This window comes from Leucobacter insecticola, assembly GCF_011382965.1.
Lineage (GTDB): Bacteria > Actinomycetota > Actinomycetes > Actinomycetales > Microbacteriaceae > Leucobacter > Leucobacter insecticola.
Genome location: NZ_CP049934.1, coordinates 1,666,332 through 1,724,002, shown reverse-complemented (window position 1 = coordinate 1,724,002; position 57,671 = coordinate 1,666,332). Strand labels below are relative to the sequence as shown.

The 57,671-nt window shown below is 62.0% G+C and carries 44 protein-coding genes, 1 tRNA gene, 3 rRNA genes and 5 pseudogenes (2 of these 53 cut by a window edge); 13 read left to right on the top strand and 40 right to left on the bottom strand.

Annotation, left to right across the window (positions count from 1 at the left end):
- On the bottom strand, window positions 1-1,326 hold the 5' portion of the coding sequence (locus tag G7067_RS07920; RefSeq protein ID WP_166323319.1) for an XRE family transcriptional regulator. The gene continues 150 nt to the left of window position 1, outside the view; 1,326 of the gene's 1,476 nt are visible here — the first part of the coding sequence; it begins with the start codon at window positions 1,324-1,326; its stop codon lies beyond the left edge, outside the window.
- A gap of 164 nt (window positions 1,327-1,490) precedes the next feature.
- Between G7067_RS07920 and aceB the strand changes: the two genes are divergently transcribed.
- Complete coding sequence (gene aceB / locus G7067_RS07915) at window positions 1,491-3,149, top strand: malate synthase A (RefSeq protein ID WP_166323317.1); 1,659 nt, start codon at window positions 1,491-1,493, stop codon at window positions 3,147-3,149.
- Between the two features lie 72 nt (window positions 3,150-3,221).
- On the opposite strand, the gene G7067_RS07910 is transcribed toward aceB, so the two are convergent.
- The 11 genes and pseudogenes from G7067_RS07910 to G7067_RS07860 form a co-directional block, all read right to left on the bottom strand.
- Window positions 3,222-3,950 (bottom strand): type 1 glutamine amidotransferase, encoded by a 729-nt coding sequence (locus tag G7067_RS07910; RefSeq protein WP_166323315.1) that lies wholly within the window; start codon window positions 3,948-3,950, stop codon window positions 3,222-3,224.
- Window positions 3,947-4,162: an ATP-binding cassette domain-containing protein gene (locus tag G7067_RS07905; protein ID WP_205881103.1), complete on the bottom strand. Its 216-nt coding sequence runs from the start codon at window positions 4,160-4,162 to the stop codon at window positions 3,947-3,949. Before G7067_RS07905 ends, G7067_RS07910 begins: the two co-directional genes overlap by 4 nt.
- An 80-nt stretch (window positions 4,163-4,242) precedes the next feature.
- Window positions 4,243-4,617 (bottom strand): monovalent cation/H(+) antiporter subunit G, encoded by a 375-nt coding sequence (gene mnhG / locus G7067_RS07900; RefSeq protein ID WP_166323313.1) that lies wholly within the window; start codon window positions 4,615-4,617, stop codon window positions 4,243-4,245.
- On the bottom strand, window positions 4,610-4,942 hold the full coding sequence (locus tag G7067_RS07895; protein ID WP_166323311.1) for an MrpF/PhaF family protein: 333 nt from the start codon (window positions 4,940-4,942) through the stop codon (window positions 4,610-4,612). The genes mnhG and G7067_RS07895 overlap by 8 nt, the downstream gene beginning before the upstream one ends.
- The gene (locus tag G7067_RS07890) at window positions 4,939-5,505 is read right to left on the bottom strand and encodes a Na+/H+ antiporter subunit E (RefSeq protein WP_244301014.1); all 567 of its coding nucleotides are present in this window, start codon (window positions 5,503-5,505) and stop codon (window positions 4,939-4,941) included. Before G7067_RS07890 ends, G7067_RS07895 begins: the two co-directional genes overlap by 4 nt.
- Window positions 5,502-7,171 (bottom strand): annotated as a pseudogene (locus G7067_RS07885) (Na+/H+ antiporter subunit D). The gene G7067_RS07890 and the pseudogene G7067_RS07885 overlap by 4 nt, the downstream one beginning before the upstream one ends.
- Window positions 7,168-7,650, bottom strand: coding sequence for a Na(+)/H(+) antiporter subunit C (locus G7067_RS07880; protein WP_166323309.1), 483 nt, complete (start codon window positions 7,648-7,650; stop codon window positions 7,168-7,170). Before G7067_RS07880 ends, G7067_RS07885 begins: the two are co-directional and overlap by 4 nt.
- Window positions 7,647-10,589: a Na+/H+ antiporter subunit A gene (locus G7067_RS07875; RefSeq protein ID WP_425280708.1), complete on the bottom strand. Its 2,943-nt coding sequence runs from the start codon at window positions 10,587-10,589 to the stop codon at window positions 7,647-7,649. The genes G7067_RS07880 and G7067_RS07875 overlap by 4 nt, the downstream gene beginning before the upstream one ends.
- Before the next feature lie 188 nt (window positions 10,590-10,777).
- Window positions 10,778-10,894, bottom strand: a 5S ribosomal RNA gene (gene rrf / locus G7067_RS07870).
- Window positions 10,895-11,014: 120 nt separating this feature from the next.
- A 23S ribosomal RNA gene (locus tag G7067_RS07865) occupies window positions 11,015-14,118 on the bottom strand.
- A 423-nt stretch (window positions 14,119-14,541) separates the two neighbouring features.
- Window positions 14,542-16,064 (bottom strand): 16S ribosomal RNA (locus G7067_RS07860).
- The 16S, 23S and 5S rRNA genes sit together here, the layout of an rRNA operon.
- Window positions 16,065-16,612: 548 nt before the next feature.
- Here G7067_RS07860 and tgt point away from each other — a divergent pair.
- Window positions 16,613-17,944, top strand: coding sequence for a tRNA guanosine(34) transglycosylase Tgt (tgt, locus tag G7067_RS07855; RefSeq protein ID WP_425280707.1), 1,332 nt, complete (start codon window positions 16,613-16,615; stop codon window positions 17,942-17,944).
- A 615-nt stretch (window positions 17,945-18,559) separates the two neighbouring features.
- Here the strand turns inward: tgt and G7067_RS07850 are convergent.
- From G7067_RS07850 to G7067_RS07770, 17 genes and pseudogenes are all read right to left on the bottom strand, one after another.
- Window positions 18,560-19,246, bottom strand: a complete 687-nt coding sequence (locus tag G7067_RS07850) for a queuosine precursor transporter (RefSeq protein WP_166323303.1) — start codon at window positions 19,244-19,246, stop codon at window positions 18,560-18,562.
- A complete protein-coding gene (locus G7067_RS07845; RefSeq protein WP_166323301.1) occupies window positions 19,239-20,225 on the bottom strand; it encodes an NAD(P)/FAD-dependent oxidoreductase in 987 nt (328 codons plus the stop codon). The genes G7067_RS07850 and G7067_RS07845 overlap by 8 nt, the downstream gene beginning before the upstream one ends.
- 36 nt (window positions 20,226-20,261) lie before the next feature.
- A pseudogene (gltX, locus tag G7067_RS07840) lies at window positions 20,262-21,691 on the bottom strand (glutamate--tRNA ligase).
- A gap of 105 nt (window positions 21,692-21,796) precedes the next feature.
- Entirely contained in the window at window positions 21,797-23,044 is a 1,248-nt protein-coding gene (locus tag G7067_RS07835) for an MFS transporter (protein ID WP_244301013.1), read from the bottom strand.
- Window positions 23,034-23,987 (bottom strand): LysR family transcriptional regulator, encoded by a 954-nt coding sequence (locus G7067_RS07830; protein ID WP_166323297.1) that lies wholly within the window; start codon window positions 23,985-23,987, stop codon window positions 23,034-23,036. The genes G7067_RS07835 and G7067_RS07830 overlap by 11 nt, the downstream gene beginning before the upstream one ends.
- A gap of 51 nt (window positions 23,988-24,038) precedes the next feature.
- Window positions 24,039-25,358, bottom strand: coding sequence for a dual-specificity RNA methyltransferase RlmN (rlmN, locus tag G7067_RS07825; RefSeq protein WP_166323295.1), 1,320 nt, complete (start codon window positions 25,356-25,358; stop codon window positions 24,039-24,041).
- Between the two features lie 95 nt (window positions 25,359-25,453).
- On the bottom strand, window positions 25,454-27,724 hold the full coding sequence (locus tag G7067_RS07820; protein WP_166323293.1) for a heavy metal translocating P-type ATPase: 2,271 nt from the start codon (window positions 27,722-27,724) through the stop codon (window positions 25,454-25,456).
- Between the two features lie 205 nt (window positions 27,725-27,929).
- A complete protein-coding gene (locus G7067_RS07815; protein ID WP_166323291.1) occupies window positions 27,930-28,355 on the bottom strand; it encodes a DUF779 domain-containing protein in 426 nt (141 codons plus the stop codon).
- A gap of 27 nt (window positions 28,356-28,382) precedes the next feature.
- Window positions 28,383-29,402, bottom strand: a complete 1,020-nt coding sequence (gene adhP, locus G7067_RS07810; RefSeq protein WP_166325950.1) for an alcohol dehydrogenase AdhP — start codon at window positions 29,400-29,402, stop codon at window positions 28,383-28,385.
- A gap of 134 nt (window positions 29,403-29,536) precedes the next feature.
- Window positions 29,537-31,059 (bottom strand): annotated as a pseudogene (gene exaC, locus G7067_RS07805) (acetaldehyde dehydrogenase ExaC).
- A gap of 90 nt (window positions 31,060-31,149) precedes the next feature.
- A complete protein-coding gene (locus G7067_RS07800) occupies window positions 31,150-32,508 on the bottom strand; it encodes a sigma-54-dependent transcriptional regulator family protein (protein ID WP_166323289.1) in 1,359 nt (452 codons plus the stop codon).
- A gap of 97 nt (window positions 32,509-32,605) precedes the next feature.
- Entirely contained in the window at window positions 32,606-33,712 is a 1,107-nt protein-coding gene (locus tag G7067_RS07795) for a carboxylate-amine ligase (RefSeq protein WP_166323287.1), read from the bottom strand.
- 8 nt (window positions 33,713-33,720) lie between these two features.
- On the bottom strand, window positions 33,721-34,515 hold the full coding sequence (locus G7067_RS07790; protein ID WP_166323285.1) for a fumarylacetoacetate hydrolase family protein: 795 nt from the start codon (window positions 34,513-34,515) through the stop codon (window positions 33,721-33,723).
- 2 nt (window positions 34,516-34,517) lie between these two features.
- Window positions 34,518-35,609 carry a branched-chain amino acid aminotransferase gene (locus G7067_RS07785; RefSeq protein WP_166323283.1) on the bottom strand — a complete coding sequence of 364 codons (1,092 nt, stop codon included), beginning with the start codon at window positions 35,607-35,609 and terminating at the stop codon, window positions 34,518-34,520.
- Between the two features lie 41 nt (window positions 35,610-35,650).
- A complete protein-coding gene (locus tag G7067_RS07780; RefSeq protein WP_166323281.1) occupies window positions 35,651-36,721 on the bottom strand; it encodes a 3-isopropylmalate dehydrogenase in 1,071 nt (356 codons plus the stop codon).
- A 49-nt stretch (window positions 36,722-36,770) separates the two neighbouring features.
- Entirely contained in the window at window positions 36,771-37,160 is a 390-nt protein-coding gene (locus G7067_RS07775; RefSeq protein WP_166323279.1) for a type II toxin-antitoxin system VapC family toxin, read from the bottom strand.
- A complete protein-coding gene (locus tag G7067_RS07770) occupies window positions 37,147-37,395 on the bottom strand; it encodes a type II toxin-antitoxin system Phd/YefM family antitoxin (protein ID WP_205881102.1) in 249 nt (82 codons plus the stop codon). The genes G7067_RS07775 and G7067_RS07770 overlap by 14 nt, the downstream gene beginning before the upstream one ends.
- A 96-nt stretch (window positions 37,396-37,491) precedes the next feature.
- Between G7067_RS07770 and G7067_RS07765 the strand changes: the two genes are divergently transcribed.
- A complete protein-coding gene (locus G7067_RS07765; protein ID WP_166323277.1) occupies window positions 37,492-37,947 on the top strand; it encodes a DUF1801 domain-containing protein in 456 nt (151 codons plus the stop codon).
- A gap of 170 nt (window positions 37,948-38,117) precedes the next feature.
- Here G7067_RS07765 and G7067_RS07760 read toward each other — a convergent pair whose 3' ends face one another.
- The 3 genes from G7067_RS07760 to G7067_RS07750 form a co-directional block, all read right to left on the bottom strand.
- Window positions 38,118-39,776, bottom strand: coding sequence for a leucine-rich repeat domain-containing protein (locus G7067_RS07760; RefSeq protein ID WP_166323275.1), 1,659 nt, complete (start codon window positions 39,774-39,776; stop codon window positions 38,118-38,120).
- 26 nt (window positions 39,777-39,802) lie between these two features.
- Complete coding sequence (locus tag G7067_RS07755; RefSeq protein ID WP_166323273.1) at window positions 39,803-40,273, bottom strand: hypothetical protein; 471 nt, start codon at window positions 40,271-40,273, stop codon at window positions 39,803-39,805.
- Between the two features lie 284 nt (window positions 40,274-40,557).
- Entirely contained in the window at window positions 40,558-42,798 is a 2,241-nt protein-coding gene (locus tag G7067_RS07750) for a leucine-rich repeat domain-containing protein (protein ID WP_166323271.1), read from the bottom strand.
- Between the two features lie 612 nt (window positions 42,799-43,410).
- Between G7067_RS07750 and G7067_RS07745 the strand changes: the two genes are divergently transcribed.
- The 7 genes and pseudogenes from G7067_RS07745 to G7067_RS07720 all read left to right on the top strand — a co-directional run bounded on the left by G7067_RS07745 (window position 43,411) and on the right by G7067_RS07720 (window position 48,187).
- Window positions 43,411-43,791, top strand: coding sequence for a helix-turn-helix transcriptional regulator (locus G7067_RS07745; protein ID WP_166323269.1), 381 nt, complete (start codon window positions 43,411-43,413; stop codon window positions 43,789-43,791).
- 194 nt (window positions 43,792-43,985) lie between these two features.
- Window positions 43,986-44,375 (top strand): VapC50 family PIN domain-containing toxin, encoded by a 390-nt coding sequence (locus tag G7067_RS07740; protein ID WP_166323267.1) that lies wholly within the window; start codon window positions 43,986-43,988, stop codon window positions 44,373-44,375.
- A 151-nt stretch (window positions 44,376-44,526) separates the two neighbouring features.
- A pseudogene (locus tag G7067_RS15225) lies at window positions 44,527-44,604 on the top strand (hypothetical protein); the annotation flags it as partial.
- Window positions 44,605-44,826: 222 nt separating this feature from the next.
- Complete coding sequence (locus G7067_RS07735; protein ID WP_166323265.1) at window positions 44,827-45,174, top strand: transposase; 348 nt, start codon at window positions 44,827-44,829, stop codon at window positions 45,172-45,174.
- 73 nt (window positions 45,175-45,247) lie between these two features.
- A pseudogene (locus G7067_RS07730) lies at window positions 45,248-46,305 on the top strand (IS1595 family transposase).
- Window positions 46,306-46,364: 59 nt separating this feature from the next.
- A complete protein-coding gene (locus G7067_RS07725; protein ID WP_166323263.1) occupies window positions 46,365-46,895 on the top strand; it encodes a hypothetical protein in 531 nt (176 codons plus the stop codon).
- 113 nt (window positions 46,896-47,008) lie between these two features.
- A complete protein-coding gene (locus G7067_RS07720; protein WP_166323261.1) occupies window positions 47,009-48,187 on the top strand; it encodes an IS1249 family transposase in 1,179 nt (392 codons plus the stop codon).
- Window positions 48,188-48,444: 257 nt separating this feature from the next.
- On the opposite strand, the gene G7067_RS07715 is transcribed toward G7067_RS07720, so the two are convergent.
- The 5 genes from G7067_RS07715 to guaB1 all read right to left on the bottom strand — a co-directional run bounded on the left by G7067_RS07715 (window position 48,445) and on the right by guaB1 (window position 53,305).
- Window positions 48,445-48,517, bottom strand: a tRNA-Glu gene (locus tag G7067_RS07715).
- Window positions 48,518-48,658: 141 nt separating this feature from the next.
- The gene (locus G7067_RS07710; protein WP_166323259.1) at window positions 48,659-49,126 is read right to left on the bottom strand and encodes a hypothetical protein; all 468 of its coding nucleotides are present in this window, start codon (window positions 49,124-49,126) and stop codon (window positions 48,659-48,661) included.
- Window positions 49,119-50,213: an AI-2E family transporter gene (locus G7067_RS07705; protein ID WP_244301012.1), complete on the bottom strand. Its 1,095-nt coding sequence runs from the start codon at window positions 50,211-50,213 to the stop codon at window positions 49,119-49,121. The genes G7067_RS07710 and G7067_RS07705 overlap by 8 nt, the downstream gene beginning before the upstream one ends.
- 84 nt (window positions 50,214-50,297) lie before the next feature.
- On the bottom strand, window positions 50,298-51,737 hold the full coding sequence (gene thrC / locus G7067_RS07700; RefSeq protein ID WP_166323255.1) for a threonine synthase: 1,440 nt from the start codon (window positions 51,735-51,737) through the stop codon (window positions 50,298-50,300).
- A 77-nt stretch (window positions 51,738-51,814) separates the two neighbouring features.
- Window positions 51,815-53,305: a GMP reductase gene (gene guaB1 / locus G7067_RS07695; protein ID WP_166323253.1), complete on the bottom strand. Its 1,491-nt coding sequence runs from the start codon at window positions 53,303-53,305 to the stop codon at window positions 51,815-51,817.
- Between the two features lie 68 nt (window positions 53,306-53,373).
- Here guaB1 and mscL point away from each other — a divergent pair, with 68 nt between their 5' ends.
- Entirely contained in the window at window positions 53,374-53,823 is a 450-nt protein-coding gene (mscL, locus tag G7067_RS07690; protein ID WP_166323251.1) for a large conductance mechanosensitive channel protein MscL, read from the top strand.
- 60 nt (window positions 53,824-53,883) lie between these two features.
- A complete protein-coding gene (locus G7067_RS07685) occupies window positions 53,884-54,354 on the top strand; it encodes a DUF4190 domain-containing protein (RefSeq protein ID WP_166323249.1) in 471 nt (156 codons plus the stop codon).
- Between the two features lie 58 nt (window positions 54,355-54,412).
- Here G7067_RS07685 and G7067_RS07680 read toward each other — a convergent pair whose 3' ends face one another.
- From G7067_RS07680 to G7067_RS07670, 3 genes are all read right to left on the bottom strand, one after another.
- On the bottom strand, window positions 54,413-55,864 hold the full coding sequence (locus tag G7067_RS07680) for a dipeptidase (protein ID WP_166325947.1): 1,452 nt from the start codon (window positions 55,862-55,864) through the stop codon (window positions 54,413-54,415).
- A gap of 85 nt (window positions 55,865-55,949) precedes the next feature.
- Window positions 55,950-56,408, bottom strand: a complete 459-nt coding sequence (locus G7067_RS07675) for a DUF3995 domain-containing protein (protein WP_166323247.1) — start codon at window positions 56,406-56,408, stop codon at window positions 55,950-55,952.
- A gap of 59 nt (window positions 56,409-56,467) precedes the next feature.
- Window positions 56,468-57,118 carry an SOS response-associated peptidase family protein gene (locus G7067_RS07670; RefSeq protein ID WP_166323245.1) on the bottom strand — a complete coding sequence of 217 codons (651 nt, stop codon included), beginning with the start codon at window positions 57,116-57,118 and terminating at the stop codon, window positions 56,468-56,470.
- A gap of 364 nt (window positions 57,119-57,482) precedes the next feature.
- Between G7067_RS07670 and G7067_RS07665 the strand changes: the two genes are divergently transcribed.
- On the top strand, window positions 57,483-57,671 hold the beginning of the coding sequence (locus G7067_RS07665; protein WP_166323243.1) for a DNA alkylation repair protein. 912 nt of this gene lie beyond the right edge of the window; the window shows 189 of its 1,101 coding nt (coding positions 1-189); its start codon is at window positions 57,483-57,485; its stop codon lies off the right edge, out of view.

The window sequence follows — 57,671 nt, the reverse complement described above, 5'->3', positions numbered from 1 at the left end:
CGAAGCGCGGCGGCAACACCGCTCATCAGGGCAGAAGGACTTGGAACGGTGGGGCGTCTCCCGACCTCTGAACCACTTCACATCGTCGAAGCGCACGCCCACACTCACCGAGTACAGTCCTTCCTTCGCTTTCTCGACTCTCGAGGTGCACCAATACGTGCCTCCCTCGGCCATATCGGTGTACTGATACCAGGGGTTGAACCTGTCGGGTTGCGCAAAAATCGTTCGGGCCGTCCAGTTGCGACAGACCATCGCGCCCTCAAGGTTTCCGAGCGCGTCAGACGGGAACCTGACACCATCGTTCTGGTAGGCCTTGATGAGCGTGCCCGACTCGTGCGCCTTCATAAAGTGCACCGGCAATTCGAGGTGTTCGGTGGCGAGGTTCGTGAAGCGGTGCGCCGCCATCTCATAGGACACCCCGAAGGCGTCGCGCAGATCCTCCATTGAAATGCGGCGCTGCTTCTTAGCCTCCTGCAACACGCTGACCGTCGCTTCCTCGGGCAGCAACACGGCCCCGGCCAAATAGTTCGCTTCGACCCGCTGGCGCAAGAAGTCGCCGTAGTTGCGCGGCTCCTCATGTCCGCAGACCACACTCGCGAGTGCCCGCAGAATCGGCGCGCGCGCATCCCGGGAGGGCAGATTGCTGCTCAAGTAAATGCGTCCGTTGCGACGGTCAATGACGGAGCGCGTCGAATGCGGAACGTTTGAAACATAGTGCAGCTGAAAGCCCAGTTTCTCGGCGACCGTGGAGATCATCTGCTGCGACACCGGACCGCCGCTATACCCGGCGCCACGCAACAATTCGGCCGCTGCGCGCTCAAGATCCGCAAAGTAGTTGCCCGCCGCACGCATCTCGGTGCGCAGTTCAGTGTTCGCCCGCCGCGCTTCTTCCGGGGTCGCCGCCCGCTCGCTGTGCAGGCGCTCAACTTCCTGATGCAGGCCCAGGATCGCTCGTAGCGTGTCATCGCTCGTCGCTTTCGACACCCGGATGGGCTGGATCCCCAGAGAACGAAACACCGTACCCCGTTGCGCTCGTTCCACCGCGATCTCAAGCGCGGCACGCTCGTTGGGTGCTTCGTCGAGCAGAAGCTCATCGACGGTCACTCCAAGCGCGGCGGCGAGCGCGCGCAGCAGGGGCAAGCGCGGTTCACGTTTGCCGTTCTCAATCGCTGACAGTTGCGAGGGTGCGCGATCCACCGCAGCAGCGAGTTGCTCAAGCGTCATCCCTAATGCGATGCGCCGCTCACGAACCTGGCGCCCCAGTGTCAACGCATCAGCGCCACTGTCAACTTCACTGCCGGGGCGATCGGTCTCAAGAATCGTCATGCCCCATGGTGACAGACCCCAATACTTCTCGCAAACAGAAATACTGGAATTCTTCACCCCCAAAACTGCTACTCCTCCCCTGGCACACCCTTCAGGATAGAACTACAACGAAGTACACCGGGCTGGTGCCACGCACCGGTTCCCTTACACAAAGGATCACCACCATGACCACGACCCAGGCGGCACCGCAGCAGACGCGATCCGCCACCACCCCTGCATCCTTCAGCCCACGCATGGAGATACTCGGTCGTCCACTCGAGCGCTCTGGCGAGATCCTGACCCCGGGAGCTCTGCAGTTTCTCACCGAACTGCACGATCGCTTCGCGAGCAAGCGCCATGAGCGCCTCGCCGACCGGCAGCGTCGCCGCTACGAGATTGGCAACGGCCGGGATCCGAAGTTCCGCGAGGACACCCGGAGCATTCGTGAGGACGCGAACTGGCACGTTGCAGGAGCAGGACCGGGTCTTGAGGATCGACGCGTGGAGATCACCGGGCCTACCGATCCGAAGATGACCATTAATGCTATGAATTCGGGGGCCCGCGTGTGGCTTGCGGATCAGGAGGACGCGACAAGTCCCACCTGGCAAAACGTCATTGGCGGTCAGCTCTCACTCTTCGATGCGATCCGGGATCAGCTCAGCTTCACGAGCCCGGAGGGCAAGGAATACCGCGTCACCGCCGAGCGCACCCCGACGATCGTGATGCGTCCGCGCGGCTGGCACCTGGTGGAGAAGCATCTTCGGTTCGTCGATGCACGCGGTCAGGCCGGGGCCGCCTCGGGCAGCCTCGTCGATTTCGGCCTCTACGCCTTCCACAACGCTCGCGAGTTGGTCGAGCGCGGACGCGGACCCTACTTCTACATTGCCAAGCTCGAGTCGAGCGAGGAGGCGAAGCTGTGGGACGACATTTTCACCTTCACCGAGCAGACACTCGGACTGGATCACGGCACGATTCGCGCAACGGTGCTCATTGAAACGCTGCCGGCAGCCTTCGAGATGGAGGAGATCCTGTACGTGATGCGGGATCACATCGCGGGCCTCAACGCCGGCCGCTGGGACTACATCTTCTCGATCATCAAGAACTATCGTGGCCGCGGCGCCAGGTTTGTGTTGCCGGATCGCAGCGAGGTCACGATGACGGTGCCGTTCATGCGCGCCTACACCGAGCTTCTCGTGAAGACCTGCCACAAGCGCGGCGCACACGCTATCGGCGGAATGAGCGCCTTCATCCCGAACCGCCGCGATCCCGAGGTGACAGCGCGCGCCGAGGAGAAGGTGCGCGCTGACAAGCACCGCGAAGCGAACGACGGCTTCGACGGCACCTGGGTCGCGCACCCGGATCTGATTCCGGTAGCGCAGGCCGAATTTGATGCGGTACTTGGCGACCGCCCCAACCAGCTTGAGCGCCAACGCGATGACGTCCACGTGACCGCAGCGGACCTCCTGAACGTGCACATCGGTCGCGACATCACCGAAGCAGGCGTGCGCGACAACGTCTCCATCGGGCTGCGCTACATCGAGGCCTGGCTTCGCGGGCTCGGCGCCGTCGCCATCGACAACCTCATGGAGGACGCCGCCACCGCCGAGATCAGCCGCTCACAGATCTGGCAGTGGATCCACCAGGACCAGTCAACCGCGGAAGGCACCCGCATCACTCGCGAGTGGGTGGCCGAGGTGATGCAGGAGACGCTCGTTTCATTCGAACGCTTCGAGGGCGACCGCTATGAAGACGCGGCAGAGCTCTTCGCTGATGTTGCTCTCGGTGACGACTTCCCGACCTTCCTCACCGTGCCAGCTTACAGCCGCTACCTGGTGGATGCGTAGGGTACAAATCACAGTAGGCCAGACGGCCCGGATCCTCTCACGGTTCCGGGCCTTCTGGCCTACCCACGGCCTCTATCCGTTAACGACATCGAGCCAGCGACGCGCGACGCCGCCCCATGTCGACACCAGCCAGTCCTCGTTCTCGGCAACGTCGGAGACGATATCGGTGCCGCGCAGGCCGAGCGCCTCGAGTTCAGGTTTGACTTCATCAGGCTTCGCCCACACGCGCGCGGTCGTGGCGTCGGCCTCAAGATGAAACTGCAGCCCCCAGGCGCTGGGCCCGACCCGAAATGCTTGGTTCGCGCATCTCTCACTGCGTGCGAGCGATACTGTTGCTGGCGGTAGCCGCAGGATCTCCAAGAAGTGCCACTGCAGCGCCCGGAGTTGACCGGTCTCCTGTTCGAGACCGCCCAGCAGCGGGTCGGCATCCGCACCCAAAGTGAGCTCAAAGTTACAGAGCCCAACCTCGGGCTGCGCCGCCTCGCCAACTTCGCCACCAGCAACCACCGCGAGAATCTGGGCCCCCAGGCAGATCCCGAGATATGGGGTCTGCGTTTCGAGCGCCTCTGCGACGAGCGCTCGAGCCCGTGGCAACCACGGAGCCGTGTCATCGTCAGTGGGACCGGGCGTTCCTCCCAGCACGATGAGCGCCGCGAACCCCTCAAGGTTCGCCGGAATATCGCATCCCGTTTCAGGCCCGACGATGGTCAGCTCCGCGCCCGCCGCACGCAGAGCCTCGCCCACTCTGCCGACACCGGTATCTGCCTCGTGCTCAACAACGAGGATCTTCGCGCCGCTCACAGTCGACCCGCCGCAATGATCTGTCCGAGGAATTCCCGAGTGCGTTCCTCTTGTGGATCACCGAATATCTGCTCTGGCGGCCCCTGTTCAAGCACGCGCCCCTGATGCAGGAAGGCGATGGAATCAGCGACCTCGCGAGCAAAGCTCATCTCATGTGTCGCCATGAGAATCGTGAGTCCATCGTCCGCAAGCTGCTTCACGATATTGAGCACTTCCGCGACCAGCTCCGGATCGAGCGCGGCAATCTTCCACTTCCTCTGCGGTACATCTCGGGAAGATCAGTCCAAGCGCACTACTGACGCAGGTCCGAGTTGGGGTCCGAACTCGCGCGTTCGACAGCGGGGCCGAGCTCGTCCAAGATCAACGACTCTGAATCGAGCTGGCCGGTGCGGTACGCCGCGCGACCGACCATGTGCGCCGCGATCGGCGCAGTGAGCGACTGGAACACGAACACGGGGATGAGCCCGAGCAATGTCGCGAAGGACCGCTGCTCGAGCGCGATCGCGGCGATCATGAGCAGCAAGCCGAAAATCTGCGGCTTGGTTGCGGCGTGCAGCCGACTCAAGGCATCTGGGAAGCGCAGCAAGCCGATCCCCGCCGCCACAGAAAGCAGCGCAGCAAACAACATGCACGTCGCGGACGCAAAGTCCAGAATCTGCTCAAACATGGGTGGCCGCCTCGCCTGATTCCAAGCCCGGATCCGAGGATTCGGCGGCGTCGAGGGCAGCACGGCGCTTCACAAACCTGGCCACCACAATCGTCGCAAAAGTGGCTGTCGCCGCAATCACCGTCATGAGAGGAATGCTCGCGGTGTGCTGACGCACCACCATGTCAGCGCCTACAGCGAGCATGAGCGTTGTGAGCAACACGTCCGAGGCAACCATGCGGTCCAGGATCGTGGGACCGCGCACGATCCTTACGAGCGCCATCAGGGCGGTCGCGGTCAACCCGACCCCGGCTGCAATAATCAATGCCGTAGAGAAGCCGTTCATTGCAGTGCCCTCATCTCTTCACGAGAGCCAACTGCCATGATGAGGAGCTTCTCAATGTGCAACGCCTCACGGCGCATCCTGGTGATCTCCTTTTGTGTTGGCGTATTCAGGACGTGCAGGTAGAGCGTGGATTCGAAACGATCAATATCGGCCACGAGCGAGCCTGGGATCAACGAGGTCGTGAGCCCGACGACGGTGAGAATAAAGTCCGAACGGGTGTTCAGCCGCACCGCGATAATCGAGGTCTTTGGCGGAGGGCCGGACCGCACCGCGAGCCAGGCCACATGGCAGGAGGCAACGGCAAGCTGCATCAGGAAGAAGCCGAGATAGCGCAGTGCCCACCACAGGTTGAAGCGGCCGGCGAGTTCCACGGGTGGCAGATAGAACATGCGCATCACGATGAAGGCGACGACCAGCCCGCTCACGGCCGACAGCAGCGAAACAGTCTGCCACAGCATCATCCACAGCAGCACCAGGCCGATCAAGAGCGGCAGCTCGTGCAAACGCACGCCCCACTCGATACGGCGCGCTGTGGGGAGAGTCCGCGAAATTTGATCACTCACGGTGTTACCTCCTCCAACTGTGTTGTGCCACTGCCGCCACCGAGATCGGCGTCAGATTCTCCGAGGACCTGCTGCACCAGATGACCGGGTTCCGAGAGTTCCTCCCCCGCTTTCCAAGCGTAATCAAAGAGGGGTCCCGCAAACACCGTCAGCGCGAGACTCACGAGCACCATTCCCGCGGTTGCCCCCGTCATGAGCTTCGGAATCGTCTTTCGTTCCTGCTGTGGTTGTGCGTCCGGAGCATCTTGCAGCCGCTCGAACAGCGCCTCTTCACGCTCTCGCAGCATCAGCGCTTCGGTGTTCGGGATCGGCACACTGCCCGTCACCGGCTTGCGATCTTCGAGGGCACGCGACTTCGGACGCCAGAACGCGAGCACCCAGGCCCGCGCGAGTGCGTACAGTGTAAGGAGCGACACGAGCGCCCCGATTCCGATCAGCCAGTAGGCGCCGGGGGTGGCAAGCTCAGCCGCCACCGTAAACAGTCCGATCTTGCCGATAAAGCCCGAAAACGGCGGGATCCCCCCAGGTTCAGCATGGGGATGAAGAAGAGCACCGCGATAACAGGGGCCGTCTTGAGCATCCCGCCGAGCCCCGACAGCGACGTGGTCCCACCCTGCCGCTCAATCAGCCCAACCGCGAGGAAGAGGGTGGTTTGCACGATGATGTGGTGGGTGATGTAGAAGATAGTTGCGGCGAACCCGGCGGAATTGGCCATGGCGATACCGAAAATCATGTACCCAATGTGGCTAATCAGCGTGAAGGAGAGGAGCCTCTTGATATCGAGCTGCGAGACGGCGCCGAGGATCCCGACCAGCAGGGTGAGCCCCGCGATCACCAGGAGAAGCTTGTCGACGCTCGAGTCGGGGAACAGCTGCGTCTGCGTGCGAATGATGGCGTATACGCCGACTTTGGTCAGGAGACCGGCAAACACCGCCGTCACAGGAGCGGGAGCCGTCGGGTAGGAATCAGGCAGCCAGAAGGACAGCGGGAACACCGCCGCCTTGATGCCGAACGCGATCAGCAGCATCAGGTTGAGGAGCAGCTGGACCTCGGCGGGCAACTCAGCGATCCGCACGGTCAGCTGCGCCATGTTTACGGTGCCGGTTGCGCCATAGATCATCGCGATCGCGGCAAGGAACAACACGGAAGACACGAGAGAGACGACCACGTAGGTCACTCCCGCACGAATGCGTTGTGCGGTGCCCCCCAGCGTGATCAGCACATAACTCGCCACGAGCAGGATCTCGAACCCGACATACAGGTTAAAGAGATCCCCCGCGATGAACGCGTTAAAGACCCCGGCCCCAAGCACAAGATAGGTCGGGTAGTAGATCGAGACGGGGGCATCTTCATCGCCGTCTGCAAGTCGCTGGCCGGTGGAAAAGACGAACACCGCGAGCAGCACGACGGCCGAGACCGTCACCATGAGCGCGGAGACGCGGTCAACCACCAACGCGATACCAAAGGGCGCGGTCCAGCCCCCAACTTCCATCACGAGGGTGCCCTGCGCGTTGACGACCACCATCAGCACGCCGCCCAGCACCATCACACAACCGAGCGCTACGAGGGTGATGCCCTGCTGCACACGACGCTTGCCAGGGACAGCGAGCGCAAGCGCGGCACCGGCAAGAGGGACCAGCACGACAAGCGGAACGAGAACAGTCATCGCGCTTCACCTCCTTCGGGTGTCGAAGTCACAGCATCGTCTGTGGCGGCGTCATCGTCTGAAAACTCTGGTGTTTCCGCGAGATCATCATCGGTGACCTCATCGACCGCGAGATCTTCCGCGGTCGCAAGCTCAAGATCGGACTCGTCATCCTGCACGGTGTCGTCTTGATCCTGCGCCAGACGCCACGAGCGATAGATGAGTGCAAGGAAGAAGGCGCTGACGCCAAAGGTAATCACGATCGCCGTCAGAATAAAGGCCTGCGGAAGCGGGTCACTCATCTCCTCTGGCGTCGCCTCGCCAAAAATCGGCGCGGCACCAAAAGCACCGGACATTAGGAAAATGAGGAGGTTGGTCGCATTCCCCACCAGCAAGAATCCGAGGAGCAGGCGCGTCAGTGTGCGGTCGAGCATCAGGTAAATGCCGCAGGTGTAGAGGACCACCATCACCGCCACCAGGACGAGGGGCATCGTCGTCATCGGTTCCTCACCTTCGCGGTGTCGTCCGAGATTGCTCCGTCACTCGCAACATCTACGCCAGTGGTCTCAGTGGCGTCATCCTCTTCATGCTCGTCGATCTCAGCGCCCAGGCTGCGCAAGACATCAAGGATGAGCCCGAAGACGACGAGGTAGACGCCAATATCAAAGAGCGTCGAGGTGACCAGCGGGAGCGTGCCGAACACGCCCAGATCCACGTCCACCCAGGCGGACGCGAGCGCGGACTGGCCAAAGAACATCGGCACAAATGCCATGGTCACCGCAAGCGCGAGGCCCGCGCCGAGGATGCGTCCGGCATCGAGGGGCACCGTGGCGCCCAGCTCGTAACGCCCGCCGGCGAGGTATCTGGCGACGAGGGCAAGGCCCGCGACCAGGCCGCCAGCGAACCCACCGCCGGGAGCATTGTGACCCGAGAGCAGCAGGAAGATGGACAGAATAATCAGGGCGTGGAAGAGCAGACGCACCACCACTTCGAGCATGATCGATCGGCGTGCCGGATCAAGGTGCCGGCCCGCAAGCAACCAGCTGATGCGGCGCATCGGGTCGTTGGGGTCGACGACGCGCAGCAGATGTTCTCTGGCCTGCGTGCGTGCGGCACTGCGGGTGAGCTTGGGACGGTTGTCTTCGCGGGTGTTGAGGAACACGAGCGAAGCCACTCCCGTGGCGGCGGCGAGGATCACTGACAGTTCCCCCATGGTGTCCCAGCCGCGGATGTCGACAAGCATCACGTTGACGACGTTGCTGCCGTGTCCGCCGTTGTAGGCGAGGGCCGGCAGTTCCAGAGAGATCGGGTCCGCGATGCGGGCGCCCAGCGCGACGATCGCGATCGCGCCAATCGTCAGCCCGACCGCGCCACCGATAACAAGCCGGACCCAGCGGACTCGCCGCGTGGATGCCCGCCCCAGTCGCTGCGGCAAGCGTCGAATCACGAGCACAAACGCAATCAGTGTCACGGTTTCGACGAGCGCCTGGGTCAACGCGAGATCCGGGGCGCCGTGCATCGCAAACAGCGCGGCCATCCCGTAACCGGTGACGCCAACGAGCACGACGGATTGGAACCGGGTTCGCGCGCGGAGCGAAAAGATGGCGGCAAGGATCATGACGAGCGCGATCGGGATCTGCACCGGCGAACTCACGAGTTCAAAGGTGTCGGGCCACACATCCATCGTGAGGACCGAACCGCCGAGCGAGACCACCACCACGATGAGGATCACCGCGAGATAGAACGGCAAGGAACCGCGCTGCGTCAACGAGGTCAGGCGGACCGCGATGAGGTCAACCCACTGCGTGAACAACCAGTAAATGTGCGAGGCCGAGAACCGCTCCTGCACCGTCCGGAAGACGGCGGTCGTGCGAGAACTCACATACGCAAGCGCGGCGCCGAGAAGGATCACCACGGCGGAGGCGCCCAACGCGGGTGTCAGGCCGTGCCACAGCGCGAGATGTTCGGCGGAGTGTGTGCTTGCGCCTCCCCCAGCCATCTGCTCGATCGCTGTCTGCAACCACGGGTCGGCGACACCTGCGAAGAGACCGCCGCTGAGCGCGAGCGCTACAAAAACAACCGGAGCGATCAGAATCGCCCTGCCGGGCGAGTGAACCACCGCGCAGGCCGCGGTATCGGGCTTAGGCGCAAACGCACCCCAGACAAAACGCCCCATATATGCGACGGTCAAAATACTGCCAACGACGGCGACACCAAAAGCGATGAGCGCGAGCGGTCGGTCGGCTCCGATAGCGAGGAACTCAGTAAACGCGGATTCCTTCGCGACGAAGCCTGCGAGCGGCGGCAGCCCCGCCATCGAGGCAGCGGCCAAGGTGGTTACGACGAACAGCACGGGCATCTTCCGTCCGAGGCCCGATAGCTTACGTAAATCTCGGGTGCCGGTCGCGTGGTCGATGACCCCGACTGCAAGAAACAGAGGCGCCTTAGCGACCGCGTGAGCGAAGAGCAACGCCAACCCAGCGAAAGCTGCACGCGGATCTGCAAGCCCAAACACCATCACGAGCAGCCCGAGCTGGCTCACAGTGCCGTGAGCCACGATGAGCTTGATATCGAACTGTTTGAGCGCACGAATGCCGCCGTTGAGCATCGTGATTGCGCCCAGGATCACGAGCGTCTCGCGGTAGCCCGGAGTATCACCGAATCCGGGGCCAATGCGCGCAATGAGGTAGATTCCGGCCTTGACCATCGCCGCGGCGTGCAGATACGCGCTCACCGGGGTCGGAGCAGCCATCGCGCCGGGAAGCCACAGATGGAACGGGAATATCGCGGATTTGGAGAGCGCACCGGCAAGCACCAGATACACGGCGACGGTGCCGAGTACACCGCCGGGAGGGTTCGCGACGATCTCGGACAGCAGCGACGTCCCTGTCGCCTGCGCGAGCAGCACAAAGCCGACGAGCATGGCAAGCCCGCCCAACGTGGTCACCATCAGCGCCTGCAACGCCGCGGCGTTCGCCGTGCGCAACTTCGTGACGTGGCCGATCAGCAGGAACGACAGGATCGTCGTGCCCTCCCAGAAGATGAACAGCAAGTAGATGTCATCTGCGAGCACGAGGCCGAGCATGGCAACGGCGAAGCCCATGAAGACGGCGGCGAAGCGCGCGAGTCCTCCCTCGCCCTCCTCGAAGTAGTAGGTGCAGTACAGCAGGATCAACGCGCCCGCACCGGTCACAAGCAGCGCGAAAAGGGCAGAGATTGCATCGAGCCGGAAGCTGAGGGTCAAACCTAGTTGCGGGATCCACTCAAAGGACTCCGTGACGATCTCGCCGTGGAACGTCTGCACCGCGACCACAAGCAAGAACGCAAACGCACCAGCCATCACCGCCGCCAGCAGCAAGAAAGTGCGTCGGCCGAACAGTCTGACGAGGGTGTGTGTAACCAAAGACGTGAGTGCAAGACCGAGCAGGATACTCGTCATCGCACCCATAGGCGGCCTGCTTTCGTCTGGTCGTCACGCGGTCGTTGTGTGGTTGTGTCGAGAGTCAGTTTATCGGAAGCAGCATGCTGCTTCCTGGCATTCTTCGTACGTCCCGAAATGCGAAAAGGCTCCTCTCGGAAAGACAGTCGTCACCGACTATCGCTCCGAGGGAGCCTTTTCTAAAGGTTGTCCGGCGGTGTCCTACTCTCCCACAAGGTCCCCCTTGCAGTACCATCGGCGCTGTCAGTCTTAGCTTCCGGGTTCGGAATGTGACCGGGCGTTTCCCTGACGCTATAACCACCGTAACTCTATTGACATGTCCCCGACCCACAGGCCGGAAAGCCCGTACGTCAAGAACCACAAAGTGGACGCGAATACATCGTTACACAACAATCTATGCTTACATTCCCCACTACAAGTGGGGTGAAGTCAAGTCTTCAGCTTATTAGTACCAGTCAGCTCCACACCTTACAGCGCTTCCACATCTGGCCTATCAACCCAGTCATCTACTGGGAGCTTCACACGATCAAGTCGTAAGGAAATCTCATCTCGAGGCCGGCTTCCCGCTTAGATGCTTTCAGCGGTTATCCATCCCGAACGTAGCCAACCAGCCATGCCCTTGGCAGAACAACTGGCACACCAGAGGTTCGTCCAACCCGGTCCTCTCGTACTAGGGTCAGATCCTCTCAAATTTCCAACGCGCGCAGAGGATAGGGACCGAACTGTCTCACGACGTTCTAAACCCAGCTCGCGTACCGCTTTAATGGGCGAACAGCCCAACCCTTGGGACCAACTCCAGCCCCAGGATGCGACGAGCCGACATCGAGGTGCCAAACCATGCCGTCGATATGGACTCTTGGGCAAGATCAGCCTGTTATCCCCGAGGTACCTTTTATCCGTTGAGCGACAGCGCTTCCACAAGCCACTGCCGGATCACTAGTCCCGACTTTCGTCCCTGCTCGACCTGTCAGTCTCACAGTCAAGCTCCCTTGTGCACTTACACTCGCCACCTGATTGCCAACCAGGTTGAGGGAACCTTTGGGCGCCTCCGTTACTTTTTAGGAGGCAACCGCCCCAGTTAAACTACCCACCAGGCACTGTCCCAGAACCCGATCAGGGTCCGTAGTTAGATATCCAATATGACCAGAGTGGTATTTCAACAACGACTCCACACAAACTAGCGTCCATGCTTCACAGTCTCCCACCTATCCTACACAAGCCACACCGAACACCAATACCAAGCTGTAGTAAAGGTCACGGGGTCTTTCCGTCCTTCTGCGCGTAACGAGCATCTTTACTCGTACTGCAATTTCGCCGAGTTCACGGTGGAGACAGCTGGGAAGTCGTTACGCCATTCGTGCAGGTCGGAACTTACCCGACAAGGAATTTCGCTACCTTAGGATGGTTATAGTTACCACCGCCGTTTACTGGGGCTTAAATTCAAAGCTTCACCCCGAAGGGTTGACCTCTCCTCTTAACCTTCCAGCACCGGGCAGGCGTCAGTCCGTATACGTCCACTTGCGTGTTAGCACGGACCTGTGTTTTTAGTAAACAGTCGCTTCCCACTGGTCTCTGCGGCCACCACACCCTTTCCGGAGTAAATCCGTATAAGTGGATGGCCCCCCTTCTCCCGAAGTTACGGGGGCATTTTGCCGAGTTCCTTCACCATGATTATCTCGATCTCCTGAGTATTCTCTACCTGACCACCTGAGTCGGTTTGGGGTACGGGCAACAGCAAACCTCACGCCGATGCTTTTCTTGGCAGCATAGGATCACCTGCTTCCCCTTAACGGGTCCGCATCGTATCTCACCCAAAGCCGAAAACTATTCATAAACGACGGGCTACATACTTACACCGGGACAACCATCGCCCGGCACAGGCTACCTTCCTGCGTCACACCTCACGCTCACCACCCGAGTCCGGGTTCGCAGCCGCCACCCCACATCACCCGAAGGATCCATGAAGTCTTGGATTGCTTAGCACTACTCGTTAGGTCTTTGACGGTTTACCGCCGGTACGGGAATATCAACCCGTTGTCCATCGACTACGCCTGTCGGCCTCGCCTTAGGTCCCGACTTACCCAGGGAAGATTAGCTTGACCCTGGAACCCTTGGTCTTCCGGAGGACGGGTTTCTCACCCGTCTTTCGCTACTCATGCCTGCATTCTCACTCGTGTAGCATCCACGGCTGGTTCACACCGCCGCTTCACTCGCCACACGACGCTCTCCTACCCATCCATACGGCTGGACCACGAAGGCCTACCTGATATATGAATGCCACAACTTCGGTGGCGTGCTTGAGCCCCGTTACATTGTCGGCGCGGAATCACTTGACCAGTGAGCTATTACGCACTCTTTCAAGGGTGGCTGCTTCTAAGCCAACCTCCTGGTTGTCACAGCAACTCCACATCCTTTTCCACTTAGCACGCGCTTTGGGACCTTAGATGGTGATCTGGGTTGTTTCCCTCTCGACAATGAAGCTTATCCCCCACTGTCTCACTGCTGCGCTCTCACTTACCGGCATTCGGAGTTTAGCTGACGTCAGTAACCTTGTAGGGCCCATCGGCCATCCAGTAGCTCTACCTCCGGCAAGAAACACGCAACGCTGCACCTAAATGCATTTCGGAGAGAACCAGCTATCACGAAGTTTGATTGGCCTTTCACCCCTATCCACAGCTCATCCCCTCAGTTTTCAACCTAAGTGGGTTCGGTCCTCCACGCGCTCTTACACGCGCTTCAACCTGGCCATGGATAGATCACTTCGCTTCGGGTCTAGGACATGCGACTCAATCGCCCTATTCAGACTCGCTTTCGCTACGGCTACCCCACACGGGTTAACCTCGCCACATATCGCTAACTCGCAGGCTCATTCTTCAAAAGGCACGCCGTCACAGCTACAAGGCTGCTCCGACGGATTGTAAGCAAACGGTTTCAGGTACTATTTCACTCCCCTCCCGGGGTACTTTTCACCTTTCCCTCACGGTACTAGTCCGCTATCGGTCATCTGGGAGTATTTAGGCTTATCAGGTGGTCCTGACAGATTCACACGGGATTTCTCGGGCCCCGTGCTACTTGGGATACACACCACGCAGTGCCACCATTTCGGATACGGGACTCTCACCCACTCCGGTCTGCCGTTCCAAGCAGTTCTCCTATAGCTACACATTCACGTCGAAAGGCCGGCAGACCTTCCAGGCATGTCCCACAACCCCAACCATGCAACCCCTGCCGGGTATCACACATGACTGGTTTAGCCTCATCCGGTTTCGCTCGCCACTACTACCGGAATCACATATTGTTTTCTCTTCCTGGGGTACTGAGATGTTTCACTTCCCCCCGTTCCCTCTACCCGCCCTATATATTCAGGCGGGAGTCACCAGGTACGCACGCGCCCTGGCGGGGTTTCCCCATTCGGAAATCCTCGAATCACAGCCCGTTTATCGGCTCCCCGAGGCTTATCGCAGATTACTACGTCCTTCTTCGGCTCCAGATGCCAAGGCATCCACCGTTTGCTCTTATAAACTTGAAATCACATAAGTATCAGAAACACACACCCCAACAAGGGTGTGTGACCAATGAAATTATTAAGTATCTCAAGACAAGACAAAAAATTATCCTGTCTTGAAAGATGCTCGCGTCCACTGTGTAGTTCTCAACGTACGGTCGATCCCCGCATCATGAACAACACGTTCCATGACACAGAGTCCGAAGAAACAGTCCCCACACCAAAGCGTGGTGGCTGGGCCTTCAGGACCCAATAGTATGCACTCAGTAAAACCTCACCTCACACGCCCACATTTTCCAACCACACCCCGCAAAGGGCCCGGCGTACTCACACAGACGAATGAATCAAGACTTATCTTGTCAAATGTTCCACCCATGAGCGATGCGCATCACACATTCGGTGATGATCACACCATTCAGCAACCCCAAAGGGTTGAGTGCTCCTTAGAAAGGAGGTGATCCAGCCGCACCTTCCGGTACGGCTACCTTGTTACGACTTAGTCCTAATTACCAGTCCCACCTTCGACAGCTCCCTCCACAAGGGTTAGGCCACCGGCTTCGGGTGTTACCGACTTTCATGACTTGACGGGCGGTGTGTACAAGGCCCGGGAACGTATTCACCGCAGCGTTGCTGATCTGCGATTACTAGCGACTCCGACTTCATGGGGTCGAGTTGCAGACCCCAATCCGAACTGAGACCGACTTTTTGGGATTCGCTCCACCTCGCGGTATCGCAGCCCTTTGTATCGGCCATTGTAGCATGCGTGAAGCCCAAGACATAAGGGGCATGATGATTTGACGTCATCCCCACCTTCCTCCGTGTTGACCACGGCAGTATCCCATGAGTTCCCACCATAACGTGCTGGCAACATAGGACGAGGGTTGCGCTCGTTGCCGGACTTAACCGAACATCTCACGACACGAGCTGACGACAACCATGCACCACCTGTATAGAAGTGTCCAAAGAGTTGACGATCTCTCGCCCGTTCTTCTACATGTCAAGCCTTGGTAAGGTTCTTCGCGTTGCATCGAATTAATCCGCATGCTCCGCCGCTTGTGCGGGCCCCCGTCAATTCCTTTGAGTTTTAGCCTTGCGGCCGTACTCCCCAGGCGGGGAACTTAATGCGTTAGCTACGACACAGAACCCGTGGAACAGGCCCTACATCTAGTTCCCAACGTTTACGGCATGGACTACCAGGGTATCTAATCCTGTTCGCTCCCCATGCTTTCGCTCCTCAGCGTCAGTAACGGCCCAGAGATCTGCCTTCGCCATCGGTGTTCCTCCTGATATCTGCGCATTCCACCGCTACACCAGGAATTCCAATCTCCCCTACCGCACTCTAGCTTGCCCGTACCCACTGCAGGCCCGGAGTTGAGCTCCGGGTTTTCACAGCAGACGCGACAAGCCGCCTACGAGCTCTTTACGCCCAATAATTCCGGACAACGCTTGCACCCTACGTATTACCGCGGCTGCTGGCACGTAGTTAGCCGGTGCTTTTTCTGCAGGTACCGTCACTTTCGCTTCTTCCCTACTAAAAGAGGTTTACAACCCGAAGGCCGTCATCCCTCACGCGGCGTTGCTGCATCAGGCTTGCGCCCATTGTGCAATATTCCCCACTGCTGCCTCCCGTAGGAGTCTGGGCCGTGTCTCAGTCCCAGTGTGGCCGGTCACCCTCTCAGGCCGGCTACCCGTCGTCGCCTTGGTGAGCCATTACCTCACCAACAAGCTGATAGGCCGCGAGTCCATCCCCAACCGATAAATCTTTCCACCCACACACCATGCGGTGATAGGTCATATCCAGTATTAGACGCCGTTTCCAGCGCTTATCCCAGAGTCAGGGGCAGGTTACTCACGTGTTACTCACCCGTTCGCCACTCTTCCACCCAGCAAGCTGGGCTTCATCGTTCGACTTGCATGTGTTAAGCACGCCGCCAGCGTTCGTCCTGAGCCAGGATCAAACTCTCCGTAAAAAATTACATGCAACACCACGACGGAATAAGCCGAAAATGCTGCGAGTTCAACCTGACAAACAACAAACATCAATTACTGACGTTCATTCATATATTTGTCCAAAAGGAATCGCCATTCACCCACACAAAATGTGGATGGACGGGATTATAAAATTTGGCATTTGACAATCAAGTGCACACTATTGAGTTCTCAAGGACCAGACACCCCCCGTACACACCCAACCGGGCTTCCGAAGAGCAACCTGTCTAACTTACCAAAACGATCTGGCAGAACCAAATCGGCCGTATCTTACGATCTCGGCGCGGCTAGACAAACGCTAATCTGCGTTGTCACCGTTTCGGTGAGATAAGGATCCCTACTTTACAACACCGGTCCGTGACTAATCAAGTCCCGCTGGTTATGTAGAGAATCGCTTTCAGACCCACAATCCGAGCCGCTTTCGCTTCCCGCACTGTCTCGCTGACAAGGAATTACATTACGCGGATCCGAGGCGCCCCGCAAAGTGCGACCTCAGCCGGGCGTGTCACGCTCCCCCGCAACAACCTGCTTGAATGGTCTGGTGAATGACTCCACCACCCACCGACCCAGCCCTTCCGATTTCAAGTTCTCCGTTGAGCAACGTCTTGATGCAGGCGGCGCCAGAGGCTCGCGTGACCAGCCGCTCGGCCGTACAGGCACTATCACCACACCTCATGGCGAGATTCAAACCCCGGCCTTTGTCCCTGTTGGAACCAAGGCCACGGTGAAGGCCACTCTCCCAGAGACCGTGACGGAGCTCGGCGGACAGGCAGTTCTCGCGAACGCCTACCACCTGTTTCTACAGCCGGGCAGCGACATCGTTGACGAAGCCGGCGGGCTCGGCAAGTTCATGAACTGGAGCGGACCCACTTTCACCGATTCCGGCGGCTTTCAGGTGATGTCGCTGGGAGTCGGCTTCAAGAAGGTCATCTCGATGGCAGAGGATGAGTACGTCAGCTCCGAGGTGATCGCCTCAACCAAGGAACGGCTGGCCCACGTCGACGAAGACGGCGTAACCTTCAAGTCGTTCCTCAACGGCGACCGGCATCGCTTCACCCCCGAAGTCTCGATGCAGATCCAGCATCAACTCGGTGCGGACATCATCTTCGCCTTCGACGAGTGCACCACGCTGATGAACACCCGCGTCTACCAGGAGGATTCCGTCGCCCGCACCGCACGCTGGGCGGTGCGTTGCCTCGACGAACACGCACGGCAGACGGCCGCACGCGGGCACCGACCTTACCAGGCACTCTTCGGCGTGGTGCAGGGTGCACAATACGAGGATCTACGTCGCCAAGCCGCCGCAGGACTTGCACGGATGACGGGGGCGGAAGCGGACACGCAGCAGTTCGACGGCTTCGGGATCGGTGGGGCGCTTGAGAAGAGCCGCCTTGGCACCATTGTGTCTTGGGTCAACGACGAGCTACCGGAAGACAAGCCCCGCCACCTACTGGGTATTTCCGAGCCCGATGATCTCTTCGCCGCGATCGCCGCCGGTGCCGACACCTTCGACTGCGTCGCACCGTCGCGTCAGGCCCGAGGCGGCACGATGTATTCTTCGCACGGCCGTATCAACGCGAAAGCCGCGACGCAGCGCCGCCGCTTCGAGCCACTTGACGCCGAGTGCGACTGCTACACCTGCCAGAACTACACCGCGGCGTATCTGCACCACCTCTTCAAGGCAAAAGAAATGCTTGGATCCACGCTCGCGACGATTCACAATGAGCGCTTTATCGTGCGCCTCGTCGACCAGATTCGCGAGAGCATCGTCGAGGGCACCTTCGCCGAGCTCCGCGACGAAGTGCTCGGCCGGCAGTACGGCTTGGAGTTTGCGCAGGCGGCCGCCGCGCGCTTCGCGTAGGTATCTGCTTGGCATGACTGGCCCTTCGCAAAACGGGAGTGTAGGTGTTTCAAGTCGTGCACGAGTGCACGAACACCCGGCTGCCTCTCCATAGCCAAAGCTGGATGTTCTCCGCGCAATTGGCGCCTTCGGGACGACGGGTGATTGTTGGCACGGGTTCTTGGCCACGAGAGTGCGGCAGAAAGAGGGCTTGTGAAGCAGTACCGTCATCCTGCGCTCCGGAGGAGTCGCAGGATCCTTGGTGGCAGAGCGGACGCCGACGGGCGCGAAACACTTGTGAGAAGATTCTGCGTCCCTGGCGCTGTAGCACCACCGCGAAATACGGGCGAAAGCGACGCTTTCACCCTCTGAGTATTTCGCGCAGAACGACGTACTAGGCACCACAAGTGGCTCGCCGTTACCGAGCCTGCGTTTCACCGCCGAGCCTGCGTTTCCTGACGGCAAGTTCGACGGTGAAGGGCAAGTTCGCTGAAAACCCGCGACCACACTCTCGTTTACGAAGAGCCGCACGACTGTTGCGGTGCGAGCGCGAGGATCCTGCGACTCCTTCGGAACGCAGGATGACGGGGTGGGGCGCAGAGAGTCTGTAGCCCCTGGTTGCGACTCCCTCGTCGCTCAACCGACGGAAACAGTCTCCTCAGCGGCGCGGACGCGCGAAATCACGCGGGTGGTCACGGGAAGCAGCACGATCTCCGCCGCTAACTTGATGCCGTAGCCAAGGGCAGTGTAGCCGAGGAAATCCCAGCCTCCAAGCACCCCCCAGAACGCAATCGTGCAGAACACGATCGTGTCAATCAGCTGACCCAGCATTGTCGAAGTGATCAGTCTCGTGCGCAGGAAGCGTCCGCCGGTGCGATCGCGCAGCTTCACAAGCACCCACGCATTGATGAGCTGACCGGTCAGAAACGCGCCCAGGCTGGCCGCGACGATACGCGGCACAAACCCGAGCACGTCCTCAAACGCCCCCTGGTTCTCCCAGCCGGGTGCTGCGGGCGAAAGCTGCACAACCCAGATGGTCAGCGACGCGAGCAGCGACAGCGCAAAGGCCGTCAGGATCGCGCGGCGCGCAGCCTTCAGCCCGTAGACTTCGGCGAGAACGTCACCGACGATGTAGACGAGCGGGAAGAGAAACACTCCCCCGTCGACGATGAACGGGCCAAACGCAATCAGCTTCACCGCAACGATGTTCGAGATCAGCAGTAGCCCAACAAACACCGCAACAACAACCGCGTATCTGGATCCTGCTGCCGCGGAGCGGGCGCCCGCGGCAGCATTGACCTCAGCGGGCCCAGGCTTAGTCATCCACCAGGCCTACCCCCAGCGCGCCGCGGATCATGTCCATATTCAGCTTCGCTGCAACGCGCGCGCCATCACCTGCGGCAATCGCGATCTGCTGCGGCCCGGGTGGCACAATGTCGCCGACCGCGTAGATCCCACGGACCGAAGTCTCGCCGCGTTTGTTGACGACCACAAGGCCCCAATCATCGCGCTCAACGGGGTTGTCTCCCAAGAATTCGACGGGCGCATGCCAGCGTGGCCGCACGAACCCGCCCACGCTCGGGATCACCTCACCGTCTGCGAGCCTGACACCGGTCATACCGTTCTGGTCGCCAACGATGTCGTCAAGCTTGCGCCGTTCGACGCGGATCCCGATCGACGCCAGCTGCGCTTCCTGCGTTGGCGTGATCGTGTCGGCGCCGTTGGTGAGCACCACGAGGTCTGAGCTGATTCGGCTGATGAGCAGCGCACGCGCGAACAGGTCACTCGTCTCGCCAATCAGCACAAGCGGTGTGTCGGACTTTTCGAAACCGTCGCACTCAATGCAGCTGTGCAGGGCAGTACCGTAGTAGGCCCGGATCATCGGCAGGTCCGGGAGATCCTCGGTCAACCCGGCCGCGATCAAGACGCGCCGTGAAATCACCTCAACATCTGCAGAACCGCGCACGCCGGTGCCACGAACGCGGAAGCCGATGCCGTCGGGAAACCCTACAGCAACCGCCTCCTCGTGACTCAGCGGCGTCACTTCGCTCGCGATGGCCTGCGCAACGCGCGCTTTGGGGTACCCCTCGAACTCCTCGCGGGCGAGCCGCCGCACCTCGAGAGGTGGCACACCGTCCCGGGTGAGGAAGCCGTGCGAACGCAGCGTCGCCGCGTGGCGCGGTCGGTTGCTGTCGAGTACCGTGATGCGTCGATTGGCGCGCACGAGCTGCAATCCGGCAGAAAGCCCTGCCGGGCCTCCCCCAATAATCGCAACACCTACTGGCAGATTAGAGTCCTCCACGGCATCTTCTCCTTCTGTTGTGTACTTGCAGAAAGGTTACGACTCGGCGGTGAGGCGATGGCTGAGCTTGGTGAGACGCTCGAGCGATTCCGCTCGCCCCAACAGCTCAAACGATTCAAACAGCGGCGGCGATACCCGACGCCCTGAGGCTGCGACACGCAGCGCACCAAAGGCGACACGGGGCTTTAGCCCCAGGCCGTCGATGAGCGCGTCCTGCAGCGCAGCTTGGATGCGCTCGGTTGTCCAGTCCGTTTCGGGGATACTCTCGAGCGCGGCGGTACCCGCAGCGAGCACCTTCGGCGCATCGTCTTTGAGGGACGACAGCGCATCCTCGTCATAGGCAAGGGCCTCGGCGGAGGTGAACAAGAAGCCCAGCATTCCAACAACCTCGGAGAGCACGGTCACCCGGCTCTGCACCAGTGGCACGGCCTTACGGATGATCTCCCTGTGGCGCTCGCTCGGTTCGACCGGGAGCACCCCTGCAGCCACCAGGTAGGGCAGGATCCGGTCGCCGAAGTCTTCTTCAGACAGCAGGCGAATGTGATCCGCGTTGATCGAGTCAGCCTTCTTCTGGTCGAATCTGGCGGGGTTCGGGTTGACATCAGTGACGTCAAACGCGGCGATCATTTCGTCGCGCGTGAAGACGTCGCGATCCGGAGCGAGGGACCAGCCCAGCAGAGACAGGTAGTTGAGGAGGCCCTCCGGAATGAAGCCGCGCTCGCGGTGGAGCAGCAGATTCGATTCGGGGTCGCGCTTAGAGAGCTTCTTGTTACCCTCGCCCATCACGTACGGGAGGTGCCCAAACTGCGGAATCGCAGACGCAATGCCGAGCTTCACGAGCGCGTGATAGAGCGCAATCTGTCGGGGGTCGAGGACAACAGATCCTCTCCACGGAGGACGTGGGTGATCCCCATCAGCGCGTCGTCAACCGGGTTGACCAGCGTGTACAGGGGCGCGCCGTTCGGCCGCACCACCACGAAATCAATCGTCGATCCGGCAGGGAAGGTGATGTCTCCACGAACCAGGTCAGTGAAGGAAAGATCGGTGTCGGGCACACGGAAACGCAGCGCCGGCTCGCGACCTTCCGTGCGGAACGCCGCGCGCTGCTCATCGCTGAGGTCGCGATCGAAGTTGTCGTAGCCGAGCTGCTTCGGGCGTCCAGCCGCGATGTTCCGGGCGTCGATTTCTTCGGCGGTGGAAAAGCTCTCGTAGAGGTAGCCTGCTTCGCGCAGCTGCTCAATCACGCCGCGATAGATCTCACCGCGCTCAGACTGCCGGTAGGGGCCGTGCTCGCCCCCGGCATCGATACCCTCGTCCCAGTCAAGTCCGAGCCAACGCAGAGAATCGATGATTTGCGTGTAGCTCTCTTCGCTGTCGCGGGCCGCATCCGTGTCTTCGATCCGGAACACGAAGGTGCCTCCGGTGTGGCGCGCGTATGCCCAGTTGAAGAGGGCGGTGCGGACCATCCCAACGTGGGGAGTTCCCGTTGGGGAAGGACAGAAGCGGACACGAACGTCAGAGCCGGTCGCGTGTGAAAACTGGGGGTATCGGTGTGTGACATCCCCACCAGTCTACCCTCGCGCGAGGAGCGCGAGACGCCCCGCCACGGCGATCCCCGCGAGGATCAGTGCGCCGGCGACAACCGACAGCACCGGAAACCCACCCGCGTCAAACAAGACACCCGACGCCGCGCCAAACAGCGCCCCCGCCGCGTTCATCGCGGTGTCGGACTGACCCTGACGTTTGGGGCGGTGCGCCAGCGGCGTCAGATCGGTGAGCAGCGTCGCCCCCGCCACCGTCGCCATACTCCAGCCCAGGCCCAGCAGCACCAGCGCCGTCTGAATAATCACGACATTGTCGCCGCCGACGAAGGTGCCGACTGCCGCAAGACCGAGCACGACGAAACCGGCAAGCACCACGGGGATCGCGCCGAAGCGCCCGCTCAGATAGCCGAATACTGGGGACAGCGCATACATGCCCGCAATGTGCAGGCTGATGGTGAAACCAACCAGCTCGATGCTGCCGCCGTGGTGGGTGAGATGCAGCGGCGTCATCGCCATCAGCCCCACCATCACCGCGTGCGCGAGGGCAATCACGCTAATCGCGAGATACTGCGGGATCCGGGACACGCTCTGATCAGGAGCTCCAGCAGCGGAAGTCTGGGGACCCGCCGCCTTCTCAGCCACGCGTACCAGTCTGCGAGATTCGAACAGCGGGTCAGGGCGCAGCCCAAACCAGACCACACAGGCTGCAGCGAACTGCGCGGCAATCGTGATGATGAAGATTCCTGCGAGTCCGGGTAACCCCGCGGCATCGCCCAGCCGTTCACCCGGTCCGACAAGGTTTGGGCCGGTGACCGCACCAATCGTGATCGACCATACGACCATCGAAAGGTCGCGCCCGCGACGCTCGGGAAGCGCCAGGTCTGCCGCGGCGAACCGGGACTGCAACTGCACGGCAACGGCAATACCCAGCACGGCGAGACCGAGAAACAGCAGCGGGCCAAAGTGAAGGGCTGCCGCGGTGATCACGAGCGCCGCTCCGCCGACCGCAATCAGGTTGCCCGTGGTGAGCGCAATCCTGCGTCCGCGTTGCGCGGCCAGCTTCGCAAGCGGCATCCCCGCGATTGCGGCGCCAACCGCGTTCATGGTGGATCCGAGACCGGAGAGCGCGGGGTTCCCGGTGATGTCCGCGATCAGGAGGGCGCCTGCCGACAGTGACGCGCCAACTCCGAGACCGCCGAGAATTGTGGCAAGCGCGAGGATCAGGAGAGTGCGGCGTTGCACCCTGGCCTGCGCGCCGAGGTCGCTAGTGAGCAACGGACTCGAGCCCCCAGCAGCTGCCATCAATGCCCGCGAGGAGGCGTTTCGCGAGTTTTACCTGCGGGCTCTCGTTGGCGGTGACCATCGAAACAAGACCGATCGTGCGGTAGCGAGGCGGATCGAGCGGAAGCGCGCGAGCGTCATCGGGCAAGGTTCGAGCCGCGGCGAGCGCGAGCCCGGGCACGAGCGCGACGGCCCCTCCGGCGGCAGCCATCGCCAGCATTGCGGGCACGTTGTCGGTCTCTTGGATGATCTCTGGTTCAAAGCCAGCATGTCCCGCGGCCGTGAGTAGGTGGCCGCGGCATTTCTCGCAGCCGGCGATCCAGTGCTCGGCGGAGAAATCCTCGAGACTCGCGGATTCCGCGGAACCGACGCGCGCTTCGGAGGCGACAAGGCTGACCTCCTCGCGCCACAGCGGCAGGAACGCACTGCCGGCAGGGAGCTCACCGGCTCCCTCATAGTCGAAGACAAGGGCGCAGTCGACCTCGCCGTCGCGGAGCATGGCCGTGGCTGAGGGCGGCTCGGCCTCGCGATACTGCAGCGCAACCTCGGGGGCTTCAACCGCAAGCGCACGCATCACCGCTGGCACCACCGTGGCGGAGGCGGAAGGAAACCCGACGAGTCGGAGCACCCCCGCCCGCTCGCCGCGCAGATCGTCGATCGCCGCAAGCGCCGCGTCAATCTCCGCGACCACGGTGCGGCCGTGATCAGCGAGGATCTGACCGGCTGTGGTGAGGCGAATGCCGCGCCCACAGCGTTCGATGAGCGGCACCGCAAGCCGAGTCTCCACGCGCTTGATGCGCTGGCTGATTGCCGGTTGGCTGAGACCGAGCTGAGCTGCCGTGGCTGTGAGGGATCCCGTGATCGCGAGCGCGTGCAGGATCCGCAGTTCGGTCGAGTCGATCGAACCGTGTGACTCCGGAGTGCGGGTCGCGTTCATTCGTACATCATAACTCAAAGTAAACGAAGCTATAAGAAGCTTTCACCCAGATTATGAGCCAGGACTGGCCAGCGCATCGGCGTCGGCGCGGTCCTGCTCCGTGGCGACCAGTTGGCCGCACGCACCGTCGATCTCCTTGCCACGTGTATCGCGCAGTGTCGTCGGGATCCCCGCAGCATTGAGACGATCGACAAACTCGCGGGTGACCTCACGGGTGGACGAGGTCCAGATCGACCCGGGCGTCGGATTGAGCGGGATCGGATTGACGTGCACCCAGCCACGGCCGCGCGCGTTTAGCAGATCCGCCAGCAGGTCCGCACGCCACGCATGATCGTTCATGTCTTTGATCAGCGCGTACTCAATCGAGACGCGCCGCCCGGTCTTCTCGTAGTAGTGGTAGGCGGCATCGATGACCTCGGCGACCTTCCAACGACTGTTCACGGGGATCAACTCGTCACGCAGTTCATCGTCTGGCGCGTGCAGCGACAGCGCGAACGTGATCGGGATGTTCTCGTCGGCGAGCTTGCGGATCGCGGGGGCAAGCCCGACGGTCGACACGGTAATGCCGCGCGCCGACATGCCGAGTCCCTCGGGCGCGGGCGCAATCATGCGGTGCACAGCGTTCATCACGCGTTTGTAATTGGCGAGCGGCTCCCCCATGCCCATAAACACGATGTTGGTGACGCGCTCCGGTTCTGCGCCGTTGCCCGCCTGCCTGCCGCGCCCCAGGCCACCCTCCGCAATAACCCGGTTGGCCTGCACGATCTGGTCGAGGATCTCGGCCGTGGACATGTTTCGAGTGAGCCCAGCCTGGCCGGTAGCGCAGAACGGGCAGTTCATGCCGCAACCGCACTGGCTCGAGACACACAGTGTGATCCTGCCCGGGTAGCGCATCAGGACAGACTCGACGAGCGCGCCGTCGAACAGGCGCCACAGGAACTTCACCGTCGCGTTGTCGTCAGTCTGCAACCGCTTGACCTCGGTCAACAGCGGAGGGAAGAACACCTCGGCGAGTTCATCGCGGCGGTCCTTGGGCAGATCGGTCATCTGTGCGGGATCGCTCGTGTAGTTCTCGAAGTAGTGCTTCGAGAGCTGCTTCGCGCGGAACGGGGGCAAGCCCAGCTCTTTCACTTTCGCTTCGCGCTCCGCCAGGGTCATGTCGGCGAGGTGAGTTGCGGGCTGCTTGACGCGCGGCGACGCAAACTGCAGGGTCGGGCGCCCGTCTGGGCCGGCGATTTGCTGCCAGCCCTCTGCTTTGGGGCGCACCTGCGGGCGTGAGGCCTCGCGCTTGGGTCGCGTCTGCGTATACACGGGCTTGGTCGCACCGCTGGCCTGCTGGGAGGCACTGTGATTGAGCTTGTTCGGATCCATTGTCGTCTATTGTCGCAGGTTGGACTGGGTATCGGAGCGAATGCCCGAGGTGAGCGGCTGCGTCACCGGCTTCGGGGAGCTTCGCGTCCGGCTCATCACTTGGCAATGACGCTGCGAACACCTCGCAAGCGGAGGCTATTTCCCACCACAAAGACACTCGAGAGGGCCATCGCCGCTCCGGCGAGCATCGGGTTGAGGAGCCCGAACGCTGCCACGGGAATGGCGGCGACGTTGTAAGCAAACGCCCAGAAGAGGTTCGTTTTGATGGTCCCGAGGGTCTTCCGGGAGAGCTTGATCGCGTCGACCACGCTGCGGAGGTCGCCGCGCACGAGCGTAATGTCTGAGGCCTCGATCGCAACATCAGCTCCCGTGCCCATGGCCAGCCCTAAATCGGCCTGGGCGAGGGCCGGGGCGTCGTTGACGCCGTCGCCCACCATCGCGACGGTCCGCCCCTCGCGCTGCAAACGCGCGACGACCTCCACTTTGTCGGTGGGGAGCACCTCCGCAATCACCTCTTCGATGCCCACTTCGGCCGCGATCTGCCGCGCAACCGCCGCGTTATCTCCGGTGAGCAGGATCGGCGCCAGGCCGAGCGCTTTGAGCTGTCTGATCGCTTCGGCACTGCTCGGCTTCACCGTGTCGGCAACGACGCAGATGCCGCGCGCACGGCCGTCCCACCCGACAGCGACAACGGTCTTCCCGCTGCGTTCCGCCTGCGCTTTAGCCTCGCGCAGCCTCGGGCTCAAGGCCTGCGACCACTCCGCGAGGAGTGACTCACGCCCCACGATCACGGCGTGCCCGTCGACGACTCCCTGCACGCCAGCGCCCGCGAGGTTTGTAAAGGTCTCGGGGTCGGGCAACGCGCCGACCTCCTGCACGGCACCCCGGGTGATGGCCTGCGCGATGGGGTGCTCGGATGCGTTTTCAAGCGCGCCGACCAGGCGCAACAGCTCACCGCGGTCGACCCCGTCTTCCAGCATCACGTCCGCCAGCGCCATCTTGCCGGTGGTCACCGTTCCGGTCTTGTCGAGCACCACGGTGTCAATCTTGCGCGTGGATTCGAGGATCTCAGGCCCCTTGATAAGGACTCCCATCTGCGCGCCGCGCCCCGTGCCAACGAGCAGGGCCGTTGGGGTTGCCAGGCCGAGCGCGCACGGGCACGCGATCACGAGCACTGCCACCGCCGCTGAGAACGCCGCCGATGCCGGGAACCCGGCGATCAACCAGGCGACGACCGTCACCAGTGCAATCACCAGCACGATCGGCACGAACACCCCCGAGATCCGGTCGGCGAGGCGTTGCACCTCGGCCTTGCCGGTCTGCGCATCCTCAACCAGCTGCGCCATCTGCGCGAGCTGCGTGTCTGCGCCGATCCGAGTTGCCCGGACCACCAAGCGCCCACCCACATTGGTCGTTGCACCGGTCACGGCATCACCCGCAGCCACCTCGACCGGCATCGATTCGCCGGTGAGCATCGAGGCGTCAACCGCCGAGGATCCTGAGACGACCACGCCGTCGGTGGCAAACTTTTCGCCTGGCCGCACAACAAATTCGTCATCGAGTCGCAGATCTTCAACCGGGACGGTTATTTCGACGCCATCGCGCAGCAGCGACACCTCTTTGGCGCCGAGCTCGAGCAGGGCGCGCAGTGCTGCACCCGCCTGCTTCTTGGATCGCTTTTCGAAGTATCGTCCGGCCAGAATGAACATCGTCACCCCGGCCCCCACTTCGAGGTAGATATTCCCCGAGGCATCGTGACGGGCGAGCGTCAGCTCGAAGGCGTGCGTCATTCCCGGCATGCCCGCGGTGCCCAGAAAGAGCGCGTATAGGGACCACATGAACGCAGAGAGCGTCCCCATAGAGATGAGCGTGTCCATCGTGGCGGTGGCGTGCTTCAGATTCTGCCAGGCCGCCCGATGAAACGGCCACGCCCCCCACACGATCACGGGCGAAGCGAGGGCGAGCGACGCCCACTGCCAATAGGTGAACTGCAGTGCCGGGACCATGGCCATTGCGATGACCGGAACACTCAGCACCACCGAGGCGATGAGGCGGGCACGGAGGGAGCGCAACTCGGGATCTTCCGTCTCGGGGCTGCCGCCACCGGCCTCGGCCATGCGCTCCGTCTTGGGCTTGGGAAGAACGGCCGAGTACCCCGTCTTTTCGACTTCCGCGATCAGGATGGCGGGATCGTACCCAGCGGGAACCGTGACCCGCGCCTTCTCCGTCGCGTAGTTCACGGTGGCCTCGACACCGTCGAGCCTGTTCAACTTTTTCTCGATGCGCATGGCGCAGGACGCACAGGTCATGCCACCGATTTCCAGCTCGATTCCGGTACCGTTCCCCGGTAGCGCTGATGTGCTCATGTTTTTGCCCCGCATTCTTGGCCCGGCCGAGCCACTCAGTATGTGACCGCAGCGAACACCGGGCTTCGCGTTCCACAATATACCCCCAGGGGTATAAAGCAAGGTTGTGTCACGCGCTCTTTGCTGTGGCAAAGCCGACGAAGACAGCGCAGGGAGCGCCGCTATCGGGCACTCCGCAACTGATGAATATTTCTGAAACGCACTACTAAAGCAGCCGCGAGCGGATCAGGAAGCGCTGCCCCTCCGGGGCCTCCAGTGAAAACCCGCCGCCGCGACCCGGCACAGTGTCGATCGTCAGGTGCGTGTGGGCCCACACACCAAACTGCTCACGAGACATCCAGAACTGGATCATGCGGTTCGATCCCGATCCGCCGCCCGCGAGCGCCGGCAGCTCAAGGGTGCCGAGGAGCACATCCTGCGCGCCGGTCTTGAACTCGCCGGCCTGATAGCACATTGGCGCACTTCCGTCACAGCACCCGCCGGACTGGTGAAACATCAGCGGGCCGTGGAGCGCCCACAGGCGGTCGATCAGCTCGACCGCCTGTGGGGTGAATGCGAGTCGGCTCTCTGTCTCGCCGTCGACCTCCGGCCGCGCAACGAGCAGATCAGTATCTACAGATTCCTCACGCATGTCACTTCACGCCTTTCGCTGGTGCGCCTACGCGTTTGCGAAGCGCAACACGATGCGACCGTCAATCGCACCGGCCTTCATCTCGTCAAACACCGCGTTGATTTCGTCGAGCGGACGCTCGGCGATGGTGGGGTGGATCATGCCGCGTGCGTAGAAGTCGAGCGCCTCGATCATGTCCTGGCGGGTACCCACGATGGATCCACGAATGGTCAGCCCTTTGAGCACGATATCGAAGATCGGCGCAGGGAAATCTCCCGGTGGCAGACCGTTGAACACGATGGTTCCGCCGCGGCGAGTCATCCCGATCGCCTGGCCGAACGCGGAGGGGTGCACCGCGGTCACGAGCACGCCATGTGCTCCCCCGGTCGCTTTCTGAATGACCGCGACCGGATCTTCGTTGCGTGCGTTGACAGTTACCTCCGCACCGTGCGAGCGCGCAAGCGCCAGTTTATCCTCGGCCACGTCCACCGCGACAACCCGCATACCCATAGCGACCGCGTACTGCACCGCGATGTGTCCGAGGCCACCGATACCGGAGATCACGACCCACTGACCGGGCCGCACTCCGGTGACTTTGAGTCCCTTGTAAACGGTAACCCCTGCGCACAGCACGGGAGCCACCTCCGCAGGATCGGTGCCTTCGGGCAGCACTGCGGCGTAGGTCGCGTCAACCAGCATGTATTCGCCGAACGAGCCATCAACGGAATAGCCGCCATTCTGTTGTTGTTCACACAGTGTCTCCCACCCAGTGCGGCAGTGCTCACATTGCCCGCAGGCTGACCACAGCCACGCGTTTCCAACTAGGTCACCGACGGTGAGGTTGGTGACGCCCGGGCCGAGTGCGACAACCCTACCGACACCCTCGTGTCCGGGGATAAACGGCGGATTCGGCTTCACTGGCCAATCGCCGTCTACGGCGTGCAGGTCAGTGTGGCACACACCGCTCGTGAGCACACGCACCAGCGCTTGGCCCGCTCCCGGCGCGGGAACTGCCACGGGCGCAACTGCAAGCGGCTGCCCGAACTGATGCACCGTTGCCGCGCGCATCGAGGACAGGGCCGAGTCAGTCACAGCTGATTCGTCACGCGACAGCGTGGGGGGCATCGCTATAGAGGCATTCATATTTTCTCCTTGGAAGGATGGTGGTCGGGGTGCGTTCACGGTTGCTGCTGCGCAACGGTCTAGAAGAACCCATCGGCCGTTTCTTTGTAGCTCACCAGCATGTTCTTTGTTTGCTGGTAGTGATCGAGCATCATCAGGTGGTTTTCACGCCCGATGCCGCTCGACTTGTATCCGCCAAACGCCGAATGAGCCGGGTAGGCGTGATAGTTGTTGACCCAAACGCGACCGGCCTGGATCGCACGGCCCGCCCGGTACGCGACGTTGCCGTTGCGGCTCCAGACACCCGAGCCGAGGCCATACAGGGTGTCGTTGGCGATTCGGATGGCATCGTCGAAGTCGGTGAAAGTGGTGACCGACACCACTGGCCCGAAAATCTCTTCCTGGAAGATACGCATGGAATTGTCGCCGCGGAAGATGGTCGGTTCGATGTAGAACCCCCCTCGAGTCCCGGACCGCGATCCTCGACGCCGCCGCCGGTCAGCAATTGTGCGCCTTCCTGCCGCCCGATCTCGAGGTACGACTTGATCTTCTCAAGCTGGTCGTTTGACGCCTGTGCGCCCATCATCGTGTTGGTGTCGAGCGGATTTCCGCGAACGATCCGTTCGGTGCGCTCAACGACCGCCTCAAGAAAATCATCTGCGATGGAGTGCTGAATGAGGGCGCGCGACGGACAGGTACAAACCTCACCCTGGTTCAGCGCGAACATGGTGAAGCCTTCTTTGGCCTTATCGAAGTATGCGTCGTCTGCGGCCATGACGTCTTCAAAGAAGATGTTGGGGCTCTTGCCACCGAGCTCTAGTGTCACCGGAATAATATTCTCGGAGGCATACTGCATGATGAGCCGACCGGTCGTTGTCTCACCGGTAAACGCGATTTTGCGGATGCGCGGGCTCTTCGCGAGCGGCGCACCAGCCTCGGCACCAAACCCGTTCACGATGTTGAGCACCCCGGGAGGCAACAGATCACCGACGAGGGACGCGAGCACCAGGATCGAGGCGGGGGTCTGCTCCGCGGGTTTCAACACCACCGCGTTGCCTGCGGCTAGCGCCGGGGCAAGCTTCCAGACAGCCATGAGGATCGGAAAGTTCCAGGGAATGATCTGGCCGACCACACCGAGCGGCTCGTGGAAGTGGTACGCGACCATGTCTTCGTTGATCTGAGAAAGTGACCCCTCCTGTGCGCGGATTGCACCAGCGAAGTAACGGAAGTGGTCGATGGCGAGGGGGATATCGGCGTTGAGGGTTTCGCGCACGGCTTTGCCGTTGTCCCAGGTCTCGGCAACCGCGATCATTTCGAGGTTCTGTTCCATCCGGTCGGCGATCTTGTTCAGGATCACGGCGCGCTCGGCGGGGCTCGTCCGGCCCCATTCGGGCGCGGCGGCGTGGGCCGCGTCGAGCGCCGCATCGATATCTTCAGACGTGCCACGAGCCACCTCGCAGAAGATTTTGCCAGTGATAGGTGTGGGGTTCTCAAAATACTGCCCCTTCACCGGGGGTACCCACTCACCACCAATGTAGTGTTCGTATCGACTCTGAAACGAGACCAGCGAATCGGGCTGGCCTGGCGCTGCGTAAACGGTCACGGTGCTCTCCTTTGACGTCACTGTCACGTGTGGTGCTCGCGGTCTGCTGTGAGCCGCGGCACCCCAAAGGGTACGTCGCAAGAGGTTGCATCAACGTTGCACGGGCGCCTCACTGGCGCTGGCTTCGAGCGCTTCAAGTTTTGTGACCACGCGCGCGCGGCGAGGCGACAGCGGCGGCAGGATCGTGAGGAGCGTATGCCATACCTCGAAGTCGTCGCTCGCCCACAGTTGCGCGTACTCGAACAGCGGGGCGGCGGCGGCGGATTGCAGAAGGGACTCGCGCAGGGTCGCGTCAACGTCGAGACGCAGCTCGTCGACGAACGGAGCCTCCGAGGCGGGCAACACCGGCCCGTCGTAGGCAGCCAATGCGAGCCGATGCGCACCGCGTTCGAGGGCTGTCAGAAGCTCGTGGGCATCGACGTTGAGTACACCATCAAGTCGGTAGGGTTTCGAGGCCAGCTCGAGCGGCACCCCAAGATCTCGCAGCCAGCGCCGCAAGCGCACAATTTCTGGGCGCAGCGTTGCCTCGGCGTCGCGGCTGCCATACACCCGCTCCGCGAGTTCAGCGCCAGTGAGGCCGTGCGGGGCCGCGGTGAGCGCGAGCAGGATCTCGGCGTGTCGGCCACTCACAATTTCCCGCTGCCCGCGGTGTTCCAGCACAGCCGGATCCTGACCAAGCACCAACAATCGGGGTGGGTGTGTCATCACCGCTTGGGTTGTGCGGGAGGAAGCGCGCGAAGCGGCTGGCCGATCCTGGGAGATCGTCTCGCGCAGCCTCACCAGGCGCATCTCTGCCTCCACTGCGGCGAGTGTTGCTTCGATGAGCGGCAGCATGTGAGGTTCGGCGGCGGCATCACCCCCGGTCACGTCGATCACCCCGATCACCGAACCGTCACGCGGGTCGTGCACAGGGGCGGCCGTGCAACTCCACTGGTGCACCGAGCGATGATAATGCTCGGCACCGAGCACCTGCAGCGAATGGTTAAGTTCGAGCGCAATCCCTGGCGCACTCGTACCCATCGCAGCCTCAGACCAGTCAGCACCGGCCAGGAAACCCATGTCTTCCGCCTGCGCCCGGAGCTTCGGATCGCCATCAACCCACAGCAATCGCCCCGCGGCGTCCCCCAACGCCACGATAAAGCCTGACTCCGTCGCTTCTTGAAGGAGCAGCCGACGTACAACCGGCAACACCACGCTGAGCGGATGGGTGCGGCGCAGCTCAGCCAGTTCGTCGGCGCTCAGCGCGACCCCCAAAGGGGCAGCATCGGGGTCAATGGTTCGGTCCCGTGAACGAAGCCAGGACTGCAATACCACCGGCCTCAGCAACGACGACACCACGCCGCTGTGCGGCAAATCGTTTGCCACAAAGCGCTCGTGTGCAAGCTCCAACTGGCGTCGCCGCTCGCGCACAGACTCGCCACGTTGCAGCGCCTGCCACCCATTTGACATCAGCCTCCTCCTTCGCAAAGGTACCCCGAGGCTACTCCAGATACAACACGATTGATAGCGCTCACCGCCGTGCGACGGGTGAGCGCAAATGGGTGCATTAGAACTGGCGAGCGCACGAGCGGGCGCGATAAAGCGCAAGGAGCGCCTCGACGCCCCCTCGCTCGTACGCCTGCATCTGGAGCCGCGCAGGCTCACCCGCCGCCAGGCGCCGCGCAACGTAAGCCGTCACGAACTCCAGATCTCCGGCAGCGGCAAGCTGCGGCGTCACATGATCAATCAGTGCGTTGACTGCCTCAGCAACTGGCACTGAGCCTCCGTGGAGGGGGTGCACGAGATCTGAACCGAGACCGTTACGCGCGGCAAGCCAGTGAGCACCCCGGACGAGATGCAGATCGGGATCCTCGCGGGCGATCCCCGTTTCCGCCTCTGCGATGCAGCGGTCAACGAGGGCGCGCACCAACACCGCAAACGCGACGGTGTCACGCGGATCCAGCTGCGCGTCTGCCGTGCGCAACTCAACCGTGGGGAAATTGTCGGAGAGTCTGATCGACCAGTTCACGAGCGCAGCGTCGAGCACGATCCCGCTGCGCATGAACTCTTGGACCATCGCGCCGTAGTCGCTGCCGCTCTCAAAATAGGGCGGGTACCCCGCCGTCGGCCACTGCATCGTCGTCAGATATCGCCAGCTCGCAAAGCCGGTCGGCCGCCCCAAATGAATGGGCGAGTTCGCTGTGAGGGCAACGAACACCGGCGACCAGCGTGCCATCCGCGCCATCACCTCAACGCCGGTGTCACGCGATGGCACCTCGACGTGCACGTGGGTACCGGTCGAGTAGTAGTGCGACACGAGATTGCCGAGACTTTTCTCGATCGCCTGGTACCGGGGCTTTGCGGTCACCGTGCCCGGGCGGTCTCCCCCGATCGGCGGTAGCCCGGTGCTCGCGAGCACAACCCCGAGATCCGCGGCAACGCGAGATGCGCCAGCCCGAAACTCACGCAGCGTATCCAGGGCTTCGCTCGCAGAGCGACAGACGGGAGTCGCGGTCTCCAGCTGGCACTCAAAATACTCGACCTCGGCACGCAACCCGGGGAGCGCAGCAATCATCTCGTGAGCTACGTTACGGGGCAGACCGCTCGCAGCGTCGAGAAGAAGAAACTCTTCTTCAATTCCAAAATGGCGCGCTGTGGCGCTTGCAGAAGCCATAGGGCACTTTAGCGCACGGGATTGCGAAGGATCCCGATCCCCTCGATCTCCACTTCAACGACGTCTCCCGGTTCGAGCAGACCAACTCCCGCGGGTGTTCCCGTCAGGATCACGTCGCCCGGGAGCAGAGTGAATGCGTGCGACGCATAGGACACGATCTTGGCGAGACTGTGGATGAGCTGCGAGGTGCGGCCCTCTTGCCTGATCTCACCGTTGACACGCGTGGTGATTCGAGCGTCCTGCAGATCCGGATCCGTTTCAATGACCGGGCCCAACGGGCAGAACGTATCGAAGCCCTTCCCCCGGGTCCACTGGCCATCGGCGATCTGAATATCGCGCGCCGTGACGTCGTTGGCGCAGGTGAAGCCAAAGACAACCTTCAGCGCATCCTCTTCACTGACATCTTTCGCGAGGGCACCAATGATGATCGCGAGCTCGCCCTCGTGTTCTACACGGTCCGAAACCGCCGGACGAAGAATAGTCTCGCCCGGGCCAATGACCGAGGTGTTCGGCTTCAGAAACAGGAGCGGTTCGGCTGGCGGCGCATCGGTGTTCCCCGTGACCCCGCGCATCTCCTCGACGTGGTCAAGGTAATTCTTCCCCACGCACACTACTTTGGAACGCGGGATTACGGGCGCGAGCAGGCGCACCTTTTCGAATGCGAAGCGGCGCCCCGTCGTGTCAAAACCCGCGACCAGCGGATCTGCGGCGAGCTCCACAATTTCAACGCCCGAACCATCTTCGGCCATGTCGAGGATCCCGTAGGAGATCTCACCGTCAATCTGAAACCGTGCAACTTTCATGCTCAGCCCTTCACCACCAGATCTAGCCAACCGTGTGTGTCAGCGCGTGTACCGAACTGGATTCCGGTGAGTTCTTCCCGCAGCGCCAGCGTGGTAGGTCCGGGGGCCGCGGCACCAAAATCAATCGTGAAATCCGTGGCCTTGAGCTGACCGATCGGCGTGATCACCGCGGCGGTGCCGCAGGCAAAGGCCTCTGTGATTGAACCATCCGCGACGCCCGCGCGCCATTCCGACACGGTGAGCTCGCGCTCCTCAACGGCCATACCACGATCCCGCGCCAGCTCGATGAGGCTCTTGCGGGTGATCCCCTCAAGAATGTTGCCATTGAGCTGCGGGGTCAGCAGTGTACCGTCGGCTCGCACCAGGAACAGATTCATACCTCCGAGCTCATCGATCGTGTCGGGGGTCGCGGAATCCGTAAAGAGCACCTGCTGGCACCCCTGCGCTGCCGCCTCATTCTGGGGCAACAGTGACGCGGCGTAGTTGCCGCCACACTTCGCAGCTCCCGTGCCACCGCGGCCAGCACGGGCGTACTGCTGCGACAGCCAGATCGAAACCGGCTTCACGCCGCCTGAGAAGTAGGGACCAGCGGGGCTGGCGATCACCATAAACCTGGCACGCTCGGCCGAACGAACACCCAAGAAGCTCTCGTCGGCGATCATAAACGGCCGCAGGTAGAGCGTCTGGTCTGCACCGCGCGGCACCCACTCGGCGTCCGCCGCGACGAGCTCGCGCACGGCAGCAACAAATAGCTCCACCGGAATCTCGGGTAGCGCGAGTCGTCGCGCGGAGTCGTTCAGACGCTTGGCGTTCTCATCGGGACGGAACGTGACGATCGACCCGTCCTCCCGGCGATATGCCTTCAGCCCTTCAAAGACTTCTTGCCCGTAGTGCAACACCGAGGACGCGGGATCCATCTGAATCGGGCCATACGGCAAAAGCTCGGGCTGCTGCCAGCCGTCTTCTTTGGTCCATACGATCGACACCATGTGATCGGTGAAGTGGTTGCCAAAGCCGGGATCTGCGAGGATCGCCTCGCGCTCGGCCGCGGGCATGCGGGCGGCTTCGGTGCGGGTGAACGTGAGTTCGGTCATGATGATGCCTTCATTGTTGATCTGGGCCGCGGCGATTGAGCTTAGGCACCCGCCGCTGATGCCTGCAGCTGGGCGATCACGGCGTCGCCGATCTGCGCCGTCTGGCGGGGAGATGCCCCGCGGACTGCGAGGTCGGCGCGCACTGCGTCACGCACACGGTTGGCCTCTGAGGTGAGGCCGAGGTGGTCGAGCATGATGCTCGCGGAGAGGATCGCCGCGGTCGGATCCGCCTTCTGCTGCCCTGCGATGTCGGGAGCAGAACCGTGAACCGGTTCAAACATGCTCGGGAAGGTGCGATCGGGATTGATGTTTCCCGAGGCCGCAAGCCCGATGCCGCCGCCGATCGCGCCAGCAAGGTCTGTGAGGATGTCACCAAATAGGTTATCAGTCACCACGACGTCGAAACGCGCCGGATCCTGCACCATAAAAATCGTCGCCGCGTCAACGTGCATGTAGTCGACGGCGATCTCGGGATACTCGGCGGCGACAGTCTCGACGACGCGCTGCCAAATTGCCCCCGCGTGCACCAGCACATTTGTCTTGTGTACCCAGGTGAGCCTCTTGCGCGGTCGTGCCTGCGCGGTCTCGAAGGCGTAGCGCACGACCCGTTCAACGCCGTAGGCCGTGTTCACCGACACCTCGGTCGCGACCTCGTGCGGGGTGCCCGAGCGCATCGAACCCCCGTTACCAGCGTAGGGACCCTCGGTGCCCTCACGGACCACCAGAAAATCAACCGCACCTGGGTTGGCGAGCGTTGACGTGACGCCCGGGAACAGCGTGCACGGTCGCACATTGGCGTAGTGATCAAAGTCGAAGCGGAGCTTCAGCAGCAAACCGCGTTCGATGTTTGCGGCTTTCAGCCGTGGATCGCCAGGTACTCCACCAACGGCACCAAAAAGGATCGCGTCATGGCCCGCGATCGCCGCCTGCTCGTTTGCGGGAAGCGTCTCGCCCGTTTCCAGGAAGCGCTCGGCGCCGAGTTTGAATTCGGTGCGTTCAAGCCGCACGTCACTGCCCTCAAGCACCGCATCAAGAACTCGATTCGCCTGCTCAATTACTTCTGGCCCGATCCCATCACCGGGGATCACTGCGAGCTTGATGGTGCGGGTCACTGGCTCTCCTTTGCATGCGCGAACCTCTCCAGCATAGTGCGGACTGGAGTCACTCCCGAGCGTCAATGATCCAAGTTTCTCCGAGTTTCAGCAGCGCCGCATCCGCCGTCAAGAACTGCATCCCCTCAGCTTCCGCCTGCCCGATGAGGAATCGATCGAATGGATCATGCCGACTCAAGCGAGGACGATGCAACAGCTCGCTCGCGTGTGCGCCCGAAAATCGGAGTTCAGTCAGACCCATCTCATCAAACACTGTAGGAAACCGCTGACCTCCGGGCAACGTGATCTTTCCGAGCATGTGTTTGATCACAATTTCAGAAACCGAGATCGAGGAATAGAACACCCGATCGGCAAGCCGAATGCGCTCCCTCGCACACTCCCCGAGCTGGGGCGCGTCCAGATAGGACCAGATCAAGGCGTTGGTATCAAGCAGGATCACAGCGCTGCACCATAGAACAGTTCCTGTACCTCGGCATCCTGCGCGTCAAACTTCTCAGCATCGAACTCGAACTCCCCCGCCCCAGACCAAACACAACCGTGACACGAGAGTGCGGCACCAGGTCCACGACGGGCGTGCCAGCGCGCGCAATGACCACGCGCTCACCAGACAGGGCGCGCTCCACCAGCGCAGACAGCTGGGTCTTCGCCTCATGCATATTTACTTGCGTCACCATACGGTTAGTCTACACTAGCTAACAACAGCAAGGAAGGGACTAAACCACTTCCCTACGCTGAAACAGTCACACCGTGCCGACACTCGAGGAGACCTCATGTCCAGCTCAAAACCCACAATGTCGCCCTCCGAGGCGAGTATCGAGTCGGTGCTTGCGAAGGCGACGGGCCCGCGCCGCGCCGAGGCCGAAGAAATCCTCGAGATGTGCCGCGAACTGACTGGTGAAGAACCGGTGGTGTGGGCGGGACGAATCATTGGGTTCGGCGAATATGAGTACAGCTACGACAGCGGGCACAGCGGCCGCGGCCCGCTCCTCTCGTTCGCCCCAGGCGCTGCCCGGCACACCATTTACCTCACGAGCGATTTTGAGGATCACTGGCCCGATCTCATGGCGCGACTCGGCAAGCACAAGGCGAGCAAGGCGTGCCTGTACCTCACACGACTAACGGGAGTGGACCGTGAGGCGCTCCGGGAACTCCTTGAGCGCTCATTGACGCGCACTCGTGAGGAATGGGGGACGACACTTGAAGCTAGCGTGGGTCCCTCGTCTTGAATCCCTCAAGCGGGTCGCACCCCGCGCCGCAATTGCGTCATCGATCGCCCGCTCCGAGCGTCCTTCGGAAGCAAAAGCCCCAAACACACACTCATGCAACGTCGTCGCAGACGACCACGGGTTCCCAGCCGGACAGCACATGGCAGGCACGCAGGCCACGTCACCTTAGCTTAGCTGCGGCGACGGCGCAGCAGCAGGCTCCCGCCCGCAGCAGCAAGGACCAGCACACTGACCATCGCAGCCACCACAGAATCCGCGCCCGTCCGACTCAGCTCACCGTTTCCTCCGGCACCCGGCGCGCCAGGCTTGGGCGTGACACCGTTCCCGGGAGGATCAACATCCGGCGCCGGTTCCGAAGCAGATTCCCACACCGCATACACCGTCGTCAACGGATCTAGCAACGCCAACTCCGACACCGCACCGGTCACACTGATCAGGTCGCTCCCATCAGGGCACTTCCCATCCACCAGCGGATCCGTGCACCAACCCACGAGCGTGTGATCCACCCGCTCAGCATTCGGCACCACCACACCCCACTCAGTAAACGGCAGCACCGGCGTATCCGCCAACACCCGCGGCTCAGCAAACGACCCCAACGTACTCGGATACGCGAACGAATCACCCGTCGCACTAAAGACCGTGTCCGACTGCCGCGACACCACCGTCGCATCATCGATACCCTCGAGCGCGAGCTGACGGTACCCCGCCAGATCATATGCCCGACCCGTCGCACCCCAATCAGTACCCGTATTCGCGCCATCAACGCCGTACCACAACCACGCCGCATCAGCGGGCGCGATCGGATTATCTGCCGGGAACGCGATCGTGTCCGCCGGCGTCTCCGTCGCACGGAACTCCAACACCTCAAGCGACGACGGCGACTGCGAGAACGCAAGGCGATCAACCGACAAACTCGTCATACCGCCGGGCAATGACACCCGCGTCAGCGGATTCACGTTCCCCGGAGCGCTCTGATAAAACGCTGCCGCACCAATCGACGCCTTCTTCAACCCATCAGGAAGCGTCACCGACTCAAGCGAATTCTTACCCCCCGTCGCCGACTGCTGAAACGCCGACGCCGCCAGCGAGAGATCCTCGAGTCCCTCGGGGAACACCACACTCTTCAGGGCGTTACTCCCACCGGTTGCCTCCTGATAGAACGCCGCATATGCGACATAGAGAGTTTTCAGCCCCTCCGGAAACACCACAAACTCGAACACGTTTGAGCCGTTGAGAGAGGTTTGACTCACACCAAAATTGCCGACGGTAAGCGATGTCAGTCCCACCGGAAACTCGATCGACTTCAGTGCGGTCGGACCGTTTCCCGAATGCTGCGAGATGGCCCCGCTTCCTACGCTCAGCGTTTGCAGCCCCTCAGGGAACGTCACGGTTTCAAGCGTGGTGTGGCCGGTTGTCGAGCTCTGAGCCAAAGCTGCGTAGCCGAGCTCCAGCGTTTCCAATCCCTCAGGGAACTCAATCGACCTCAGTCGAGTCGAGGCTCCACCGCCCGTAAAGAACGCGTTTTCTTCAAGGGTGAGATGCTTCAGGCCATCCGGAAACTTCACAAACTCCAGGGCAATTGCCCCCTCGGAAGTCGACTGGCCAAACGCACGGTTGCCGACCGTCAGTGATTCCATCCCCGCAGGAAATTCAACGCCAATCAGCGCGTTGGATCCTTGGCCGGACTCAACCCACTGCCGAAATGCGGAATCCCCGATCTCAATTCGGTCGACGGAGGGAGGGAACTGAACTGTCGCCAAGGTGTTGCTACCAGAGCCACCGTATACGACCTGAAGAAACGCGTTGGGGGCGATATCGAGGTTCTGCATGTGGGACTGCGGAAAGACAACCGTCTCTAAGCCGTTACTCCCCCAATGGAACTCTGGTCAAAGGCCCCGTTTCCGAGGGTGAGTGTGTCAAGCGCGTCCGGAAAAATGAGCGTCCTCAGGGGATTTGTCCCGCCGTGCGACTGCCTGAACCCGTGCACACCGATCGTAAGTTCGCGGAGCCCGTTGGGAAAGGCAACCGACGCGAGCCGGGGCGGTTGAGACATACCCGTAAACTCGAACGCAGAGTCGGCGATGTCGAGTGAAACCACGGGTCCCGGGTTCACAAACGATACGCTCTCCAAATTCAGACGGCACGATTCGGCGGCCTGCGTTGAGACCACCACCCGGTCCGCGCCAGAGGGCTGCGCAACCGCAGCAAGATCTACCGTGAGTTGATCCCCCGCACCGTGCGAGACCCCCGGAGTTGTAGTCCCCGGACACAACTGATCCGCACCGATCGTCAACTCACCAGCCCGCGGCAACGGCGGATCTGCCATCGCAGAAGCACCTGCAAACATCGACATGACCACCGCACTACACGCGATTATCCCCAACACAGCTTGACGTCCTTGAGACATGTTCAACACACCGTCATTCCTGGTCTAAATCTATGGAAACACTAACATTTTCGAAACCGGGAATACATTCCCAGGCCAGCCCTCCCCGCTCTAATGCCCACGGTTCAGATTTGACAGGCCTCAGCTCATTCCTTGCCGCGCACACAGAACATGCTGATTCCAGGGAGGGCTGCAGGTTCAGGCGTACGCCCGATACCCGCGTTTCACACCCGGCGACGGCGCAGCAACAGCAGCGCCCCACCCGTAGCAAGGACCAGCATGGTGATCGTTGCAGCCACCACAGAATCCGCGCCCGTCCGACTCAGCTCACCGTTTCCTCCGGCACCCGGCGCGCCAGGCTTGGGCGTGACACCGTTCCCGGGAGGATCAACATCCGGCGCCGGTTCCGAAGCAGATTCCCACACCGCATACACCGTCGTCAACGGATCTAGCAACGCCAACTCCGACACCGCACCGGTCACACTGATCAGGTCGCTCCCATCAGGGCACTTCCCATCCACCAGCGGATCCGTGCACCAACCCACGAGCGTGTGATCCACCCGCTCAGCATTCGGCACCACCACACCCCACTCAGTAAACGGCAGCACCGGCGTATCCGCCAACACCCGCGGCTCAGCAAACGACCCCAACGTACTCGGATACGCGAACGAATCACCCGTCGCACTAAAGACCGTGTCCGACTGCCGCGACACCACCGTCGCATCATCGATACCCTCGAGCGCGAGCTGACGGTACCCCGCCAGATCATATGCCCGACCCGTCGCACCCCAATCAGTACCCGTATTCGCACCATCAACGCCGTACCACAACCACGCCGCATCAGCGGGCGCGATCGGATTATCTGCCGGGAACACGATACTGGTGGCGGGAGTCTCGGTGGCGCGGAACTCCAGCACCTTCAACGACGATGGGAACTGCGAGAACGCGAGACGTTCGATGGACAGACTCGTCATCCCGCCCGGCAGCGACACCCGAGTGAGCGGATTGGGACCCCCAACTGAGTATTGATAAAAGGCAGACTCCCTAATCGACGCGTTCTTGAGCCCGTCGGGAAGATCCACAGAGGACAGCGCGTTCGTTCCTCCGCTCAGCACCGATTGTTGGAACGCCGACCGTTCGAGTACGAGGTCTTCGAGGGTCTCGGGAAACACCACAGTTGCGAGTGCGTTGCTGCCGCGGTTCGCCTGCTGATAAAACGCCCCGTAACCGATATCAAGCGACTTCAGGCCCTCCGGAAACACCACGGACTCAAGCACGTTCGATCCGTTCCTGGCATCTTGATTCACGCCGTAGGTGCCGATCGATAACGTAGTCAGACCACGGGGGAACTCAATCGATTTCAGGGACGTGGAGCCGTTTCCAGCCATCTGGTAGAACGCCGCGCCGCCAACAGTCAGGTTCTGAAGCCCATCAGGGAAAGAGATCGTCTCAAGCGTTGTGCGTCCGTTGGTTGAGCTCTGCGCAAACGCCCCATACCCGAGCTTCAATGTCTCGAGGCCCGCGGGAAAAACGAGCGAAGTCAGGTGGCTGGATTCCCGAGCAGAGGTAAAGAACGCACTGTCATCGACCTGGAGGTATTTGAGCCCCTCTGGGAAGGTCACAGAGGCAAGAGTTGTGGCACCATCATTTGTTGACTGGTGAAAGGCACGACTGCCAATGGTCAACGACTCAATACCGGAGGGAATATCAACGTCAACGAGCGCGGTCGACCCTGGCCCCTCGATGACCTGTTGCCCAAACGACCAAGACCCAAGGTTGAGAGAGTCAAGTGACGGCGGAAACTTCACGACCGCAAGCGTATTGCTTCCGTCAGAATCGGATACGTACTGCTGGAACCCAGACAGTTCAATATCGAGATTTCTCATGTGTGTTTGCGGAAAGACGAGCTCGGTCAACGCGTTCATTCCCCCTTTTGAACGCTGCTCAAACGCCGAATAGCCGATCACAAGACTGTCGAGGCTATTGGGGAACACAAGCGTCTTGAGCGAGTTATCACCGTTTATTATTTGCCTAAAGGCCTGGCGACCGATCGTCAGTTCACTCAAACCTTCGGGGAAGGAAACCGAGGTCAGTTTTGGTCCCGTCGCAGGATAGGCCAATTCGAACGCATATTCCGCGATGTTGAGGGAAACCACGGGTCCCGGGTTCACAAACGATACGCTCTCCAAATTCAGGCGGCACGATTCGGCGGCCTGCGTTGAGACGACCACCCGATCCGCGCCGGAGGCCTGCGCAACCGCAGCAAGATCCACCGTGAGTTGATCCCCCGCACCGTGCGATACACCCGGGATCGTGGTGCCCGGACACAGTTGATTCGTGCCGATCGTCAACTCACCAGCCAGCGGCACCAGCGGATCCGCCACCGCAGCAGCACCGCCCACCATCGATATCACCACCGCCCCGCAGGCCACGAGTCCCAACAGAGCTTGACGTCTTTGAGCCATGTAGATACACCCTCATTCCCGGATCAAAACGAGGGAAACACTCACCCTGCACCCCGCGTGAAATATATACGACATTCGTAGTCTATCTTATTTATGGGTAATGCCCTGACCTGTACCTTGGAAGGTCTACGAAACCAGCGTGCACCGAGGGGCAAAGAAAGAGGCAATCCCACCTCTGAAGCCCTCAGTCCACCTCGGACCCCATTGGGTATCGAACTGAGACTGGTTGTTTATGCATATTCGGTTACTGTCAGAATCAGTATCCCGCCCCACCCCAGATACAACGAAACCCCCACCCGAAGGTGAGGCTTTCGAACCGGTGACCCCAGCGGGCGCGGACTGTTTGCAAGGAAACGCACCGCGTTTCCGCGCAGGCCGCGGCGGGCCCACCGGCCCGCAACCCGCGTTACCGCCGCGAGAGAGGATTCAGAGTGGCCGGATCGACCTGCTCACCCCCGGACTCGCCGACGTTTCCGAGCCTCCCGAATGCGTCGAGTGCGGCCGGAAAGCTTATGTCGTCGGGGTTCGCTGCCAAAATACTGCCACGTTGCCGCCGCCGGAAGGCATACTTTCGCAAGTTGTCATTATTGCAGTTAGGAGTAGGATAGCACCATGACAACCCATGCACTCGCCGCCACCCTCGACCCGGTCGACCCCGCTGTGCGATCCGACGCGAAGAGTCTCGCGGAGCGGTTGCACGGAGATACTCGGGTCGAGACTGCGGTGCGCGCGATGCTCGATGCGGTCGCGCACGGGGCGCGGGTCGTAGTAATGCAGGCTGAAGAAGAGGTCACACCCACCGCTGCTGCGGAGATGATGGGAGTGACTCGTCAGTTCGTCGACCGACTTTGCGAGGATGGTATGCTCCCCTTCCGCCGACTGCCAGGTAGCCGTCACCGTCGTATCCGCGTGCAGGATGTGCTGGATGCCGCAGCCAAGCGAGAGCAGCGCCGCGCTGGTGGCGATGCGATCCGCGCCGCGCTCGGGGTGTAGCGCGTGGCCCGCATGCAACGGGTCTTCATCGACACCCAGCGAGTTGTTCCCATTCACGATCATGGACGTATTGCTCTCGCTGTCTGAAGACTTCCTCTTCACCTGGGTCTGGACGGACGAGCTTCTGGACGAATGGGAGCAGGTCATCGTCCGCGAAGGCGTGCGCACGCCGGAATCAGCGCTCTCGGTGAGCGATGCGGTGCGCGCACTTCGGTCGCTACCGCATCGCCCCGGAACTGTACCGGCATCGGGTCACAGACGACCTCTCTCCTGATCCCGGCGACCGCCTGCATGCTGCGGCGTACATCCACGGCGATGTCGATGTACTCCTGACGCGGAACGTCAAAGACTTCCGCACCCCTGCCTTTGCTCACGCCGAGGTGGAGGTGATGACCTCAGACGCATTTCTCTGTGACATATTGACACATCGCCGTCAAGCGGTGGTCGAGTCCTTCGCTCGTGCTGCAAGCGCGAAGGAGAATCCGCCCATGACAGCGACGGTGCTAGCGAACGCGATCTCGAACGCCGGCGCGCCGCAGTTCGCCGAACGTCTCCGGCGTTACATTTCTGAGACGGCGTGCTGATATTGATGATGGGGGTAACCCGATACAGCGAAAGCCCCACCCGAAGGTGAGGCTTTCGAGGGTTACCGGCCAAAACGTGTGGATGGAAGCTTGATCTAGCCGCATGATCACGCGGTAAAACAGGGATCGTTATGCTCCGACACCCTTAACTGTGCCCAAACCATCAAACACGACCTCCTGTCTGCTATGCACTATCAAGCTCGTCAAGAACGGGAAAACAGCAGCCGGCACCCAACGCTGGAAATGCCCCTCATGTGGAGCCTCAACCTCCCGCAAACGCGACGATGTCACCCGCAAACACCAACTCGACAGATTCTTCACTTGGCTCCTCGGGAAACACTCTCAACCAGAAATCACCGGCACCCAGACTGGCCGATCCTTTCGCCGGAAGGCCGCCTGGTGCTGGCGCATCACCCCGCGTCTGCCGACAGTCACACTCCCACCCAAATATGTGATTATTGACGGCACCTACATCGGTTCCTGGTGTCTGCTCATCGCAACTGATGAACACCAGATACCCCTCGCTTGGCAATGGTGCTCTACCGAATCTCAAGCCGCATGGGAAGCACTCCTCAGGCAGATCCCTGCCCCGCTCGTCGTGATCTGTGACGGCGGGTCAGGGGTACGTGCCGCGATCCGGGAACAATGGCCAGACACCCTCACCCAGCGCTGCCTCTTCCACATCTGGATGAACCTCAGAACCCACCTCACTCTCCGGCCCCGCACCCCCGCAGGCCAAGCATTGCTTGAACTCGGGAAAAGGGGTATCCATTTAGCTCCCGTGAAGCCTGTATTCTGAGCTAAACGTTGAAAGACCCCGGCGCTGCGCTAACAGCCCGGGGCGTGGACTACACCAAGAAGGGGTGTCGTCAATGGTCGATAATACCGATGTCCCGTTGCAGGGTCATCCTGTCCCAGGGCACGATTACCCGGGTGACGCGGCCGAGTTTCGGGCATGGTTCCCTGATGACGCATCGTGTCTGGACTATCTTGCCTGGCTGCGTTGGCCGGACGGGTTCGTCTGTCCACACTGTCAGGCCACGGCTTCTTGGCGTGAGAAGACCGGCCGGTATCGATGTCGTGACTGTGAGAAGCAGATCTCAGCGACTGCGGGCACACTGTTCGAGAAGACGAGGATCCCGCTCACGGTGTGGTTTGAGGCGATCTGGCTGATGACGAGCCCGAAAGGTGGCGTCTCGGCGGCGCATCTACACCGGGTACTCCCGATCTCGTCTTATCAGACAGCTTGGACGATGCTCGGTAAGCTCCGACAAGTGATGAAGCCTGATCCTGCGGCGAAACTTTCAGGTGTGGTCGAGGTCGACGAGACCTTCTTTGGGGTCCGAGGCCCGGAAGCCCCGGTCGTGGCGCGAAGGGGAAGACCTTGGTTGCGGGAGCGATCGAATACACGGATGCGGGGTGGGGGCGGGCTCGTCTCGCAGTCATTCCTGATGCCTCGACTGGTTCTTTGCGGAACTTCGTGACCGCGAACATTGCGTTGGGTTCCACCGTGATCTCTGATGGATGGACTGCGTACCCTGGCGCGCTTGACGGGTACGTGCATGACCCGGTGAATGTGTCTGCGTCAGGGAAACCAGCACACGAGGTACTGCCAGCGGTCCACCGCCTGTTCTCGCTCGTGAAACGTCTGATCGATGGCACCTATCAAGGAGCTGGAACCGCAGCGCATCTTCCAGAATATTTGGATGAGTTCGTGTTCCGGCTTAACCGAAGACATAGTCGGCAGCGCGGCCTACTGTTCTTGCGGCTACTGCAACGCGCGGTCGCTCACGAGCAGGTCACCTATCGGGACTTGGTGCGTGATTCAAAAGCGAAATTGGTGTCTCCGAGGGGAGTGCTGGGGCCACGTCGCCAGCCGGGGTCACTGGACATTGGTTCTGCTGGTAGGCCCTGGCGTGCTGACCGCTGAATCGGTAGTGGGTCACGGGAGCTAAATGGATACCCCTTCTCGGGAAACGACTCCGCCGGGTGACAAACACCGATGACGCAGTCGCTTGGTTACAGCAACTCAACGACTGGCACAGCATCTACGGTCACCTCACCACAGAACGTTCCTACGCAAAGAAACGTCTCCCTGGCGGGCTCTGGGACTCACCCACCGGGAAGAAATGGTGGTACACCCACGACCGTCTCAGAAAGGCGTACAACCTCCTCGCGGAACTCCAACGCCGCGGCCACCTCTTCACCTATCTGACCGCCGGAGGCCCCAAAACAACAAGCCGTCTCGAAGGCGGGATCAACGCCCTCATCAAGCAGACGCTCCGCCTTCACCGAGGCATGACAATCGACCACCAAAAACGTGCCGCAGAATGGGTGCTCGTTGAACGTGCAGGCCTCCTACACACCGCACCGGCAATGATCACCGAAGCAGCCATCGCGCCGCCCCAGAAACAACGGCCACGATTCACCGAACCCGACCCAGGTCCAGCCCTCTACGACACCGCGCTCAGCAGTGAGGAAGGTCTCTGGCTACGCACCGGATGGGGCGGCAGACACTAGACACGCCCAACCGCATCCACACGTTTTGGCCGGTAACCCCGGCTTATAGGCCAAAAAGAGTGGATGGAATCTTAATCTAGCCGCGTAACCACGCGGCAAAACAAGGGTCGCTAATGTCCGTGACGATTAGTTGTGGCAAACAACACTTCCCCTCTCTCTGTGTGATATGCAAAACAAAACTGGTAAAGAACGGCCGCAATGCTGCCGGGAACCAACGCTGGAAATGCCCCACCTGCGGAGCTTCATCACTCCGTAAACGCCCCGATCGCAGCCAGTTGTTCACGCTGCGAACGTTCATCGATTGGCTCCTGGGTAAACACGAGCAAGCGGTTCTCGATGGAACCCAAACAGGGCGCTCGTTCCGCCGACACATCGCCTGGTGTTGGGAGCTACGCCCACGCATACCCGCCACCGGGGTGATCTACGACGTCATCCAAATCGATGGGTTCAACCTCCGTACCGGCTGGTGTGTCCTCGTCGCCACACACCGCGGAGCCGTGGTCGCCGCGCAATGGTGCTCCCGCGAGGGGTACGCCGCCTGGAGCGCGCTCATGAAACGGCTCCCACCCCCACACCTGGTGGTGTGCGACGGAGGCCCCGGCATGCACGCCGCACTCAGGGAGCACTGGCCCGAAACTCGCGTGCAACGCTGCCTCGTCCATCTCCAACGCAACGTCCGCAAATACGTCACGACCCGCTCAAAAACGGCTGCCGGGAAGGGACTGTGGGGGCTCGCGAAGAAACTCACCAGCGTGAAAACCGTCGACACTGCCGAAGCCTGGACGCGGCTTCTGCTGGCGTGGGAGAGCGAGCATTTACACCTCACGAAAGCACGCACCTACCGCAAGGACGGTATCGAGGTGCCCTCGTGGGCGAAGCCTGGACAACAGTGGTGGTACACGCACCAACGGCTACGTTCAGGGCACCAGGTACTACGCAGAGTGATCCAGAAAGGACACCTATTCACGTTCCTCGACCCCGATCTTCAACACCTTCGAGCGCCCGTAACAACGAACGAGATTGAAGGGGGAACCAACTCCCAAATGCGGGCAATGCTTCGCCACCACCGAGGCATGCCAGAAGAACACCAACGCCGCGCGATCGAGTGGTGGCTGTACATGCATTCCGAGGTTCCAGATCCAGCCAAGGTTCTCTCCGAACACGAGCCACAGTCATCAGGCCTACCCCGCCCTGAACACACGACCCCAGACCCGGGAACCGCGCTCTACGACACCGGCCTCGACCAAGGCGAAGGGCTCTGGTTACGCCGCGGCTGGGCCGGACGAGGGTGAGACACGCCCGACTCCATCCACTCTTTTTGGCCTATAAGCCGTAACCCCGCCCCACCCCAGATACAACGAAACCCCCACCCGAAGGTGAGGCTTTCGAACCGGTGACCCCAGCGGGCGCGGACTGCTTGCAAGGAAACGCACCGCGTTTCCGCGCAGGCCGCGGCGGGCCCACCGGCCGCAACCCGCAAGCGGGTTCGAATCCCACCCCACCCGCGATACAACGAAAGCCCCACCCGAAGGTGAGGCTTTCGAACCGGTGACCCCAGCGGGATTCGAACCCGCGTTACCGCCGTGAGAGGGCAGCGTACTAGGCCGCTATACGATGGGGCCGGTCGCGTTGCACGGCGCTGAGATTACTCCCCGCTGCCGTAGCAACTCATCTATCTTGGCATACGCAAACGAATCACGCAAAGTCAGATTCCTTCACGGCGCGTCATCGTGTTTCCGCGCTGTGGGATGACTGCGGCCACCTCAAACACCGAGCCTCCCGCGCGCCCACAACACCAGCCCGGAGATCACCGCGAGTGAGATCGCGACTGCCCACATCACCGGCGCACCGTTCCCTTCGCCTGCCGCGGCACCCGCCCACAGCGCACCAAGCAGCACACCGCTGATCCCGAGCCACGCCAGCACGGAAACCGCGGCAAGCCCGAACGGCACGATCAGGTGGCGGGCAAGCAGCCCACCCGGTGACGATGGCAGTAGCACCGGCGACCCCACGCCTTCCGCCGCGACGGCGAGGCCGCGCGTCCACGACTGCAACGATACCGTCGCCACCAGCAGCGCCGTCGCTCCCAGCATTCCGGCCCGCGCGAGATCATCTTCCGCTCCGTTTGCGCCGCGCACCGCGACACAGGATCCCGGTTCAAGCGTGAGCGAGGTCTCCGGAAGCAGAGTGAAGCCGTCAAGAGAGACCGTAACTCCCGCCGCCTCAAGCATGCGGTTCGTGCTCTCGCGCCCATCGTGCTGGCAACTCGGGGCCGTCCCAGATCTTCACGATCCCCCAACCCACCGCGGCGACCGGCACGGCGAGCACCGCGCCGAGGATTCCGCCGGTGAGCGTGCCAATGGTCAACGCGAGCAGAATCACGAGGGCGTGCAGCTTGAGCGCGCGCCCCATCAGCACCGGCTGCAGCAGGTTACCTTCGAGCTGATTCACGAGCACCACCACCGCAACTACCAGCACCGCGTTCAGCGGCCCGTTCGCAACCAGCGCGACAAGCGCGGCGAGGATCCCGGCGACCGTCGCACCAACGAGAGGAATAAACGCGAGCACAAATACGAGCACCGCAAGCGGCAGGGCGAGCGGCACCTGCAGGATCACAAGCCCGATGCCAATGCCGATGGCGTCCACCGCCGCGACTCCGGCGGTGCCACGAACATAGGATCCGAGCGTGGCCACCGTGGTGTCTCCAACGCGGCGAGCCCGTTCCAGCCCGCGCCCGGAAAACGGCCGCAGCATAAAGCCCCAGATGGTCGGCCCATCCTTCAGGAAGAAGAACAACACCACGATCAGCAGCACGAAGCCGGTCGCAAAGCTGGTGATCGCGCCGACCCCGGCGAGCGCACCGGAGCCAAATTGGGAACTCGTCAAGAAGTCCACGACGCTCTCGCGCCACTCGGCCAGCTGCCCGGCGTCGGGCGCAAACGGCAGCGTCTTTACCCAGTCGAGCACCTGCGCAAAACCATCCTCGGCCTTCGCCTGCAGCGTGTCCCACTGATCAAGTACGGCCCACACGATCAACCAACCCGCCGCCACCAGGAGCACCACGATCCCGAGCAGCACAAGCACGGTCGCGAGCAGATCGCTGACACCGCGTGCGCACAACCAGCGCATCACCGGCGCAAAGGTGCTGGCAAAAATGAGGGCGAGCAGGATCGGGATTACGACCGTGGTCAGGGTACTCATCCCCCAGATCACCACGGCGGTGAGCGCCAGAACGATCAGGACCTGCAGGGCACGAACGGCGAGAAGCCCGAACCCGTCACTCCACGCGCGCTGCACGGGCGTGGGTTCCGGTGGCACCCCCGGCTGTTCCGCTGCACTTTGTCCCGCTGAACCCTGTTCCTGCCGACACCAGCATCGACGCTTCACTGCCATGCAGCAAGGTTACACGGCGCGCTCCGCGATGAAGCTGCGAAGCTGCTGCTCATCATCAGGCATATCGGTAACGCGCTGCGGCAGATCAAGCAGCCCTGCAAGGTGTTCCGGCATCCCGATCTGCTGCCCCGTCGCGTCAAACACGACCTCCGGGAACTTCGCGGGCTTCGCCGTTTCGAGCACCAGCATCGGGACTCCTGGCTCCACGAACTCGCGCGCAACCTTCACGCCGTCCGCGGTGTGCGGATCGATGATGATCTCGCTCGTCTCGAACACCGAGCGGATCGTCGCAAGCCGGTCAGCGTGGGTGCTCGTGCCGCTCTGAAAACCAAACTCAGTTTCGAAGCGGGGCAGCTCCGCCCGCAGGTCGATCTGCCCGGTGCGCTCGAGCTCGTCCCAGGCGGCAGACAATCGCTGCGGATCGCGACCGAGCAACTCAAACACGAAGCGCTCAAGGTTCGAGGCCTTCGAGATATCCATCGACGGGCTCGAAGTGGCGAAGGTGGCGGCCGCGCTGCGGGGTGCGTAGATCCCGGTGCGGAAGAACTCGTCGAGCACGTTGTTTTCGTTTGCCGCGAGCACGAGCCTTCGGATCGGGAGGCCCATGCTGCGTGCGAAGTGACCGGAGAGAATGTTTCCGAAGTTGCCGGAGGGGATCGTGAAGGAGACTTCGTATCCTGCTCGTTCGGCAGCTGGCACCGCATCGGTCTGCCGCAGCCATGCCCAGAAGTAGTACACGATCTGTGCGCTGATGCGTCCGAGGTTGATCGAGTTCACGGTGCCGAGGTTGTGCTCGCGCTTGTATTCGAGATCCCCGGAGAGTTTCTTCACGAGATTCTGGCAGTCGTCAAACACGCCGGCGATTGCGATGTTGTGAATGTTGCCGTCGGTGAGCGAATACATTTGCGCGCGCTGGAAGGCGCTCATGCGACCCTGTGGCGACAGCATAAACACGGCGATCCCGTCTTTGCCGCGCAGCGCATACTCCGCCGCAGAACCGGTGTCGCCCGAGGTCGCCCCGATGATGTTCAGCGTGCGGTCGCTTTTCGCGAGCACATACTCGAGCGCCTGCCCAAGGAACTGCATCGCCATGTCCTTGAATGCGAGCGTCGGCCCTTCGGAGAGCCCGACGAGCGCGATTTCTCCAGGCCCTTGCTCCCCCGCGAGCGGCACAAGCGGGACAATGCGTTCGCTCACGAAGCGGTCTGGAGCATACGCGGCGCGGCACAGCTCGGCGAGCTCGTCTCGCGGAATATCAGTGGCGAAGAGCCCCAGGATCTCGGTCGCAAGCTCCGGGTAGCTGAGTGAACGCCACCCTTCGACCTGCGCGGCGCTCAGCTGCGGCAGGGACTCGGGAACCACCAGCCCGCCGTCAGTCGCCAGTCCTTCAAGCAGAACCGCGCTGTAGGGAGCAGCTTCCATACCGCCGCGAGTTGAGATGTACTTCACTGAGTGCGCTCCATTCGTTTACGTATGCCCGGGGACCATTCTCGCAGGTTTCGGCGGGGTCGATATGCGACTCGCGCCTACCAACTGACCGGCAGCGCCTTGCCTTCCTCGTAGCCTGCCGCGGACTGCAGACCGACCCGAGCCCGCAAATGAAACTCCTGCAGACTGTTGGCCCCCGCATAGGTGAAGGAGGAGCGCAGCCCCGAGGTGATCATGTCAACGAGGTCTTCCACACTTGGCCGCTGCGGATCCAAGTAGATCTTCGATGAGGAGATGCCCTCGGCAAAGAGTTCTTTCCGCGCGCGCTCGTAGGCATCGAGCGCGCCGAAGCGCCCCTGCACCGCCTTGGTGGAGGCCATACCCCAGGATTCCTTGTACTGGCGGCCGTCCTCGTCCGTGTGTAGCTCACCGGGAGACTCCGCGGTTCCCGCGAACCAGGAGCCGATCATGATTGCGGAGGCCCCTGCGGCGAGCGCGAGGGCAACATCGCGCGGGTAGCGGACGCCGCCGTCGGCCCAGACGTGGGCGCCGAGCTCGCGGGCCGCCTGCGCGGTCTCGAGGACCGCGGAGAACTGCGGGCGACCGACCGCCGTCATCATGCGCGTGGTGCACATTGCTCCGGGCCCGACGCCGACCTTCAGGATCGTGGCGCCTGCGTTGACAAGGTCGTTGACGCCGTCGGAGGTGACGATGTTACCCGCAACGATCGGCACGCCAAGCGACAGCTCGGAGACCGTGCGCAGGGCCCGCAGCATGGTTTCCTGATGCCCGTGAGCGGTATCGACGACGAGCGCGTTCGCGCCTGCGGCCACAAGCGCCCGTGCTTTGGTCGCAATGTCACCATTGATTCCCACGGCGGCAGCGACGATCAATCTGCCGTCAGCATCGAGGGCGGGCTGATAGATCGAGCGGCGCAGCGCCGATTTCTCGGAGAGCACGCCGACGAGCAGACCGTCTGCGACGACGCAGACCGCCGCAGGATCCGCCGCCTCCGCGTCATGGTTGGAGAGGGCTGCAGCGACGCGGTCGAATGCGGTGCGGGGGTCGGAAAGCTCGGAAGCGTCGATGACGGCGGCTTTTCCTCGGAGCAGGTCGCCCAGCCGCGCGTCAGGGGGCACTGCTGCAAGCCGCTGCGCTGAGAGCACCCCGCGAATCGAGCGCTCGGCAGGGAGCGCCTCGTCCGTATCGTGGTCTGCGACGACGACACTCTGCCCCTCGGCGAGCGGGATCTGACGGAGAGCGTCCGCGGCGGTTGCGGCGACCGGCAGCACAATCGGGGTATCTACGGTGGCGGGTTGCCGTTTTACCCACTGGATCGCGCGTTCCATCTCGGGGAGCGACATGTCTTGGGGCAGAACCGCGAGCCCTCCGCGTCTGGCGAGGACGGCCGCGAGGCGCGGGCCAGTCACCGAGTTCATGTTTGAGGCCACGAGCGGCAGCGTGGCCTGGGTACCATCGCCAGGGGCGAGGGTCACGTCGAGCCGGCTGCGCACCTCCGAGTGCCGCGGCACGAGAAACACATCTGAATAGGTTAGGTCAACGGCGGGCATCGCCCCAATGAACTCCATGCCACCCAATCTATCGCCTGCTGCATAGGATAAGAACCTGGTAGCATCGGCCGATCCAGGGGAGAATCATGTTTAAGGGTTTCAAGGAGTTCTTGCTCCGCGGCAACGTCATCGACTTGGCCGTTGCCGTGGTTATTGGCGCAGCATTCAACGCTGTCGTGCAGAAGGTTGTTGATGCGCTCATCAATCCGGTGGTCGGCATGGTGTTCAAAGCAGACTCGCTCGACGGCGCCATGGTCGTCGGGCTTCCCGGTGGCGGCGCGATCGCGTTTGGCGCGCTACTCGGCGCGGTGCTGAACTTCGTCATCGTCGCAGCGGTGGTCTACTTCGTGTTTGTGCTTCCGATGAACAGGCTGCGCGGTCCCGCTGTGGCGGAGGAGCCGGCGCCCGCGGGACCGAGTGAACACGAGCTCCTCACTGAGATCCGCGATCTCCTGCGAGCGCAGGCCACCGCTGGCCGCGCGGGCGATGCCCGTGGGAGCGAGGATCCCCCGCTCCCCTCAGAGCCGCAGCACTGAGAAGAGATTGCGCGCGCTATAGAATTAAAGGGTTGGTATCTTCCAGTCCGAAGGTGAGACATGTCTAATCCCTATGCTCCGAGTGATGCGAGCCAGAATCAGCCGCCACAGCAGTTTTCGGCGTCGCCGGTTCCCCCATCGGAACAGCAGGTTTCCCCGCCCCAGCCCGTGGCGCCGACGCCCCAGTACCAGCCGCCGGTCACCTATCAGGCACCGATCCCACCGCACCAGTCTGGCGGATATCGGGGGTACCTCGGAGTAGCGCCTCCCCCCAGCCAGCGAAGCGGTATCGCCGTCGCCTCGCTGATCATCAGCATTTTCAGCTTCGCGCTCCTCGGGATTCCGCTAATCGGCGGCGTCGTGGGAATCCCCGGCGGAATCACTGCAGTGGTGCTTGGCATCGTTGCGCTGAACAAACGTCAACCCAAGGGGATGTCAATCGCAGGCATCATCATTGGCTCGCTCGCCGCGATTGTCTCGGCCTTTGCCGCGTACTTTTTCCTTTTCGCTTTCGGCGTGCTCGGCGCATAGGCGGCGGGCACGCTGAACGCTTCGTCCGCCCTCGGGCACGTGATGCTGCAGGGGTAATTCAGGCGCTGCGCTGATTCAGACGGGCCAGGAACAGCGCCTCGGTCAGCATCGCTTTGCGGAACGTTTCAAGATGAAGCGACTCGTTCGGGCTGTGCGCGCGGGAATCGGGATCCTCAACCCCGGTCACCAGAATCTCTGCACCCGGAAACTCCTCCACGAGTTCCGCGATGAACGGGATCGATCCGCCGATGCCGGTGTCAACCGGGTCACGATCCCACGCATCCGCCATTGCCTTGCGGATCTCGGCGACCGCCCAACCGCTCGTGTCGACGAGGAACGCCTGGCCGAAATCACCGTCTTCGAAGGTGAGCTGTGCGCCAAACGGAGCATGATCCTGCAGGTGACGTTTGAACGCCTCGAAGGCCTCGGCGGGATCCTGCCCCGGAGCAATCCGCGCGCTGATGCGAACCGTGACGCTCGGGATCAGGGTGTTGGAGGCGTTCGCGATATCGGGAGCGTCGATGCCGGTGATCGAGATCGCGGGCTTCGCCCAGATCCGCGACAGAATCTCGCCCGTGCCGATCGGTGAGACACCGTCGAGAAGCCCGGTCTCCTCGCGCAGCCGCGCTTCGTCGTATTCGGGAATGGCTAGGTCCGCCTCGCGCAACCCCGCGACCGCGACTGCGCCCTCCTTGTCCCACATCGTGTCAAGCAGGCGAACGGCAGCGAGCATCGCGTCGGGCACCGCTCCGCCAAACATGCCCGAGTGTGAGGCGCGATCGAGTGTTTCAATCTTGAGGTTGAAGGCGACCGCGCCCCGCAGCGCAACCGTCAAGGCGGGTGTCTCGGTGTCCCAGTTGGAGGAATCTGCGACGATGATGGCGTCCGCAGCGAGCAGCTCACGATTCTCGCGCAGGAAGTTTCCGAACGACTGCGACGCCCATTCCTCTTCGCCCTCGATAAACAGTGCGATGCCCAGGTCAAGGTCTTCGCCAGATTCGGTCAGCGCATCAGCCACCGCGCGGATCGCGCCGAGGTGCGACATGACCCCCGCCTTGTCGTCTGCGGCGCCGCGTCCGAAGAGCCTGCCGTCACGCAGCACCGGCTCAAACGGCGGCGTCTGCCAATCCTCGTCCTTGCCGGGTGGCTGCACATCGTGGTGCGCGTAGAGCAGCACGGTCGGGCGCCCGTTTCGTGCTGCGCGCCGTGCAACCACGGCGGGCTGACCGAGCTCGGGATCCGCCGCGTTCTCGCTGCCCGCAACCGGAGCACGCCGCACGTCAACCACATCAAAGATGCCGAGCTCGCGGAGTTTCCCCGCGATCGACTCGGCGCTCTCTCCGAGGTGCCGGGGATCAAAGGCCGGCCAAGACACCGAGGGGATCCGCACCAGATCTGAGAGTTCCGCGACCGTCGCGTCAAAACTCGCCTCGACCGTCTCGCGGATCCTGCTTTCCAAGGCCTGAGCCGCCTGCGCCTGCCGCGCGTTGTCGCCGTCGTGATGATTCATGTTGTCCTTAAGATCCCTGATCTGTGTGTCACGCACTTCATGCGTCCTTAAGTGCGTTTGTTCGTTTGCGGCCAGTGAGGCGCCGTCAGCTCAGCTGATCGACACTCTCGACAGGCTTGCGGTCCCGGGCCCCCAGCAACACCGCGACCCCCAATACCGCGCAGAGTGGGCGATAGTACTGTCGGTTCAGTTGTCTGAAGCGTTGCCCGCTTTCGGGAAGCCCCAGCGCCTCCATCAGGAGCTCTTCAGATACAACGGCACGCGCAATGAGCCCGAACCCCATGAGCCGGCGCAGCGCCACCACGCCCCGGCCTTCACCGAGTGCGCCACCGGCGACGAGCCCGCCACCGATCGCAGCAGCAGCAACTCCCAATGTCGCTTCCGGGCTGGGCCTCAACTTCGCGTTGCCAATCACGGCCTCAGAGAGTCGCTTCCCGTTCTTTGCGGGCCAGCTTGACCCCGAAGCCCAGACAAGGTGCAGTGCCCCCACTGCCAATAGCCCCGTTGTTCCGACACTGCGCGCGGTCCGTTTGACGATACCCATGATTCGAAGGTAGCGCACTCCCCACGGCAGGGAAAGCTCAACGAAGGCAGAGTTTCGCCTCAGAAGAGAGTCGGTGAATCCTTCGCCAGCCCATCACCGATCACCTCAAACGCGCGCGAAATCTGCTCCGAAGAATACACCGCGGTCGAAGCGAGTTCAGTGTTTCCAGCGCGGCCCGGATCAAGCCACGCGTCGTGGAAGTCCCGCGGCAGTACCAGCGGCATGCGGTGGTGTACTTCGCTGGCCTCCCCGACTGCCTCGCGAGTCACCATCGAGTAGCTGAGCAACTGCCCGGTGGCGGTCTCGACGGGTGTCACGATGGCCGCGATCCCGAACATCTCACCGCGCGGCAGCGAAAACGAGCGACCCTTTTCGATGTACCAGTTGGCGGGCAGGATCGCGCGCCGTTGGAAGGGCTCCCGCCACTTCTGCGCGAGGGCGTCGGCGCGGGAGTTGAACGCGCTGAAGGGCGCGGGTGCGCCTCCCACGTGCAGCCACCACCAGCCAAGGTCTAGGCTGCGCTCGCCCTGTACCTCGCGGATCATCGGGTTCAGGTTGCGCGCGTGACGGCCCGTGATCTTTGCCGTGCCGGCCTGCTCCCTCGCCCAGCGCGCAAGCAGTTCGCGAGACTCCGGTTCATGCATCGGCGGCAGGTCGAAGGTGAGCCCCAGTTTGAGGGGGCCACCGCCAAGTCCATAACTCGCGCACATGCCGCCAGTTTAGGCGCTGGTTCGCCGCCTGGTAGCTTGATGCAGACTGACCAAGCCACGAGAAAGCAATATCTCGACGAGAAGCCAATGCTCTGACGCACGCGAGATGCTCTCTCGTCGAGATACTGGCTTCTCGTCGAGAGGGCTAGTGGTGTGTCTCAGAAATGGCTTCCCAGTAAGGATGTGCCGGGGTGCTGTGATCGCAAGGCGGACGAGGAGAGCTTCGCTGGAGGCAAAGCTGACGAGAACAACGCAGCGAGCGCGGCTCACCGGTGCACCGCAACGGGGAGTCATTTCTGAGACACACCACTAGCATGAGAGCATGACCCCGCACTTCGAATGGACCCGCGGAAACTGATCACAGATGCCGCTCGCTGACGAACTGCTCGGACAAAATGGCGCGATTGCGCTCGTTGAGATTCTGGAGCGCGCAGACCACCACACCTCCTTCGCGCACGCGCGCCTGGTGGCCGCAGAGATCGATTCCCTGACGCTCAGCGAACGGGCACGGGCGATCGCCCGTGGCATTCTGGCCGACATTGACGGGGACCGG

Bases quoted from the DNA above. Each gene is read 5' to 3' on its own strand.
- aceB (WP_166323317.1), top strand. From the start codon at position 1,491: ATGACCACGACCCAGGCGGCACCGCAGCAGACGCGATCCGCCACCACC.
- mnhG (WP_166323313.1), bottom strand. From the start codon at position 4,617: ATGTTTGAGCAGATTCTGGACTTTGCGTCCGCGACGTGCATGTTGTTT.
- G7067_RS07895 (WP_166323311.1), bottom strand. From the start codon at position 4,942: ATGAACGGCTTCTCTACGGCATTGATTATTGCAGCCGGGGTCGGGTTG.
- G7067_RS07880 (WP_166323309.1), bottom strand. From the start codon at position 7,650: ATGACGACGATGCCCCTCGTCCTGGTGGCGGTGATGGTGGTCCTCTAC.
- G7067_RS07875 (WP_425280708.1), bottom strand. From the start codon at position 10,589: ATGACGAGTATCCTGCTCGGTCTTGCACTCACGTCTTTGGTTACACAC.
- G7067_RS07850 (WP_166323303.1), bottom strand. From the start codon at position 19,246: ATGACTAAGCCTGGGCCCGCTGAGGTCAATGCTGCCGCGGGCGCCCGC.
- G7067_RS07830 (WP_166323297.1), bottom strand. From the start codon at position 23,987: ATGAACGCGACCCGCACTCCGGAGTCACACGGTTCGATCGACTCGACC.
- rlmN (WP_166323295.1), bottom strand. From the start codon at position 25,358: ATGGATCCGAACAAGCTCAATCACAGTGCCTCCCAGCAGGCCAGCGGT.
- G7067_RS07820 (WP_166323293.1), bottom strand. From the start codon at position 27,724: ATGAGCACATCAGCGCTACCGGGGAACGGTACCGGAATCGAGCTGGAA.
- G7067_RS07815 (WP_166323291.1), bottom strand. From the start codon at position 28,355: ATGCGTGAGGAATCTGTAGATACTGATCTGCTCGTTGCGCGGCCGGAG.
- adhP (WP_166325950.1), bottom strand. From the start codon at position 29,402: ATGCGCGCGGCAACGGTGCATCAGTTCGGGCAGCCGCTTGCAGTTGCG.
- G7067_RS07800 (WP_166323289.1), bottom strand. From the start codon at position 32,508: ATGTCAAATGGGTGGCAGGCGCTGCAACGTGGCGAGTCTGTGCGCGAG.
- G7067_RS07795 (WP_166323287.1), bottom strand. From the start codon at position 33,712: ATGGCTTCTGCAAGCGCCACAGCGCGCCATTTTGGAATTGAAGAAGAG.
- G7067_RS07790 (WP_166323285.1), bottom strand. From the start codon at position 34,515: ATGAAAGTTGCACGGTTTCAGATTGACGGTGAGATCTCCTACGGGATC.
- G7067_RS07785 (WP_166323283.1), bottom strand. From the start codon at position 35,609: ATGACCGAACTCACGTTCACCCGCACCGAAGCCGCCCGCATGCCCGCG.
- G7067_RS07770 (WP_205881102.1), bottom strand. From the start codon at position 37,395: ATGGTGACGCAAGTAAATATGCATGAGGCGAAGACCCAGCTGTCTGCG.
- G7067_RS07765 (WP_166323277.1), top strand. From the start codon at position 37,492: ATGTCCAGCTCAAAACCCACAATGTCGCCCTCCGAGGCGAGTATCGAG.
- G7067_RS07760 (WP_166323275.1), bottom strand. From the start codon at position 39,776: ATGCAGAACCTCGATATCGCCCCCAACGCGTTTCTTCAGGTCGTATAC.
- G7067_RS07755 (WP_166323273.1), bottom strand. From the start codon at position 40,273: ATGGCAGATCCGCCGTTGCCGCGGGCTGGTGAGTTGACGATCGGTGCG.
- G7067_RS07750 (WP_166323271.1), bottom strand. From the start codon at position 42,798: ATGGCTCAAAGACGTCAAGCTCTGTTGGGACTCGTGGCCTGCGGGGCG.
- G7067_RS07745 (WP_166323269.1), top strand. From the start codon at position 43,411: ATGACAACCCATGCACTCGCCGCCACCCTCGACCCGGTCGACCCCGCT.
- G7067_RS07740 (WP_166323267.1), top strand. From the start codon at position 43,986: ATGCGGTGCGCGCACTTCGGTCGCTACCGCATCGCCCCGGAACTGTAC.
- G7067_RS07720 (WP_166323261.1), top strand. From the start codon at position 47,009: ATGTCCGTGACGATTAGTTGTGGCAAACAACACTTCCCCTCTCTCTGT.
- G7067_RS07710 (WP_166323259.1), bottom strand. From the start codon at position 49,126: ATGCTTGAGGCGGCGGGAGTTACGGTCTCTCTTGACGGCTTCACTCTG.
- guaB1 (WP_166323253.1), bottom strand. From the start codon at position 53,305: ATGGAGTTCATTGGGGCGATGCCCGCCGTTGACCTAACCTATTCAGAT.
- mscL (WP_166323251.1), top strand. From the start codon at position 53,374: ATGTTTAAGGGTTTCAAGGAGTTCTTGCTCCGCGGCAACGTCATCGAC.
- G7067_RS07685 (WP_166323249.1), top strand. From the start codon at position 53,884: ATGTCTAATCCCTATGCTCCGAGTGATGCGAGCCAGAATCAGCCGCCA.
- G7067_RS07680 (WP_166325947.1), bottom strand. From the start codon at position 55,864: ATGAATCATCACGACGGCGACAACGCGCGGCAGGCGCAGGCGGCTCAG.
- G7067_RS07675 (WP_166323247.1), bottom strand. From the start codon at position 56,408: ATGGGTATCGTCAAACGGACCGCGCGCAGTGTCGGAACAACGGGGCTA.
- G7067_RS07670 (WP_166323245.1), bottom strand. From the start codon at position 57,118: ATGTGCGCGAGTTATGGACTTGGCGGTGGCCCCCTCAAACTGGGGCTC.